60 protein-coding genes, 1 tRNA gene and 1 riboswitch (2 of these 62 running past the window's edge) are annotated in these 54,945 nt (G+C 69.9%); of the genes, 23 read left to right on the top strand and 38 right to left on the bottom strand.

Annotation, left to right across the window (positions count from 1 at the left end):
• From atpD to prmC, 11 genes are all read right to left on the bottom strand, one after another.
• On the bottom strand, positions 1–335 hold the 5' portion of the coding sequence (gene atpD / locus ABQ271_RS10545) for a F0F1 ATP synthase subunit beta (protein WP_349308717.1). The gene continues 1,114 nt to the left of window position 1, outside the view; 335 of the gene's 1,449 nt are visible here — the first part of the coding sequence; the start codon lies at positions 333–335; the stop codon falls past the left edge of the window.
• Between the two features lie 22 nt (positions 336–357).
• Positions 358–1,254, bottom strand: coding sequence for a F0F1 ATP synthase subunit gamma (locus tag ABQ271_RS10550; RefSeq protein WP_349308718.1), 897 nt, complete (start codon positions 1,252–1,254; stop codon positions 358–360).
• 23 nt (positions 1,255–1,277) lie between these two features.
• A complete protein-coding gene (gene atpA, locus ABQ271_RS10555; RefSeq protein ID WP_349308719.1) occupies positions 1,278–2,918 on the bottom strand; it encodes a F0F1 ATP synthase subunit alpha in 1,641 nt (546 codons plus the stop codon).
• Positions 2,919–2,991: 73 nt separating this feature from the next.
• Positions 2,992–3,780: a F0F1 ATP synthase subunit delta gene (locus tag ABQ271_RS10560; RefSeq protein WP_349308720.1), complete on the bottom strand. Its 789-nt coding sequence runs from the start codon at positions 3,778–3,780 to the stop codon at positions 2,992–2,994.
• Entirely contained in the window at positions 3,780–4,331 is a 552-nt protein-coding gene (locus tag ABQ271_RS10565; RefSeq protein WP_349308721.1) for a F0F1 ATP synthase subunit B, read from the bottom strand. The genes ABQ271_RS10560 and ABQ271_RS10565 overlap by 1 nt, the downstream gene beginning before the upstream one ends.
• A gap of 31 nt (positions 4,332–4,362) precedes the next feature.
• Entirely contained in the window at positions 4,363–4,608 is a 246-nt protein-coding gene (atpE, locus tag ABQ271_RS10570) for a F0F1 ATP synthase subunit C (protein ID WP_036312539.1), read from the bottom strand.
• A 46-nt stretch (positions 4,609–4,654) separates the two neighbouring features.
• A complete protein-coding gene (gene atpB / locus ABQ271_RS10575; protein ID WP_349310891.1) occupies positions 4,655–5,467 on the bottom strand; it encodes a F0F1 ATP synthase subunit A in 813 nt (270 codons plus the stop codon).
• 108 nt (positions 5,468–5,575) lie between these two features.
• Positions 5,576–6,070, bottom strand: a complete 495-nt coding sequence (locus ABQ271_RS10580; protein WP_349308722.1) for a hypothetical protein — start codon at positions 6,068–6,070, stop codon at positions 5,576–5,578.
• A complete protein-coding gene (locus tag ABQ271_RS10585) occupies positions 6,067–7,227 on the bottom strand; it encodes an MraY family glycosyltransferase (protein WP_349308723.1) in 1,161 nt (386 codons plus the stop codon). The genes ABQ271_RS10580 and ABQ271_RS10585 overlap by 4 nt, the downstream gene beginning before the upstream one ends.
• Entirely contained in the window at positions 7,224–7,919 is a 696-nt protein-coding gene (locus tag ABQ271_RS10590; RefSeq protein WP_349308724.1) for an L-threonylcarbamoyladenylate synthase, read from the bottom strand. The genes ABQ271_RS10585 and ABQ271_RS10590 overlap by 4 nt, the downstream gene beginning before the upstream one ends.
• Positions 7,920–7,987: 68 nt before the next feature.
• A complete protein-coding gene (gene prmC / locus ABQ271_RS10595) occupies positions 7,988–8,878 on the bottom strand; it encodes a peptide chain release factor N(5)-glutamine methyltransferase (protein ID WP_349308725.1) in 891 nt (296 codons plus the stop codon).
• A gap of 130 nt (positions 8,879–9,008) precedes the next feature.
• On the opposite strand from prmC, the gene cysK reads away from it, so the two are divergent.
• Together cysK and epsC are read left to right on the top strand one after the other, a co-directional pair.
• Entirely contained in the window at positions 9,009–9,944 is a 936-nt protein-coding gene (gene cysK / locus ABQ271_RS10600) for a cysteine synthase A (RefSeq protein ID WP_349308726.1), read from the top strand.
• 29 nt (positions 9,945–9,973) lie between these two features.
• Positions 9,974–10,579 carry a serine O-acetyltransferase EpsC gene (gene epsC / locus ABQ271_RS10605; RefSeq protein WP_349308727.1) on the top strand — a complete coding sequence of 202 codons (606 nt, stop codon included), beginning with the start codon at positions 9,974–9,976 and terminating at the stop codon, positions 10,577–10,579.
• 4 nt (positions 10,580–10,583) lie between these two features.
• Here the strand turns inward: epsC and ABQ271_RS10610 are convergent, their stop codons facing one another.
• From ABQ271_RS10610 to ABQ271_RS10660, 11 genes are all read right to left on the bottom strand, one after another.
• Complete coding sequence (locus ABQ271_RS10610) at positions 10,584–11,750, bottom strand: aminotransferase class I/II-fold pyridoxal phosphate-dependent enzyme (RefSeq protein ID WP_349308728.1); 1,167 nt, start codon at positions 11,748–11,750, stop codon at positions 10,584–10,586.
• A gap of 31 nt (positions 11,751–11,781) precedes the next feature.
• Positions 11,782–12,861, bottom strand: a complete 1,080-nt coding sequence (gene prfA, locus ABQ271_RS10615; protein ID WP_349308729.1) for a peptide chain release factor 1 — start codon at positions 12,859–12,861, stop codon at positions 11,782–11,784.
• A gap of 10 nt (positions 12,862–12,871) precedes the next feature.
• Positions 12,872–14,983, bottom strand: a complete 2,112-nt coding sequence (gene rho, locus ABQ271_RS10620) for a transcription termination factor Rho (protein ID WP_349308730.1) — start codon at positions 14,981–14,983, stop codon at positions 12,872–12,874.
• A gap of 163 nt (positions 14,984–15,146) precedes the next feature.
• On the bottom strand, positions 15,147–16,079 hold the full coding sequence (gene thrB, locus ABQ271_RS10625; RefSeq protein WP_349308731.1) for a homoserine kinase: 933 nt from the start codon (positions 16,077–16,079) through the stop codon (positions 15,147–15,149).
• Entirely contained in the window at positions 16,076–17,158 is a 1,083-nt protein-coding gene (thrC, locus tag ABQ271_RS10630) for a threonine synthase (RefSeq protein ID WP_349308732.1), read from the bottom strand. The genes thrB and thrC overlap by 4 nt, the downstream gene beginning before the upstream one ends.
• 1 nt (position 17,159) lies before the next feature.
• Positions 17,160–18,497 (bottom strand): homoserine dehydrogenase, encoded by a 1,338-nt coding sequence (locus ABQ271_RS10635; protein ID WP_349308733.1) that lies wholly within the window; start codon positions 18,495–18,497, stop codon positions 17,160–17,162.
• Positions 18,494–19,921 carry a diaminopimelate decarboxylase gene (lysA, locus tag ABQ271_RS10640; protein ID WP_349308734.1) on the bottom strand — a complete coding sequence of 476 codons (1,428 nt, stop codon included), beginning with the start codon at positions 19,919–19,921 and terminating at the stop codon, positions 18,494–18,496. Before lysA ends, ABQ271_RS10635 begins: the two co-directional genes overlap by 4 nt.
• Before the next feature lie 107 nt (positions 19,922–20,028).
• A complete protein-coding gene (locus tag ABQ271_RS10645; RefSeq protein WP_349308735.1) occupies positions 20,029–20,820 on the bottom strand; it encodes an LmeA family phospholipid-binding protein in 792 nt (263 codons plus the stop codon).
• A 1-nt stretch (position 20,821) separates the two neighbouring features.
• Positions 20,822–22,489 carry an arginine--tRNA ligase gene (gene argS, locus ABQ271_RS10650; RefSeq protein ID WP_349308736.1) on the bottom strand — a complete coding sequence of 556 codons (1,668 nt, stop codon included), beginning with the start codon at positions 22,487–22,489 and terminating at the stop codon, positions 20,822–20,824.
• 30 nt (positions 22,490–22,519) lie between these two features.
• Complete coding sequence (locus ABQ271_RS10655; RefSeq protein WP_349308737.1) at positions 22,520–23,692, bottom strand: GAF domain-containing sensor histidine kinase; 1,173 nt, start codon at positions 23,690–23,692, stop codon at positions 22,520–22,522.
• Between the two features lie 61 nt (positions 23,693–23,753).
• A complete protein-coding gene (locus tag ABQ271_RS10660) occupies positions 23,754–24,578 on the bottom strand; it encodes a transglutaminase-like domain-containing protein (RefSeq protein WP_349308738.1) in 825 nt (274 codons plus the stop codon).
• An 84-nt stretch (positions 24,579–24,662) separates the two neighbouring features.
• Between ABQ271_RS10660 and ABQ271_RS10665 the strand changes: the two genes are divergently transcribed.
• Positions 24,663–25,454, top strand: a complete 792-nt coding sequence (locus ABQ271_RS10665; RefSeq protein ID WP_349308739.1) for an SGNH/GDSL hydrolase family protein — start codon at positions 24,663–24,665, stop codon at positions 25,452–25,454.
• 12 nt (positions 25,455–25,466) lie between these two features.
• Here ABQ271_RS10665 and ABQ271_RS10670 read toward each other — a convergent pair whose 3' ends face one another.
• Entirely contained in the window at positions 25,467–26,111 is a 645-nt protein-coding gene (locus tag ABQ271_RS10670; protein WP_349308740.1) for an SDR family oxidoreductase, read from the bottom strand.
• A gap of 132 nt (positions 26,112–26,243) precedes the next feature.
• Between ABQ271_RS10670 and ABQ271_RS10675 the strand changes: the two genes are divergently transcribed.
• Positions 26,244–27,251 (top strand): DUF2510 domain-containing protein, encoded by a 1,008-nt coding sequence (locus tag ABQ271_RS10675; RefSeq protein WP_349308741.1) that lies wholly within the window; start codon positions 26,244–26,246, stop codon positions 27,249–27,251.
• Here the strand turns inward: ABQ271_RS10675 and ABQ271_RS10680 are convergent.
• Positions 27,239–27,964 carry a CoA pyrophosphatase gene (locus tag ABQ271_RS10680; protein WP_349308742.1) on the bottom strand — a complete coding sequence of 242 codons (726 nt, stop codon included), beginning with the start codon at positions 27,962–27,964 and terminating at the stop codon, positions 27,239–27,241. The genes ABQ271_RS10675 and ABQ271_RS10680 overlap by 13 nt on opposite strands.
• Before the next feature lie 71 nt (positions 27,965–28,035).
• Between ABQ271_RS10680 and ABQ271_RS10685 the strand changes: the two genes are divergently transcribed.
• Positions 28,036–28,108 (top strand) — tRNA-Arg (locus tag ABQ271_RS10685).
• Between the two features lie 57 nt (positions 28,109–28,165).
• Here the strand turns inward: ABQ271_RS10685 and ABQ271_RS10690 are convergent.
• The 3 genes from ABQ271_RS10690 to ABQ271_RS10700 all read right to left on the bottom strand — a co-directional run bounded on the left by ABQ271_RS10690 (position 28,166) and on the right by ABQ271_RS10700 (position 29,525).
• On the bottom strand, positions 28,166–28,312 hold the full coding sequence (locus ABQ271_RS10690) for a hypothetical protein (protein ID WP_349308743.1): 147 nt from the start codon (positions 28,310–28,312) through the stop codon (positions 28,166–28,168).
• 83 nt (positions 28,313–28,395) lie between these two features.
• Positions 28,396–28,713: a multidrug efflux SMR transporter gene (locus tag ABQ271_RS10695; protein WP_349310892.1), complete on the bottom strand. Its 318-nt coding sequence runs from the start codon at positions 28,711–28,713 to the stop codon at positions 28,396–28,398.
• 12 nt (positions 28,714–28,725) lie between these two features.
• Positions 28,726–28,790, bottom strand: a riboswitch (guanidine-III (ykkC-III) riboswitch).
• A gap of 12 nt (positions 28,791–28,802) precedes the next feature.
• Entirely contained in the window at positions 28,803–29,525 is a 723-nt protein-coding gene (locus ABQ271_RS10700) for a tyrosine-protein phosphatase (protein WP_349308744.1), read from the bottom strand.
• A 353-nt stretch (positions 29,526–29,878) separates the two neighbouring features.
• Here ABQ271_RS10700 and ABQ271_RS10705 point away from each other — a divergent pair, with 353 nt between their 5' ends.
• The 3 genes from ABQ271_RS10705 (at position 29,879) to ABQ271_RS10715 (ending at position 31,964) form a co-directional block, all read left to right on the top strand.
• Entirely contained in the window at positions 29,879–31,114 is a 1,236-nt protein-coding gene (locus ABQ271_RS10705) for a DUF222 domain-containing protein (RefSeq protein ID WP_349308745.1), read from the top strand.
• A gap of 80 nt (positions 31,115–31,194) precedes the next feature.
• The gene (locus tag ABQ271_RS10710) at positions 31,195–31,377 is read left to right on the top strand and encodes a hypothetical protein (protein ID WP_349308746.1); all 183 of its coding nucleotides are present in this window, start codon (positions 31,195–31,197) and stop codon (positions 31,375–31,377) included.
• Between the two features lie 23 nt (positions 31,378–31,400).
• Complete coding sequence (locus ABQ271_RS10715; RefSeq protein ID WP_349308747.1) at positions 31,401–31,964, top strand: GNAT family N-acetyltransferase; 564 nt, start codon at positions 31,401–31,403, stop codon at positions 31,962–31,964.
• A 15-nt stretch (positions 31,965–31,979) separates the two neighbouring features.
• On the opposite strand, the gene ABQ271_RS10720 is transcribed toward ABQ271_RS10715, so the two are convergent.
• The 5 genes from ABQ271_RS10720 to ABQ271_RS10740 all read right to left on the bottom strand — a co-directional run bounded on the left by ABQ271_RS10720 (position 31,980) and on the right by ABQ271_RS10740 (position 35,290).
• A complete protein-coding gene (locus tag ABQ271_RS10720) occupies positions 31,980–32,135 on the bottom strand; it encodes a hypothetical protein (RefSeq protein ID WP_349308748.1) in 156 nt (51 codons plus the stop codon).
• 100 nt (positions 32,136–32,235) lie between these two features.
• Positions 32,236–32,718, bottom strand: coding sequence for a pyridoxamine 5'-phosphate oxidase family protein (locus ABQ271_RS10725; protein WP_349308749.1), 483 nt, complete (start codon positions 32,716–32,718; stop codon positions 32,236–32,238).
• Positions 32,719–32,799: 81 nt separating this feature from the next.
• A complete protein-coding gene (locus ABQ271_RS10730) occupies positions 32,800–33,651 on the bottom strand; it encodes a CPBP family intramembrane glutamic endopeptidase (RefSeq protein ID WP_349308750.1) in 852 nt (283 codons plus the stop codon).
• Positions 33,651–34,397, bottom strand: coding sequence for a tRNA (guanosine(46)-N7)-methyltransferase TrmB (gene trmB / locus ABQ271_RS10735; RefSeq protein ID WP_349308751.1), 747 nt, complete (start codon positions 34,395–34,397; stop codon positions 33,651–33,653). Before trmB ends, ABQ271_RS10730 begins: the two co-directional genes overlap by 1 nt.
• Before the next feature lie 59 nt (positions 34,398–34,456).
• The gene (locus ABQ271_RS10740) at positions 34,457–35,290 is read right to left on the bottom strand and encodes a DUF3097 family protein (protein ID WP_349308752.1); all 834 of its coding nucleotides are present in this window, start codon (positions 35,288–35,290) and stop codon (positions 34,457–34,459) included.
• Between the two features lie 152 nt (positions 35,291–35,442).
• Between ABQ271_RS10740 and ABQ271_RS10745 the strand changes: the two genes are divergently transcribed.
• The 4 genes from ABQ271_RS10745 (at position 35,443) to ABQ271_RS10760 (ending at position 39,548) form a co-directional block, all read left to right on the top strand.
• A complete protein-coding gene (locus ABQ271_RS10745) occupies positions 35,443–37,413 on the top strand; it encodes a TPM domain-containing protein (protein ID WP_349308753.1) in 1,971 nt (656 codons plus the stop codon).
• A 74-nt stretch (positions 37,414–37,487) separates the two neighbouring features.
• The gene (locus ABQ271_RS10750; RefSeq protein ID WP_349308754.1) at positions 37,488–38,222 is read left to right on the top strand and encodes a PspA/IM30 family protein; all 735 of its coding nucleotides are present in this window, start codon (positions 37,488–37,490) and stop codon (positions 38,220–38,222) included.
• Between the two features lie 70 nt (positions 38,223–38,292).
• A complete protein-coding gene (locus tag ABQ271_RS10755) occupies positions 38,293–39,105 on the top strand; it encodes an arginase family protein (protein ID WP_349308755.1) in 813 nt (270 codons plus the stop codon).
• Entirely contained in the window at positions 39,102–39,548 is a 447-nt protein-coding gene (locus ABQ271_RS10760; RefSeq protein ID WP_349308756.1) for a Fe-S oxidoreductase, read from the top strand. The genes ABQ271_RS10755 and ABQ271_RS10760 overlap by 4 nt, the downstream gene beginning before the upstream one ends.
• 4 nt (positions 39,549–39,552) lie before the next feature.
• Here the strand turns inward: ABQ271_RS10760 and ABQ271_RS10765 are convergent, their stop codons facing one another.
• Complete coding sequence (locus ABQ271_RS10765) at positions 39,553–40,266, bottom strand: tyrosine-protein phosphatase (protein WP_349308757.1); 714 nt, start codon at positions 40,264–40,266, stop codon at positions 39,553–39,555.
• The gene (locus ABQ271_RS10770) at positions 40,263–40,745 is read right to left on the bottom strand and encodes a carboxymuconolactone decarboxylase family protein (RefSeq protein ID WP_349308758.1); all 483 of its coding nucleotides are present in this window, start codon (positions 40,743–40,745) and stop codon (positions 40,263–40,265) included. The genes ABQ271_RS10765 and ABQ271_RS10770 overlap by 4 nt, the downstream gene beginning before the upstream one ends.
• Before the next feature lie 51 nt (positions 40,746–40,796).
• Between ABQ271_RS10770 and ABQ271_RS10775 the strand changes: the two genes are divergently transcribed.
• From ABQ271_RS10775 to ABQ271_RS10810, 8 genes are all read left to right on the top strand, one after another.
• Complete coding sequence (locus tag ABQ271_RS10775) at positions 40,797–41,741, top strand: alpha/beta hydrolase (protein WP_349308759.1); 945 nt, start codon at positions 40,797–40,799, stop codon at positions 41,739–41,741.
• 105 nt (positions 41,742–41,846) lie between these two features.
• Positions 41,847–43,352: an ABC transporter substrate-binding protein gene (locus ABQ271_RS10780; RefSeq protein ID WP_349308760.1), complete on the top strand. Its 1,506-nt coding sequence runs from the start codon at positions 41,847–41,849 to the stop codon at positions 43,350–43,352.
• The gene (locus ABQ271_RS10785; RefSeq protein WP_349308761.1) at positions 43,349–44,299 is read left to right on the top strand and encodes an ABC transporter permease; all 951 of its coding nucleotides are present in this window, start codon (positions 43,349–43,351) and stop codon (positions 44,297–44,299) included. Before ABQ271_RS10780 ends, ABQ271_RS10785 begins: the two co-directional genes overlap by 4 nt.
• On the top strand, positions 44,299–45,180 hold the full coding sequence (locus tag ABQ271_RS10790) for an ABC transporter permease (RefSeq protein ID WP_349308762.1): 882 nt from the start codon (positions 44,299–44,301) through the stop codon (positions 45,178–45,180). Before ABQ271_RS10785 ends, ABQ271_RS10790 begins: the two co-directional genes overlap by 1 nt.
• Positions 45,177–45,968, top strand: coding sequence for an ABC transporter ATP-binding protein (locus ABQ271_RS10795; RefSeq protein WP_349308763.1), 792 nt, complete (start codon positions 45,177–45,179; stop codon positions 45,966–45,968). The genes ABQ271_RS10790 and ABQ271_RS10795 overlap by 4 nt, the downstream gene beginning before the upstream one ends.
• Positions 45,965–46,762, top strand: a complete 798-nt coding sequence (locus ABQ271_RS10800) for an ATP-binding cassette domain-containing protein (protein WP_349308764.1) — start codon at positions 45,965–45,967, stop codon at positions 46,760–46,762. Before ABQ271_RS10795 ends, ABQ271_RS10800 begins: the two co-directional genes overlap by 4 nt.
• Positions 46,763–46,803: 41 nt before the next feature.
• Positions 46,804–47,862, top strand: a complete 1,059-nt coding sequence (locus tag ABQ271_RS10805; RefSeq protein ID WP_349308765.1) for a M4 family metallopeptidase — start codon at positions 46,804–46,806, stop codon at positions 47,860–47,862.
• Positions 47,846–48,178 (top strand): protealysin inhibitor emfourin, encoded by a 333-nt coding sequence (locus ABQ271_RS10810; protein WP_349308766.1) that lies wholly within the window; start codon positions 47,846–47,848, stop codon positions 48,176–48,178. The genes ABQ271_RS10805 and ABQ271_RS10810 overlap by 17 nt, the downstream gene beginning before the upstream one ends.
• On the opposite strand, the gene ABQ271_RS10815 is transcribed toward ABQ271_RS10810, so the two are convergent.
• Genes ABQ271_RS10815 through ABQ271_RS10825 form a run of 3 tightly spaced genes read right to left on the bottom strand, consistent with a single transcriptional unit; the run spans position 48,156 to position 49,985 of the window.
• The gene (locus ABQ271_RS10815) at positions 48,156–48,779 is read right to left on the bottom strand and encodes an N-acetyltransferase family protein (protein ID WP_349308767.1); all 624 of its coding nucleotides are present in this window, start codon (positions 48,777–48,779) and stop codon (positions 48,156–48,158) included. The two genes, ABQ271_RS10810 and ABQ271_RS10815, sit on opposite strands and share 23 nt — an antisense overlap.
• A gap of 16 nt (positions 48,780–48,795) precedes the next feature.
• Entirely contained in the window at positions 48,796–49,482 is a 687-nt protein-coding gene (locus ABQ271_RS10820) for a uracil-DNA glycosylase (RefSeq protein ID WP_349308768.1), read from the bottom strand.
• Positions 49,479–49,985 (bottom strand): phosphoribosyltransferase, encoded by a 507-nt coding sequence (locus ABQ271_RS10825; RefSeq protein WP_349310893.1) that lies wholly within the window; start codon positions 49,983–49,985, stop codon positions 49,479–49,481. Before ABQ271_RS10825 ends, ABQ271_RS10820 begins: the two co-directional genes overlap by 4 nt.
• Positions 49,986–50,097: 112 nt before the next feature.
• Between ABQ271_RS10825 and ABQ271_RS10830 the strand changes: the two genes are divergently transcribed.
• The gene (locus ABQ271_RS10830) at positions 50,098–51,543 is read left to right on the top strand and encodes an MFS transporter (protein WP_349310894.1); all 1,446 of its coding nucleotides are present in this window, start codon (positions 50,098–50,100) and stop codon (positions 51,541–51,543) included.
• A 6-nt stretch (positions 51,544–51,549) separates the two neighbouring features.
• Here ABQ271_RS10830 and ABQ271_RS10835 read toward each other — a convergent pair whose 3' ends face one another.
• Positions 51,550–52,335, bottom strand: a complete 786-nt coding sequence (locus ABQ271_RS10835; RefSeq protein WP_349308769.1) for an SDR family oxidoreductase — start codon at positions 52,333–52,335, stop codon at positions 51,550–51,552.
• 162 nt (positions 52,336–52,497) lie between these two features.
• On the opposite strand from ABQ271_RS10835, the gene ABQ271_RS10840 reads away from it, so the two are divergent.
• Positions 52,498–53,820 (top strand): bifunctional o-acetylhomoserine/o-acetylserine sulfhydrylase, encoded by a 1,323-nt coding sequence (locus tag ABQ271_RS10840; protein ID WP_136362440.1) that lies wholly within the window; start codon positions 52,498–52,500, stop codon positions 53,818–53,820.
• A gap of 112 nt (positions 53,821–53,932) precedes the next feature.
• Positions 53,933–54,945 carry the 5' portion of a homoserine O-acetyltransferase gene (locus tag ABQ271_RS10845; protein WP_349308770.1) on the top strand. It continues 190 nt past the right edge of the window, so 1,013 of the gene's 1,203 nt are visible here — the first part of the coding sequence; it begins with the start codon at positions 53,933–53,935; its stop codon lies beyond the right edge, outside the window.

Genomic DNA, 54,945 nt, shown 5'->3' on the forward strand with positions numbered 1-54,945 from the left:
GCGTTCAGGACGTCACCCGTGACGTTGAAGACCTTGCCCTTGGTGACGTCGCCGACGGGGACCGTGATGGGGCCGCCGGTGTTGCGCACTTCCTGGCCCCGGACCATGCCGTCGGTGGGCTTCAGCGAGATGGCGCGGACGAGGTCGTCGCCGAGGTGCTGTGCGACCTCGAGCGTGATCTCCGTCGACTCGCCGTCGATCGTGATCGTGGTCTTGAGGGCGTTGTAGATCTCGGGGATCGAGTCGTGCGGGAACTCGATGTCGACGACCGGGCCGGTGACGCGCGCGACGCGACCGACGACGGGGGTCTCCGTCTTCTCAGCGGTGAGGCTCATGGCTTCTCTTCTTTCGTATGGTCTATTTGCTCGACGCCAGGGCGTCGGCGCCGCCGACGATCTCGGCGATCTGCTGCGTGATCTCTGCCTGACGCGCGTTGTTGCGCAGGCGGGTGTAGTCGGTGATGAGCTTGTCGGCGTTGTCGCTTGCGGACTTCATCGCCTTCTGCGTGGCGGCCTGCTTCGCGGCGGACGACTGCAGCAACGCGTTGAACACGCGGCTCTGCACGTACACCGGCAGAAGCGCGTCGAGCACCGTCTCGGCATCCGGTTCGAATTCGTAGAGCGGGTAGACCTGGCTGGATGCCGTGTCCTCCGCTTCGACGACCTCGAGCGGCAGCAGACGGACCGTCTCCGGCGTCTGCGTCATCATGCTGACGAAACGGTTGTAGACGAGGTTGATCTCGTCCACGCCACCGTCGCCACCACCGAGCTCGTACGCCTCGATGAGTGCCTTCGCGATCTCCTCGGCCGTGGCGAACTGCGGGGTGTCGGTGTCACCGATCCACTCCCCCGCCGTCGCGATCCGACGGAACTGGAAGAACCCGACCGGCTTGCGACCGATGAGGTAGAACACCGGCTCGACGCCCTGGCTGCGCAGCAGCTCACCGAGCTGCATCGCTTCGCGGATGACCTGCGAGTTGAACGCGCCGGCGAGGCCTCGGTCGGAACCGAAGACGACGACGGCGGACCGGCGGATCTCCTCGCGCTCCGTCGTCAGCGGGTGCTGGACGTTCGAGTGCGTCGACACGGCGGAGACGGCGCGCGTCACGGCCCGCGCGAAGGGGCTGGACGCGCGAACGCGTGCCATGGCCTTCTGAATGCGCGAAGCCGCGATGAGTTCCATCGCCTTCGTGATCTTCTTGGTCGTCTGAGCAGAAGAGATCTTCTGCTTGTAGACCCTGAGTTGTGCGCCCATTGGTTATGAGTCTCCCGTCGGCGTCAGCCGCGGCGGCCCTTGACGATCTTCTCCTGGTTCACGTCATCGACCTCCGCAGCGGCGACCGACTCGTTGCCCGGTGCGCCGAGCGCGTGGCCCTTGCCGCCCTGGAACTCGAGGACGAAGGCGTCGACCGCCTTCTCGAGCTCTCCGGCGGTGGCGTCGTCGAGAACGTTGGAGTCGCGCAGGGTGTCGAGGATCGACGTGTTCCGCTTGAGGTGGTCGAGCAGCTCGCGCTCGAAGCGGAGGACATCCTCCACCTCGATGGTGTCGAGCTTGCCGTTCGTTCCGGCCCAGATCGAGACGACCTGCTCCTCGACGGGGTACGGCGAATACTGCGGCTGCTTGAGCAGCTCGGTCAGACGCGCACCACGAGCCAGCTGACGACGCGACGCGGCGTCGAGGTCGGACGCGAACATCGCGAACGCCTCGAGCGAGCGGTACTGGGCGAGCTCGAGCTTGAGCGTTCCCGAGACCTTCTTGATCGACTTCACCTGAGCGTCACCACCGACACGCGAGACCGAGATACCCACGTCGACCGCGGGACGCTGGTTGGCGTTGAAGAGGTCGGACTGCAGGAAGATCTGGCCGTCCGTGATCGAGATCACGTTGGTCGGGATGTAGGCCGAGACGTCGTTGGCCTTCGTCTCGATGATCGGAAGACCGGTCATCGAGCCGGCACCGAGCTCGTCGGAGAGCTTGGCGCAACGCTCCAGCAGACGCGAGTGCAGGTAGAAGACGTCACCGGGGTACGCCTCGCGGCCCGGCGGGCGGCGCAGGAGCAGGGACACGGCGCGGTAGGCCTCGGCCTGCTTCGACAGGTCGTCGAAGATGATCAGGACGTGCTTGCCCTCGTACATCCAGTGCTGGCCGATGGCCGAGCCGGTGTACGGCGCGAGGTACTTGAAGCCGGCGGGGTCGGATGCCGGGGCCGCGACGATCGTCGTGTACTCCATGGCACCGGCGTCCTCGAGCGCGCCCTTCACCGAAGCGATGGTCGAGCCCTTCTGGCCGATGGCGACGTAGATGCAGCGGACCTGCTTCGTGACGTCACCGGACTCCCAGTTGGCCTTCTGGTTGATGATCGTGTCGATCGCGATCGCCGTCTTGCCCGTCTGGCGGTCACCGATGATCAGCTGACGCTGGCCGCGGCCGACGGGGATCATGGCGTCGATGGCCTTGATGCCGGTCTGCATCGGCTCGTGGACCGACTTGCGCTGCATGACGCCGGGGGCCTGCAGCTCGAGAGCGCGACGACCGGTCGTGGCGATCTCGCCGAGACCGTCGATCGGGTTGCCGAGCGGGTCGACGACACGGCCGAGGTAGCCCTCTCCGACACCGACCGAGAGGACCTCACCGGTGCGAGTGACCTTCTGACCGGCTTCGACGCCGGAGAAGTCGCCGAGGACGACGACACCGATCTCGTGCTCGTCGAGGTTCTGCGCGAGACCCTCGACACCGTTCGCGAAACGCACGAGCTCGTTCGCCATCACGCCGGGCAGACCCTCGACGTGGGCGATGCCGTCCGCGGCGTCGACGACGGTGCCGACCTCGGTCGCCGCGGCCCCGGTGGGCTCGTAGGCGGCGACGAAGTCTTTCAGCGCGTCACGGATGACGTCGGGGCTGATGGACAGTTCTGCCATGGTCTTCCTTCTTAGTGAGGTCTTGTGGCGAGCAGCTGGCCCGCCGGGTCCGCTCCTCGGTGGAGCGGGAAAGTCAGCCCGCCAGGCGGTGGCGGAGGTCGCTCAACCGGGACGAGACGGTGGCGTCGATCACGTCGTCGCCGATCTCGATGCGGATACCGCCCACGACCGTGGGGTCGATGACGACGTTCAGCGAGATGTCGGTGCCGTAGCGCACCGCGAGCGTGCTCTGCAGACGCGAGGTCTGGTCGGCGGTCAGCGAAGACGCGGCGAACACCGTTGCTGCCGCGCGTCCGCGCTGGTCGGCGACGACACGCAGCGCACGGCTGAGCATCGAGCGCACGCGCCGCTCACGCGGGACCTGAACGAGCGACGAGACGACGATGACCGTCGACTCGGATGCGCGTCCGCCCAGCAGCTTTTCGATGAGCGCCCCCTTGGCGGCGGAGTCGCCCAGGCGACTGCCGAGGGCGAGCTCCAGCTCGGGGTTCGCGGCGATCGTCCGAGCGACGGAGAAGAGCTCCGCCTCGAGGTCGACCTGCGGTGCAGCGATCGCGGCGGCACGGATGCCGGCCTCTTCGATGCCCGAGATCAGATCCCCCGCGGAGGACCACCGCTCCGAGACGGCCGCGTCGAGAACCGACACAGTCGCTGCCGAGTACCCGCCGAAGACACTCGACACCACGTTCCGTCGAGGTTCGGCGGGCACCGACGCGTCGGAGAGCGCGCCGCTCAGCTGCGACGAGCCGGCCAAGACGCGGACCGCGGCGAAGAGCTCGCGGGCGACATCGAGGTCGACGCTCGGCGCGGCCGTGAGGGCCGACGTCGTCGCCGCGAGAGCCTGAGTGGTCGCGCTACCCATTACTTCGCCGCCTTCTCGGAAGACTCGAGGTCAGCCAGGAAGCGGTCGACCACGGCCTTGGCCTTGGCGTCGTCGGACAGCGTCTCGCCGATGACGCCGCCGGCGAGGTCGAGGGCAAGCGTGCCCACCTCGCTGCGCAGCGACACCAGCGCGGTCTGACGCTCGGCCTCGATCTGGTGGTGCGCGGCGGAGGTCAGACGCGCGGCCTCGGCCGACGCGTTGTCCTTCGCCTCAGCGACGATCTTCTTGCCGTCCTCGCGGGCGGTCTCACGGATCTCGCCGGCTTCCTTGCGAGCCTCGGCCAGCTGAGCCGTGTACTCCTCGAGAGCAGCCTCGGCCTGGCGCTGGGCCTCGTCGGCCTTCGCGATGTTGCCCTCGATGGCAGCAGCGCGCTGGTCGAGCAAAACCTGCATCTTGGGCAGGGCGACCCGCCAGAAGACGAAGAGGATCACGACGAAACAGACCGCAGACCAGACGATGTCGTAGATCGCCGGGAACAGCGGGTTGTACGACTCGCCTTCTTCGGCAGCAATGACAAGAGCGTTCAGCATCCTGTCTCCTTACAGTGCGATCGAAGCGAGATTACGGAGTGACGTTCGTGAAGATGAAGTACGTCGCGATGCCGATGAACGCGAGCGCCTCCGTGAAGGCGATACCGATGAACATCAGGACCTGAAGACGACCGGCCAGCTCGGGCTGACGGGCGACGCCCTCGATCGTCTTTCCGACGACGATGCCCACGCCGATGGCGGGACCGATGGCGGCAAGACCGTAGCCGACGGTGGCGATGTTGCCGTGCAGGGCGGCGAGAACCGTAGTTGCGTCCACGGAGGTGTTTCCTTTCGGTTGGATGGCTCGGCGTGCGCCGGACCGCTTAGTGCTCTTCTGCCACCGCGAGCTGGATGTAGACCGCGGTGAGGATGGCGAAGACGTATGCCTGGAGGAAGGCGACGAAGATCTCGAACAGCGTGAAGGCGAACCCGAAGGCGAGCGTTCCGGCCGCGAGCGCCGAGAACCAGCCGCCCAGGGTGAAGAGGAAGAACTGCGTCGCTGCGAAGAACAGGACCAGCATGAGGTGCCCGACGATCATGTTCATCAGCAGTCGGAGCGTCAGAGTGACGGGCCGGATGATGAAGGTCGAGAGGAACTCGAGCGGGATGATCAGGATGTAGAGGAACCACGGCAGCCCGGGAGGCATGAGCGAGTTGCGGAAGAAGTTCCCGGGGCTCGCCTTGAGGCCTGCGTAGATGAACGTCACGTATGCCACCAACGCGAGAAGCAGCGGGACGGCGACGATCGACGTGCCGGCGATGTTCAGACCCGGGATGACACCCGTGATGTTCATGAACAGCACCATGAAGAAGATCGTGGTGAGGATCGGCAGGAACCGGCGGCCGTCCTTCTTGCCGAGCAGGTCTTCGGCGATGTTGACGCGGACGAAGTCCAGGCCCATCTCGACGACGCTCTGGAAGCGGCCGGGCACGACCGTCATGCGGCGGGTGCCGAGCCAGAAGATGAGGACGATCACGATCGTCGAGAGGAACTGGATCAGGTGGATCCGGTTGACCTCGAGGAAACCGATCTGGAAGATCGTCTCCGGGAAGAACTCCGAGATGGACGGCCCGTGGAACTCTTCAGGGGCTTTTTCGGCGGCAGTAGCGATCAGGGTCGCAGCTTGAGTAAACAGCGCTGGCTCCAGCTTCGGGGCGTCGATCTTATGATCGGGCGACGATGGTCGGTGAGCTGACTCCGCAGACGTTCCCGTCGGGGTTCAGGCGGGCTCGAGAACAGCGTATCAGTCCTGCGGCGTGCTGGAGTCCCCCGGGCGCCGTTCGCCCTCCTCGACCTGCGCGGCGGTGGGCAGACTGGCGTCGCTGACGGCCGGGATCCGCATGCGGATCATGACGACGACGTCGACGACGAGGGATGCCACGATGCTCACGACGAGCGCGACGAGGAACACCATCGGGGTGAGCCACGGCTGATCGCGCAGGACGAAGAGGACGACGAGGAACACGACGAACTTCAGGATCCAGCCGCCCATGACGGAGCCGAAGAAGATGGGGACGAACAGCGGGTCCCCGTAGAAGCGGTTCGCGATGAGGATCGACACGATCGTGAACGCGAGGAAGACCGCCGCCATCAGCACCGCCACGAGGGCGCTCCACAGCCCCGAGGTTCCCGCAGTGAGCAGGCCCACCACTCCCCCGATGACGGCGAGTATCGCGGTGACGATCCCCGACCAGACGAGGGCGGTGCGCAGCATGGGCGTGGAGGACGGGGCGCTCATGAGAGGACCTTCCGGTCGGGCGCGACCCGCCGGATGCGGCGCGCGGGGGGCAGGGTGACGACGACACAGGCGATGCACCCGACGACGAGGAAGACGACGCCGGGCCAGTAACGCCCCGGCCAGCCTTTCGTCGTGCCGATGTACATGAGGAGCACGGAGAGGGAGACGACGGCGGTCCACGCGTAGAAGACGAAGACGGCGTTGCGGTCGGTGTGCCCCATATCGAGCATCCGGTGGTGCAGGTGCTTGCGGTCGGGAGAGAACGGCGACTTCCCCTGCGCCATACGACGGACGATGGCAAGCCCGAAGTCGACGAGCGGGAGCAGGACGATGACGACCGGGAGGATCACCGGGATGAAGGCACCGAGCAGCTGCGACCGACCGAAAAGGTCGTTGTCGCTGAGCAGGTTCGGCGGCAGGTTTCCCGTCACGACGATCGCGGACGACGCCATCATCAGTCCGAGCAGGAGCGCACCGGCATCCCCCATGAACATCCGTGCGGGGTTCCAGTTGAAGGGCAGGAAGCCGGCGCACATCCCGAGCAGCACGATCGCGATGAAGACGCCGGTGTTGCTCTGCTCGCTGTTGTCGAAATCGCGCACGAGCATCGCCGAGTATGCGAAGAAGACAGCGTTGGCGATGAGGCAGACGCCGGCCACGAGACCGTCGAGCCCGTCGATGAAGTTGACGGCGTTCATGACGATGACGATCAGCAGGATCGACAGGCTGATGCTGACCCAGCTCGAGACGACGACCTGCTGCCCGAAGGGCAGATAGAAGATCTGGATGCCGCCAAGGAACACGACGATCCAGGCGGCGACGAACTGGGCGCCGAGCTTGATCATCCAGTCGAGGTCCCACAGGTCGTCGGCGACGCCCACCACGACCATGAGTGCGGCAGCGCCGAGGAGCGACCACACCATCGAGGGCTCCTGCCACACGATCGCGAACGCGGGCAGCTGGGAGGACAGGACGAAGAAGCCCAGCATCCCGATGAACATCGCCACACCGCCGAGGCGCGGCGTCGGGTTCTTGTGGACGTCCCGCTCGCGGATGGCCGGGTGGAGCCCGAACTTCATCGCCACGCGCCACACGACCCACGAGAAGACGAAGGTGAGGCCGCCGGTGATGACGAACGCGAACAGGTAGTCCCTCACGCGGCGTCGGCTTCGTCGGGGTCGACCGGGTCGGGCTCGAGGAGGTCGCCCAGCACCTCCCGGAGGTCGCTGCGCGAGATGGCCCCCTCGCGGAGCACGGTCACGGGACGGCTCTCGCGGCCGACGAGACCCGTCGCGTCGATGATCGTGGACGCGACGCCCGTGTCGACGAGGCCGCCGTCGAGGTAGACGGAGACGCTGTCTTGCAGCATCTGGATCGCCGCCTCGATCTCGAGTGCGGCGGGCTTGCCCGTCAGATTCGCGCTCGACACCGCGAGCGGACCGGTGTCCTCGAGCAGTTCCAGTGCGAACTTGTCGTTCGGCATGCGGACCGCGACGGTGCCGCGCGTCTCTCCGAGATCCCACCGGAGCGACGGCTGGGCCGGAAGGACGATCGTCAGCCCCCCGGGCCAGAAACGCTCGACGAGGCGATCGACCGCCTCGGGCACCTCTGCCACGAGGGCACGCATCGTGTCGGGTCCCGAGACGAGCACCGGCGGCGGAGACTGCCGTCCGCGGCCCTTTGCAGCGAGCAGACGGGCGACGGCGGACGCGTTGAAGGCGTCGGCGGCGACGCCGTAGACGGTGTCGGTCGGCATCACGATGAGTTCACCGCGGCCGATCGCCTGGCGAGCCTGGCGGAGAGCGGGCAGCAACTGATCGGCGTCACGGCAGTCGAGGACGGGAGACATATCCGGAGCATTCTACGAGGAGGGGACCTGGCCCGCCTGCGAAACGGCGGAGCGGGATCAGGAGACGGTCAAGGACGAAGGGCGGTGGTGGCGCGGTCGCGCAGAGTGAGATCGGGATGCGTCGCGGTTCCGCGCCAGCCGTCGGCCGTCAGCAGATCGCGGATGCCGGCACCCTGCCACTCGCCGTGCTCGATGACGAGCGTGCCCCCGGGGTGGAGCAGGCGGAGTGCGACGCCGGAGAGGACCCGGACGACATCCAGGCCGTCGGCCCCGCCATAAAGAGCGGCGGGCGGATCCCAGAAGCGCACCTCGGGGTCACGCGGGATGGCGTCGTCGGGCACGTAGGGCGGGTTGGAGACGACGACCGAGACGGTGCCGTCGAGCTCGGGGAACGCGTCGGCCAGGTCGATGAACGCGAGACGGGCGTGGGGAGCGTGGTCCGCGAAGTTCTCCTTCGCCCAGATGAACGCGTCGACGGAGTTCTCCGCCGCGTGCACCCGCGCGTGGGGCACTTCGGTCGCGAGCGCGAGCGCGAGCGCTCCGCTGCCCGTGCCGAGGTCGACGGCGACCGGGTCGGGCCCCGGAGCTTCGCGGAGCGCGTCGATGGCGAGCTGCGCCACCATCTCCGTTTCGGGGCGAGGAACGAACACGCCGGGACCCACCCGCAGCTCGAGGTGGCGGAACGGCGCCCTGCCCGTGAGGTGCTGCAGCGGCTCGCGGGAGGCGCGCCGCTCGATGACCTGCGCGAACCGGGTCGCCTCGGGCTCCGGCATCCGGGCGCCCCGGATCATCGCTGCGGCGAGCTCGCCGCGGCCGATGCCGAGAACGTGGGCGGCGAGGAGCTCCGCATCGACGTCGGCGGACGGGACGCCGGCGGCGGCGAGACGCTCGGCTGCGCTCCGCACGAGCGGGGCGAGGTCGCTGCCCGCGGGCGCGTCGGAGATCCGTGAAGTCGACATGGGAGACCCCAGGATACCGCGCCGTCCGGCGTCACACGGGGCCACGGGCGGTGCGAGGACCGTAGGCTGGTGGGCGCATCGCGGCTACCTGAACCGCGACCTCGTTCTCCATCCACACGGAAGGCATCCCATGACCGGCATCCACTCCGACATCACCAGCGCATTCGGCAACACCCCCCTCGTCCGATTGAACCGCGTGTCGGAGGGCCTGCCCGGGACGATCCTGGCGAAGCTCGAGTTCTACAACCCGGCATCCTCCGTGAAGGACCGCCTCGGCATCGCGATCGTCGATGCCGCAGAGGCCTCGGGCGAGCTCAAGCCCGGCGGCACGATCGTCGAGGGCACGAGCGGCAACACCGGCATCGCCCTCGCCATGGTGGGCGCGGCCCGCGGCTACAAGGTCATCCTGACGATGCCGTCGTCGATGTCCACGGAGCGACGGATGCTGCTGCGCGCCTACGGCGCCGAGCTCGTGCTGACCGACCCCTCCCTCGGAATGAAGGGCGCCGTCGGCGAGGCCGAGCGCATCGCCGCCGAGACCCCCGGCGCCGTCCTCGCGAAGCAGTTCGCCAACCAGGCCAACGTCGAGATCCACCGGAAGACCACCGCCGAGGAGATCCTCCGCGACACCGACGGCGCGGTCGACTACTTCGTCGCCGGGATCGGCACCGGCGGCACCATCACGGGTGTCGGCCAGGTCCTCAAGGAGCGCGTGCCGTCCGCGAAGGTCGTCGCCGTCGAGCCCAAGGACTCGCCCCTTCTGACCGAGGGCAAGCCCGGCCCCCACAAGATCCAGGGCATCGGACCCAACTTCATCCCCCCGATCCTCGATCAGGGCGTGATCGACGAGGTCCAGGACGTCACGTTCGACGACGCCATCGCGATCGCGAAGAAGGTCGCGACGACCGAGGGCATCCTCGTCGGCATCTCGTCGGGTGCCGCGATCTGGGCTGCGCTCCAGGTCGCCGCCCGCCCCGAGGCCGAGGGCAAGAACATCGTCGTCATCATCCCGTCGTTCGGCGAGCGCTACCTCTCGACGGCGCTCTTCGAGGAGTTCCGCGACTGACCCGCACGACACCTCCCGAAAGGTCCGCCGTGCCCCGCATCGCCTCCTCGTTCGGCCGCGGCATCGCCACGGCGACCGGCTCCATCCGCGAGGACATCGCCTCCGCCAAGCTGCGGGACCCCGCCGCGCGCGGCGGTCTCGAGATCGCGCTGCTATACCCGGGGCTCCACGCCGTGTGGAGCCACCGGGTCGCGCACGCCCTGTGGCGGCGCGGCCGACGGTTCCCGGCGCGGGCGATCTCGCAGCTCACCCGCTGGCTCACGGGCATCGAGATCCACCCCGGCGCCCGCATCGGGCGGCGCTTCTTCATCGATCACGGCATGGGCGTCGTGATCGGCGAGACGGCCGAGGTCGGCGACGACGTCATGCTGTACCACGGCGTCACGCTCGGCGGACGGACCCGGGATGCGGGCAAGCGGCATCCGACCCTCGAAGACGGTGTCGCCGTCGGAGCGGGCGCGAAGATCCTCGGACCCGTCGTCATCGGGGCGCACTCGGTGATCGGCGCGAACGCCGTCGTCACGAAGGATGCCCCGGCCGACTCGGTGCTGGTGGGAGTGCCGGCGCGGGCGCGGCGACGCGCGACGAATGAGGACACCCGGGCGATCCTGATGGCGCCCGAGTACCACATCTGAGTCGTCAGTCGAGGGCTGCGAGCGCCCGGCCGATGCGCTCCACGGCGTCGCGCAGGAGCGGACGCGGCAGCGAGAAGACGAAGCGGACGTGTCCGGCCGCAGCGTCGCCGCAGGCGAGCCCGTCGGTCATCGCGACTCCGGCGTGCTCGCGGAACCACTCCCCCAGGTCTCCCTCGAGTCGGTAGTCTCGCACGTCGATGAGCGCGATGTAGGTGCCCTCCGGCATCCGCACCTGCGCCCGCGGCGCGTGCTCCGCGAGCAGTTCGACCAGCAGACGCCGGTTGCCGTCGAGGTAGGTCACGACGTCATCGAGCCAGGGCCCGCCGTCGGTGAACGCGGCCGTGTTCGCGATGACACCGAGGGTCGAGGTGCCGTGGCCCGCCCACGGACCGAACTCCTCCCACGCGATCGCATCCGCCTCGTTGGAGAGGACGATCTGCGCGCACTTGAGGCCCGCGAGGTTCCAGGCCTTCGAGGCCGACACCGCGGTCACCGTGTGGTCGGCGGCGATGTCGGAGACGGACGCGTAGGGCACGTGGCGCGCGGGTGCGTAGACGAGAGGAGCGTGGATCTCGTCGGAGAAGACCCGGCCGCCCTTCGCATGCACGACCTCGGCGATCGCTGCCAGCTCGGCGGGGGTGGCGACGGTCCCCAGCGGATTGTGGGGGTTGCAGAGGACGAGCAGTCCCCCGCCATCGTCGAAGGCCGCAGCGACGCCGTCGAGGTCCATCGTCATCCGACCCTCGACCTCGATGCTCGGCACCTGGATCACGCGGCGCCCGTGCATCTCGGGCACGAAGAGGAAGGGCATGTACGCAGGCGTCGGGACGATGACCGCCGAGCCGGGAGCGCTGAACCGCTCGATCGCGAGTTCGAAGGCCGAGATCACGTCGGGAAGGGGGTGGATGCGGCCGGGGTCGACCTCCCAGCCGGTGGTCCTGGCGTACCAGGCCGCAGTCGCCTCAGCGAGCTCCGCCGAGAAGGCGGTGGGGAGATACCCCGTGGCGCCGTCGTCGAGCGCGCGCTCGAGGGCGTCTCTGATGACAGGCGCGACACCGAAGTCCATCTCGGCGACCCACGCCCCGATCGTGCCGGGGTGATCCGTCCACTTCATGCTGCCGCGGGAGCGGAGCTGCTCCTCGGTGATGCCGTCGAATGCATGCGACGCCATGGTCTCCTCCTTCGCCCCGGCCGATGCCGGGTCAGCCCTCCGAGCCGACAGCCGCCAGCTGGGCCTCTTCATCCGCGGCGATCGCGGAGTCGATGAGGGGCCCCAGCGCGCCGTCCATCACCTGGTCGAGGTTGTAGGCCTTGTACCCGGTGCGGTGATCGGCGATGCGGTTCTCGGGGAAGTTGTACGTGCGGATGCGCTCGGAGCGGTCCATCCCGCGGATCTGCGACCGGCGGGCGTCGGATGCCGCGGCATCACGTTCCTCCTGCTGTTTCGCGAGCAGGCGTGCACGAAGAACGCGCATACCCGCCTCACGGTTCTGCAGCTGACTCTTCTCGTTCTGCATCGAGACGACGATGCCGGACGGCACGTGCGTGATGCGGACGGCGGAGTCGGTCGTGTTGACCGACTGTCCACCCGGACCCGACGATCGGAAGACGTCGATCTTGAGGTCGTTCGCGTCGATCTGCACTTCTTCGGGCTCGTCGACCTCGGGAAAGACGAGGACGCCGGTCGTGGAAGTGTGGATGCGCCCCTGGGACTCGGTCGCGGGGACACGCTGCACACGGTGCACGCCGCCCTCGTACTTGAGGTGCGCCCAAACGCCCTGTGCCGGATCGGTCGAGGAGCCCTTGATCGCGATCTGAACGTCCTTGTAGCCGCCCAGGTCCGATTCGTTGCGCTCGAGGAGCTCGGTCTTCCAGCCCCGGGATGCCGCGTACTGCAGGTACATGCGAAGGAGGTCGGCGGCGAACAGCGCCGACTCGGCGCCGCCCTCTCCCGCCTTGATCTCGAGGATCACGTCGCGCGCGTCGTCGGGGTCGCGCGGGATGAGGAGGCGCCGGAGCTTCTCCTGCGTGTCGGCGAGCCGCTGCTCGAGAGCCGGGACCTCCTCGGCGAAGGCGGCATCCTCTTTCGCGAGTTCGCGCGCCGCCGCGAGGTCTTCTTCCGACCCACGCCAGGCGTCATAGGCGGCGACGATGCGGGAGAGCTCCGCGTACCGCCGGTTGACGCGCTTGGCGCGCGACGCATCGGCGTGCACCGCGGGGTCGGAGAGTTCCTCCTGGACCGCGCGGTGCTCGTCGATCAGCGTCTGAACGGACTCGAACACGGAGGAAGGCTCAGCGGATGCTGTTCTCGTGGCCGCCGGCAGCCGGGGCCGGCATCGACTTCTGCATCTGCACGAGGAACTCGACGTTGGACGTCGTTTCCTTCAGCTTGCCGAGGACGACCTCGAGGGCCTGCTGCTGGTCGAGGCCGGCGAGGGCGCGACGCAGCTTCCACGTGATCTTGACCTCGTCGGCCGAGAGGAGCATCTCCTCGCGGCGCGTGCTCGACGCGTTGACGTCGACGGCGGGGAAGATCCGCTTGTCGGCGAGCTGACGCGACAGGCGCAGTTCGCTGTTGCCGGTGCCCTTGAACTCCTCGAAGATCACGTCGTCCATCTTGGAGCCGGTCTCGACGAGCGCGGTGGCGAGGATCGTGAGTGATCCGCCGTTCTCGATGTTGCGCGCCGCACCGAAGAAGCGCTTCGGCGGGTAGAGCGCCGAGGCGTCGACGCCGCCGGTGAGCACACGGCCCGAGGTGGGCGCCGAGATGTTGTAGGCGCGGCCCAGACGGGTGATCGAGTCGAGCAGCACGACGACGTCGCGACCGAGCTCGACGAGGCGCTTCGCACGCTCGATGGCGAGCTCGGCGACGGTCGTGTGGTCCTCGGCGGGGCGGTCGAAGGTGGAGGCGATGACCTCGCCCTTCACGGTTCGCTGCATGTCGGTGACCTCTTCGGGACGCTCGTCGACGAGAACGACCATGAGGTGGACCTCGGGGTTGTTCGTCGCGATCGCGTTCGCGATCTGCTGCAGCACGATCGTCTTACCGGCCTTCGGGGGCGCGACGATGAGGCCGCGCTGGCCCTTGCCGATGGGAGCGACCAGGTCGATGATGCGCTGCGTGAGCTTCTCGGGCGCCGTCTCGAGGCGGAGGCGCTCCTGCGGGTAGAGCGGGGTCAGCTGACCGAACTCGACACGCGTCGCGGCGTCTTCGACCGAGAGGCCGTTGACGGCGTCGACCTTGACGAGCGCGTTGTACTTCTGGCGGCTCGACTGCTCGCCCTCGCGCGGCTGCTTGATCGCACCGACGACGGCGTCACCCTTGCGGAGGTTGTACTTCTTCACCTGGCCGAGCGAGACGTAGACGTCGCTCTGACCGGGGAGGTACCCCGTGGTGCGGACGAACGCGTAGTTGTCGAGGACGTCGAGGATGCCGGCAATCGGGATGAGGACGTCGTCCTCGCCGATCTCGGTGTCGAACTCGTCGTTCGTGGTCTGTCCGCGGCGCTTGTTGCGCTGACGGCCGCGTCCCTGACCCTGGCCCTGCTCGTCGTCGAACGTCGACTCGACGGCCGGCTTGTCGGCGGGCGCGTTCTGCGCGTTGGCGCCGCGGGAGTTGTCGCCCCGGGGGTTGTCGTTTCGCGAGTTGTCGTTCTGAGCGTTCCCGCCGCGGGCGTTCTCGTTCTGCCCGTTGCCGTTCTGCCCGTTGTTGTTCGGGGCGTTCTCGCCCTTGTTGCGGTTGCGGCTGCGGCTGCGGCTGCGCGAACGGCTGCGGCTGTTGCCCTCGCCGGCACCGTCGGTGTCGTCGGCGGATGCGGCTGCGGCGGCGTTCGTGTCAGCGGGAGCCTGCTCAGCGGAAGCCTGCTCAGCGGGAGCCTCGGGCGCGGCGTTCGCGTCAGGGGCGTCCGTCGCGGGCGTCTCGGCTGCAGGTACGTCGGCCTCGGCAACGGGAGCCGCCGCGGCGGGAGCCTCTGCAGCGGGGGTCTCGACGGCGGGGCTGTCGGCGGCGGGGGCCTCGTCGGCGACGGGGGTGGCCTCCGCGGCGGCGAGGTCGGCGCTCTTGGCGCGGCGCGGAGCACGCTTGCGCGGCGCCTTCGCAGGCTTCTCGTCGGCCGGCTGCTCGTCGGCGGACTTCTCCGCGGCGGCGGCGGCCTTCTCGGCTGCCGTCAGGCGCTTCGTGGCCGGACGCTTCTCGGCGACCGGCTGCTCGGTGGCGGCCTCGTCGGCGACCGGAGCCGCAGCGGGCTGCTCCGCAGCCTCGTCGTCGGCAGGTGCCTCTTCGGCGGCGTCGACGGGCGTGTTCGCGGTCGACTCGGTGCCAGCGGCATCCGTGGTGATTTCTTCGGCAGCCGTGCTGCCGGTGGCGACGTCGTCGCCGGTCTGGATCTCGGAGATGGACTCCACGAGTTCTCCCTTTCAGATGTGGAAAGTCATAACCGCAGGTGGTCCCGTCCACGACGGAGCCAAGTCTTCAGCGGGGTGTTCGCGCAGGCACAGAGTTGCGCAGTCCCGTCAGAAGGGGTGTGCGGTGGTTCGCAGATTGCGAGTGGAGGGCAGATTCACGTGATTACGTGGCATCCTCCGTATAGTCCCTCACTGTACCACCCCGCACATCGACGGCCAGCAGAAGCGGCTTCCAAGGCGTGTCGGTGGAGGATGCCGCGTACTCGACGGCCTCGAGCCGGCGGCCCGGCCCGTCGGCGAGGACGAGGACGCTCGGGCCCGCGCCCGAGACGACCGCCGCGAACCCCGCGGAGCGCAGCCCCCGAACGAGGACGTCGGTCGCGGGCATCGCCTCGGCCCGGTACGACTGGTGGAGCTTGTCCTCCGTCGCGGCCATCAGCAGCTCGGGGCTCTGCGTCAGCGCGGCGATGAGAAGTGCGGAGCGGGACACGTTGAACACCGCGTCTTCACGCGTGACATGGAGCGGCGCGAGACCCCGCGCGACCGACGTCGACATCGTGAACTCGGGGACGAACACGAGCGGCGAGACGCCGCGGTGCACGGCGAGCTTCTTGTGCTGCGGTCCGTTCTGGTCCATCCAGGCGATCGTGAGTCCGCCGAACAGCGCGGGCGCCACGTTGTCGGGGTGCCCCTCGAGTTCGGTCGCGAGCCGCAGGAGTGTCTCGGGACCGAGGGTGACATCACCCTCGAGCAGGCCCTGCGCCGCCAGCAGGCCCGCGACGACGGCGGCACCCGAGGACCCCATGCCGCGCCCGTGCGGGATCACGTTGTGCGCGCGCAGACGGATGCCGGGCATCGGCCGGCCGGCCGCCTCGAACGCGTACGCCATCGAGCGGACCACGAGGTGCGAGGCATCCGTCGGGACGTCTGCGGCTCCCTCTCCGGAGACGTCGATCTCGAGCCCCGGTCCGTCGAGGGCGGTCACGACGAGCTCGTCGTGCACGCTCAGGGCGAGACCGAGGGTGTCGAACCCGGGGCCGAGGTTGGCGCTCGTCGCGGGGACGCGAACGGCGACGCTGCGCCCGGCGAGCGTCATCCCGCCACGCGGGTGAGGTCGAGCGCCGACGCGACCTCGCTGGTCGCGGCGTCAACGACGAGCGGCTCTACCTGCGTGCCGTCGGGGTTGCGAAGCGCCCACTGCGGGTCCTTCAGACCGTGACCGGTGACGGTCAGGACGACCTTCGCGCCGTTGGGGATCACGCCCGCCTCGGCACGGTCGAGAAGGCCCGCCACGCTGATGGCGGAGGCCGGCTCGACGAAGACGCCCACGGTGCCGGCGAGGAGCTTCTGCGCCGCGAGGATGCGCTCGTCGTCGATCGCGCCGAACCAGCCGTCCGTCGCGGACCGCGCCTCGAGCGCGAGGTCCCACGAGGCGGGGTTGCCGATGCGGATCGCGGAGGCGATCGTCTCGGGGTTCTTGACGATCTCGCCGCGGACGAGGGGCGCGGAGCCCTCGGCCTGGAAGCCGAACATGCGGGGCACGCGTGTCGCGACGCCGCGCTCGGCCTCTTCGCGGTAGCCGCGGGAGTAGGCGGTGTAGTTGCCGGCGTTGCCGACGGGGATGAAGTGGAAGTCGGGAGCGTCGCCGAGCTGGCTGACGACCTCGTAGGCCGCGGTCTTCTGACCCTCGATGCGGTCGGGGTTGACCGAGTTGACGAGGTGCACCTTGTAGCCGCCGGCGAGTTCGCGGGCGATCTCGAGGCAGTCGTCGAAGTTGCCGCGGATCTGGATGAGACGGCCGTTGTGGGCGACGGCCTGGCTGAGCTTGCCCATCGCGATCTTGCCCTCGGGGACGAGGACGGCCGCCGTGATGCCGGCGTGCGCGGCGTAGGCGGCAGCGGATGCCGAGGTGTTGCCCGTCGAGGCACAGATGACGGCCTCGGCGCCGTGCTCGACGGCGCGGGAGAGGGCGACGGTCATGCCACGGTCCTTGAACGAGCCGGTCGGGTTCATGCCCTCGAACTTGATGTACACGTCGGCACCCGTGATGCGCGACAGCGACGCGGCGGGGATGAGGGGGGTACCGCCCTCGCCGAGGGTGACGACGGTCGACGCGTCGGTGACGCCCAGTCGATCGGCGAACTCGCGGAGGACTCCGCGCCAGACGTGTGCCATGTCAATCTCCTTCTACCCGCAGGACCGAGACCACGCGTCGGACGGCGCTGGTGGCAGCGAGCCGTTCGACGGTGTCGGCCAGGTCCTGCTCCCGGGCCGTGTGGGTTCCGATGACGAGGTGCGCGACGGCATCCCCGCTCTCCCGGGCGACGGCGCCGCCCGAGGTGGTCTGTTCGACGGTCGCGATCGACACGTTCCCGTCGCTGAGGATGCCGGCGACCGTCGCGAGCACGCCCGGCTTGTCGTCGACCTCGAGGGTGATCTGGCAGCTCGTCCGGATGCGGCCGATCGGCACGATCGGAAGGTTCGCGCGCGTCGACTCACCGACACCGGGGCCACCGGCGACGTGCCGGCGCGCGGCCGAGACGACGTCGCCGAGGACGGCGGACGCGGTCTGCACTCCCCCGGCTCCCGCGCCGTAGAACATGAGGTCGCCCGCGGCCTCGGCCTCGACGAACACGGCGTTGTTCGCGCCGTGGACGGACGCCAGCGGGTGCTCGCGCGGAACGAGTGCCGGGTAGACCCGGACCGAGATGGCTTCGCCGGTCGGCGCGGCATCCGGCTGGTCGACCAGCCGCTCGCACACGGCGAGCAGCTTCACGACGTAGCCGGCCTTGCGAGCGGCCTCGATGACACCGGCATCCACCGAGGTGATGCCCTCGCGGTGGACGGCGTCGAGCGGGACGGAGGTGTGGAAGGCGAGGCTCGCGAGGATCGCCGCCTTCTGTGCGGCGTCGTAGGCCTCGACATCCGCCGTCGGGTCGGCCTCGGCGTACCCGAGGCGCTGCGCCTCGGCGAGGACCTTGTCGAAGCCGAGTCCTTCGCGGTCCATGCGGTCGAGGATGTAGTTCGTCGTGCCGTTGACGATGCCCATGATCCGACGGACGCGGTCGCCGGCCAGCGAATCGCGAAGCGGACGGATGATCGGGATGGCGCCGGCCACGGCGGCCTCGTATGCGACGGTCGCACCGACCTGATCGGCGGCGTCGAAGATCTCACTGCCGTGCGTCGCGAGGAGAGCCTTGTTGGCCGTGACGACGTCGGCGCCGGAGGCGAGGGCGTGGAGGATGCGGGTGCGCGCGGGCTCGAGCCCGCCGGTGACCTCGATGACGATGTCGGCACCGGCGATGAGGGTGTCGGCATCGGTCGTGTACAGCTCGCGGGGCAGGTCGGTCTCGCGGGGGGCGTCGACGTCGCGGACGGCGATCCCGACGAGGTCGAGAGGCGCACCGGCGCGGTCGGCGAGCTCATCGGCGTGGGTCAGCAGCAGGCGTGCGACCTGGGATCCGACGGCGCCGGCTCCCAGCAGGGCGACGCGGAGGCGACGGGGTTCGATCATGCGGACTCCTCGGGGGTGCGGGATGCGGCCGGTGCGACGCCGAGGTCGCGCGCCAGCAGGTCGTTCTCGTCCTCGCCGCGGACGATCAGCCGCGCGGCGCCACCGCCGACGGCGACGACGGGGGGACGGGTCAGGTAGTTGTAGTTGCTCGCGAGCGAGAAGCAGTAGGCCCCGGTGGCGGCGACGGCGAGCAGGTCGCCCGGTTCGACATCCGCCGGAAGGTACTCGGCGGAGACGACGATGTCGCCCGCTTCGCAGTGGCGGCCGACGACGCGCGTCAGCGCGGGCTGGGCGTCGCTCCGACGGCCGGCGATGCGCGCGGTGTAATCCGCACCGTAGAGCGCCGTCCGGGCGTTGTCGCTCATGCCGCCATCGACGCTCACGTAGACGCGCTCGAGGTCGTCCGAGACGCGGACGGGCTTCACCGTGCCGACGCTGTACAGGGTCACTCCCGCGCGTCCGACGATGGTGCGGCCCGGTTCGAAGGCGAGCTCGGGGAGCGGGATGCCGCGGGTCTCGCACTCGCGCGCGACCGCCGCGACGATCCCGTCGGCGAGCTCGGCGATCGGGGTCGGGTCGTCCTTCGACGTGTAGGCGATGCCGAAGCCGCCGCCCAGGTTCAGAAGCGGAACGTCGCCTCCCTCGCGGAGGCGTGCGTGCAGCTCGACGACGCGGGCCGCGGACTCGGCGAAGCCGGCGGTGCCGAAGATCTGCGAGCCGATGTGGCAGTGGAGGCCCGCGAAGCGGAGCGACGGCAGTTCGCGGATGCGGGCGACCGCCGCCTCGGCATCCGTCAGGGCGAAGCCGAACTTCTGATCCTCGTGGGCGGTCGCGAGGAAGTCGTGCGTCTCGGCGTGGACGCCGCTGTTGACCCGGACGAGGACGGTCTGGACGACGCCCTGCGCGGCGGCCTCGTCAGCGATGCGCTCGATCTCGACGAGCGAGTCGATGACGATCGAGCCGACACCGACGCGCACGGCGCGGGCGATCTCGGGGACGAGCTTGTTGTTGCCGTGAAGCCCGAGGTGAGCCGGGTCGGCTCCGGCAGCGAGGGCGACGGCGAGCTCGCCGCCGCTCGCGACGTCGACGCCGAGGCCTTCCGCGGTGACCCACCGCACGACGTCGGTCGTCAGGAAGGCCTTGCCGGCGTAGTAGACCCGGGCGGTGCCGCCGTGGCGGGCCGCGGCGTCCCGGAACGCGGTCAGCACCTCGCGCGCACGGGCGCGGACGAGGTCTTCGTCGACGACGTAGAGCGGCGTCCCGAATCGCTCGGCGAGTTCGGTCGCCGACACGCCGCCCAGCACGATCGCCCCGGACTCGTCGCGAGCCGCCCCAGCGGGCCAGACAGTCTCGACGAGCGCATTCGCATCATCCGGCGGCAAGAGCCACTCAGGAACGGCGGGGCGGTCGGAGGTGGTGGACACGCAGGGGCACCAATCGAAAGTGGGACGGGTACGTCGGGCGGTGCGGCCACGCCCCGACAGTGCCCACAGTCTAGGGCACCGTGGCCGCGGCCCCCGGTCCCGTGACGCTACGAGGCGTCGGCGCAGGAACCGGTTGCCTGGGCGGCCGGGTCGCGCAGGATCGCGCTGTCGACCTCGAAGTCTGCGACGATCCCGCGGTCCTCGATGGCGACCCCCGTCAGCGTCATCGCCTTCGGCAGGTACTGGGCGACGCAGACAGGCCAGTCCTCCAGGAGCGATCCGACGAGCGGGCCCAGCTGCTGGCGGAGTGCATCCGCGGACACATCGGCATCGCCGAGGCGGAAGCTGGTGGGCGAGAGCACGATCTCTCCCTTTCGGGCCTCTGCCGAGAGGCTCACGCCGACCGGCACCGACGCACCGAAGACGGGGAAGGAGGTGTCGAGCGCGATCTCCGGCGCCTTGAGGGTGAACGCGTCAGCGGGGAACCCGTCGACCGTCGAGAGCAGTGCGCGGGTCTGAGCTTCGTCGAGGACGACGGTCGCGGAGGCACCCGACCAGTCGGCATCCCGATACATCGGCACGTCCTGCGCCGTCACATCGACGTCCGCCGTGATGCCGTTGAGCTCGACGTCGTCCGCTGTGAGCCGGATCTCCGGCAGCTGCCCCACCACGAGCAGCGGGAGCAGAAGCGGCGCGGGGATGTCGACGTCGATCTGCTGATCCGCCGGGAGCCCGGCGCTCTCGACGATGCGATCCCGGATGAGCTGGGGCGCAACGATGCGAGCCGTGATCTCCGCGGCGACGAGGACGACGACGACCGCGACCAGGGTCACGACGATCCACACCGCGCGTCGACGAGGAGGACGTCGCGCCGGTCGCACCTCCGTCACGGTCGCCACGTCACATCCGCTCGGGAGCGCTGACGCCGAGCAGGTCGAGGCCGTTGCGAAGGACCTGTCCGGTGGCGTCGTTCAGCCACAGGCGGGTGCGGTGCACATCCGAGACCTCTTCGTCGCCGAGCGGCGTGACCCGGCAGGAGTCGTACCAGCGGTGGTACAGGCTCGCGAGCTCCTCGAGGTAGCGGGCGATGCGGTGAGGCTCGCGGAGCTCAGCGGCGAAGGCCACGAGCCGCGGGAACTCCTGCAGGGCGCCGAGGAGAGCGGACTCCGTCTCGTGCGTCAGGAGCTCCGGAGCGAACGCATCGCGAGCGACGCCCGATTCGGCAGCGTTCCGGGCGACGTTGTGCGTGCGCGCGTGGGCGTACTGCACGTAGAACACGGGGTTGTCGTTCGTCCGCTTCTGCAGGATCTCGGGGTCGAGCGTGAGAGGCGAGTCGGCCGGGTAGCGTGCGAGCGAGTAGCGGAGGGCATCGGTGCCGAGCCATTCGCGCAGGTCGTCGAGCTCAATGATGTTGCCGGCCCGCTTCGACAGCCGCGCTCCGTTGATGGAGACGAGCTGGCCGATGAGCACCTCGATGTCCTTCTCGGGGTCGTCACCGGCCGCTCCCGCGAGCGCCTTCAGACGGTGGACGTAGCCGTGGTGGTCGGCGCCGAGCAGGTAGATCTTGTGCGCGAAGCCGCGGTCGCCCTTGTTCAGGTAGTACGCGGCGTCGGCGGCGAAGTAGGTGTACTCGCCGTTGGAGCGCCGGATGACGCGGTCCTTGTCGTCGCCGAAGTCGGTCGTCCGCACCCACACGGCGCCCTCGGCGTCGAAGACGTGACCCTGCGCACGCAAGCGATCGACGGCCTCGTCGACGAGGCTCGGGCCGCCGTCCGCGCTCTTCGCGTGGAGAGTCCGCTCGCTGAAGAAGACGTCGAAGTGGACGTTGAACTTCGCGAGGGATGCCTGGAGCTCCGCGAGCTGCAACTCGTAGGCCTTGTCGCGGGCCACGGCCACGCGCTCCTCCTCGGGGAGGTCGCCGATTCCGGGCTCAGCCTCGGCGACGCGCGTCGCGAGGTCGTCGATGTACGCCCCGGCATAGCCGTCCTCGGGGGCCGGCTCACCCTGGATACGGGCCAGCACGGACCGGCCGAAGCGCTCCATCTGCGCGCCGGCGTCGTTGATGTAGAACTCGCGGACGAGCGTCGCACCGCTCGCCAGCAGCAAGCGGGCGATCGCGTCGCCGAGCGCGGCCCAGCGGGTGTGACCAATGTGCATGGGGCCGGTCGGGTTGGCGCTGACGAACTCGAGGTTGATCGTGTTGCCCTCCTGAGTGCGCCCGTGGCCGAAGGCGGCGCCCGCCTCGACGATGGTCTTCGCGAGCGCGCCGGCAGCGGCGGCATCCAGTCGGATGTTGATGAACCCGGGACCGGCGACCTCGACGGAGGCGATGCCGTCGAGCGCGGCGAGGGCAGCGGCGACCTCCGCCGCGAACTCGCGCGGGTTCGCGCCGATCTGCTTCGACAGCTTCAGCGCCGCGTTGGACGCCCAGTCGCCGTGATCGCGGTTCTTCGGACGCTCGACGGGGAAGTCCGACACCGTGAGCGCGTCACCTGCGCCGGGTCGTCGTGCCTCGACGAGGGGGGTGACGACGGCGAGGAGGGCTGCGGCGAGGGCTTCGGGAGTCATAACCCGTCAAGTCTACGTTTCAGCCGATCCTCACGCCGACGGCAGGACCACCCAGACGCGGGCGCCACCCGACGGCGAGTCGTCGATGCCCATTCGGCCGCCGTGCGACTCGACGATGCGGCGGCACGTGGCGAGACCGATGCCGAAACCGGGGACCTCGACGTTGGATCCGCGCTCGAGGGGCTCGAGGACGAGGTCGCGCTCGTCGACCGGGACGCCCGGTCCGTTGTCGTCGACCGTGATCAGCACGCCCGCGACGACCGTCCCCACGGTGACGGCGATCTGCGGGGTGAGTTCACCGGCACCGGCGAACTTCACGGCGTTCCCGACGAGGTTCTGCACCAGGACGCCCAGGAGCGTCGGGTCGGCGGGCACGGACGCGGATGCCTCGACCGTGACCTCGGCGCCGTTGTCGTGCCCCCCGGTGCGCAGGTCGTCCATCGTCGCGGCGACCAGCGGGGCGATGTCGACAGCGCTGCGACGGATCGGGGCTCCCCCGACGCTGGCGTAGTCGAGCAGACGCGCGATCATGCCCGACATCCGGTCGGCGACGGACTCGGCGCGCGCCAGCGCGCGGGACGCAGCGGGAAGGCCGGCGACCTCGGGGACTTCGGACGCGAGTTCGATGTACCCCGTGAGAGCCGTGAGCGGGTTGCGGAGGTCGTGGGCGACCTGTGCGGCGAAGTTCTCTAGCTGCTCGTTCGATTCGCCGAGCTCGCGCGTCAGGCGTCGGAGCTCGAGCACGTCCACGATCTGATGGGCGATGAGGGCGAGGGCGGCGCTTTCGTCCTCGGGCAGGTCGCGCGGCTTGTCGTCGAAGATGCAGATCGTGCCGATGGGCACGCCAGACGGGGTGATGAGGGGACTCGACGCGTAGAAGCGGACGTGGGCGACTTCTCCCGTGACGAAGGGGTTCGTGGCGAAACGCTCGTCGAGGGCAGCATCGCTCACCACGGTGTGCCCGGGCTCACGGAACACCACGGCGCACATGGAGTCCTCGCGGCTGCACACCGCCGGCTCGATCCCGACGGCGGCGATCTGATGCTGGGAGCGGTCGTCGATGATGTTGATCACGGCGGTCGGGACACCGCAGATCGTCGCCGCCAACTGCACGAGACCCTGGAGATCGGGCTCCGGGGCTCCGCCGAGCACACCGTATTCCTCGATGATCGCGCGTCGTATCGCATCGTCAGCGGTCTTCACATTGTGCTCCCGGGTTGTAGGCATCACCCTAACCATCTCGCCGCTGCTGGGGGGATGGCGGTCACGCCAATGAGATGAGTTCGGTGCGGTCGTCGCGCAGCGGATCGGATGCCGCGGCCACCGCGTCGCCGTCCCCCTCGACGTGTGCGTCCACGATCATCCGCGGCAGGGCGAGGTTGGCGCCGTAATAGCTGAGGAACGCGCAGTCCGCGGCATCCCTTCCCGTCGCGATCCGAACGAGGCTCCGGCGGTTGGAGAGCCGGGTCGCATCGACGACCAGCCAGCGCCCGTCGATCCACGCCTCCGCGACGGCGTGGAAGTCCATCGGGACCAGCCCCGGCGCGTAGCACGCGACGTACCGGGCGGGCACGTCCATCGCCCGCAGCAGCGCGATGACGAGATGCGCGTAGTCCCGGCAGACTCCCTGACCCGTGGCGAGGGTCGTGACGGCGGAGTCGGTGCCGAGCGACAGACCGGGCGAGTAGGTGACGGTCTCGGCGACGTAGGCCTCCACCGCGGCGAGCAGATCGCTCCCCCGGAGGCCCCCGAACTGACGCCGCGCCTGTCCGAACACCGAGTCCGACGGTGCGTAGCGGCTCGGACGCAGATACACAGCGGTGTCGAGCTCCGACGCGGAACGGCGCTCGGCGCCGCCCTCGACACGGGCGTCGTAGCGCACTCGGACCGGTCCCGCGCCGACACGGATACGGTGCAGGCGGGTGCCGGCGGCATCCGTCATCACCGTCGGGACGAGGTCCTGACCGTTCCGCTCGAGCGTGAGCCGCTCGTGAGCGACGGGGACACCTGCGGCCACGGCGACCGAGAGGATGAGGTCGAGCTCACCTTCGACGTCGAGGTCGAGTTCCGCTCTGACGACACGCTGCACCGATCAATCCTCGCACGCGGAGCATATGTGTCGGCGAGGTGAACAGTGGCGTCGAGACAGCCTCGGATCGCTTAGCCTCGTCGCATGACCTCTGAACGACGCGCGCGCGGCTGGGGGCTCGGCGTCGTCGCCGCAGGGGTTGCCGCGATCGTTGCACTGGCCGCCTGGCAGCCATGGCAGAGCACGCCCACCGTCGCCGCCGCGACCTCCGTGGGCGCCGTGAGCGAGGTCGAGCCTCTCTCGATTCCCGCAGACGCCGACGTGCTCGTGTTCGGCGATTCGTGGACGTACGGAGCGGCAGCGACGATTCCGACCGAGGGATACGCGTACCGTCTGGGCGGGCTGAGCGGCTGGAACGTGACCGTCGACGGCGTTCGGGGATCGGGCTACATGAAGCCCGGTTTCGACGGGCCGGACTTCCGTCGCCGAGCGCAGACGCTCAACCCGGCCGCGGACTACGACCTGATCATCATCCAGGGCTCGATCAACGACCGTCAGCAGGGCGAACGCGGCTACCGCGAGGCGGTCGACGCTACGTGGGACACGTTCGCGCGGCTGTTCCCGAGCGCCCAGATCGTCATCTTCGGCCCGACCCCGCACGAGTTCCCGATCGACGAAGGAACGGCGCGCATCGACGCCGACCTCGATGCCGCAGCAGACGCGCGGAACTGGTGGTACATCTCGCCGCTCCAGGAGCAGTGGCTGACCCCCGCGAACTATCTCGAGATGATCGACACGGGCGCGGGGCGGAAGCATCCTTCCGATGAGGGTCACGCCTACCTCGCGAAGAAGCTGTTCACCGCCCTCACCGAGCGGAGTGCGACGACGGATGCCGGTGCCACCCGTGAGGATGCACCGGCCCCCGTCGGCCCCTGAGCGCGAGAAGGCTCAGGCGCGGATCGCGTCCGGGATCGCCTGATCTCCCGCGTTGAAGGAGATCGTGCGTCCGATCGTGGTCGGGTCCGCCACAGCCGCGGCGATCACGGCAGCGACGTCGGCACGAGACACCGACGTGCCCTTCTCGGCTTCCGCGTCGATCTTCCCGGTCGGCTCGTCGAGCGTCAGCGCGGAGGGCGCGAGGATCGTCCAGTCGAGGTCGGCCTCACGCAGGTGCTCGTCGGCAGCGGCCTTCGACTCGGCGTACGCGTAGAAACCGTCGGAGGGGTCCACGCCGTGGTCGGGGCCCGCGCCGAAGTACGAGACCATCAGGTAGCGCCGCGCCTCGGCGGCGACAGCCGCATCGATGGAGCGGATCGCGGCATCCCGGTCGACCGCGTATGTCCGCTCGGGTGAACCGCCTCCCGCACCCGCCGACCACACGACGGCGTCGCTGTCGGCCAAGAGCTCGGTGAGCGCATCGGTGTCGGATGCCGACACGTCCGCGACGAGCGGGGTCGCGCCGGTGCGAGCGACGTCGTCGCGGTGATCGGGATTGCGGATGACGGACGTCACCTCGTGTCCCGCCTCGACGAGCAAGGGGGCGAGGAGCAGGCCGACTTTTCCGTGTCCGCCGATGATCGTGATGTGTGCCATGGAGCGGCTCCTTTCGTCAAGGGCCGACGTTACGGGGGACAGCCCGCGATGGGCGTCCCCTTGCGCTTGTACTCTCGACGTGGAAGGCGGCACCGCCCGCGTTTCGCACCGCATCGACAAGGGGGATCAGACGTGAGCGACACGACGCCGGCCGGGTGGTACCCGGCACCGCACGCCGGAAACGAACTGCGCTACTGGGATGGTGCGGCGTGGCACGCGGCTCCCGCGTATCTTCCCGCCGATGCTGCTGCGCCGGCCGCCGGCATCCCCTCTCCTGCTCCCGCTGCCCCCGTGCTGCCGCCGTACGCCACGGCGACCCCGGGCACACCGCCTGTCTACCCGTCTTACCCCGCCTACGCGGGCTACCCGACCGGGCCGATGCCGCCGTCCCGACCGCAGGGGCTGGCGATCGCGGCCCTGTCGGTCGGGATCGCCGCTTTCGTCTTCGCGTGGATCCCGTTCCTCGGCTTCGTGGTCGCGCTCGTCGGCACCGTCCTCGGCATCATCGCTCTCGTCCGGCGCCAGCCGAAGGGGCTCGCACTGACCGGCACGATCCTCGCCGGAGTGGCCCTCGTGTGGGCTGCCATCGTCACGTTCTCGATCGCCGCACTGATCTGGTCCCCGTCGAGTTCGAACTACGGCGACGACGGCGACGCGGGGCCTCGACCCGAGGCATCCCCCTCCGCGCCGGCCATCGAGCCGTACGCCCCCGAGACCGGCCCCGGATCGATCAGCGACCCGCTGCCACTCCCCTACGTGTCCGGCACATCGACCTACGAGGAATACAGTGCCGATGTCCGCATCGTCGACGAGGACGCGACGGACGAGGTCCTCGCGTGGAACGAGTACAACGACGTCGGCACGGATGGACGTCGCTTCGTCCTCGTGGAGATGACCGTGACCGGTCTCGACCCGAATGGCGTCTCGGCGACCTTCCCGACGTACGACCTGTCGCTCGCAACGCCCGACGGGGCCGTGTACCAGAGCTCGTTCGTGGTCGCCGACGACGACACGACGCTCCTCCGCGATGCCGGGACGATCGCCGAGGGCGACACCGTGACCGGGCTCGTCGCCTATCTCGTCCCCGAGGATGCGACCGACCTGCTCCTCACGGATTACGAGAACTACTACTCGTTCTGACCTGGCAGCGCGATGACGCGGCCGTGATCCCACGGCTCGTTCCATCCGAGACGGGAGAAGAGGCCGTCGAGGATCATCGCCGTGAAGCCCCAGACGAGGCGTGGGCCACGGGCCGTAGGGATGAGGAAAGCGGGGCCGCGGAATTCGCCTCGTTCGCTCTGGAGCACGGTCATCCCTCGGTGCGCGGGATCGAGGAGGTCCGCCACGGGAGCGCGGAACACGTCTGCCGATTCGGCCTCGTCGACGACACGGACCGGCGACGGGCGCCGCCACCAGGCGAGCACAGGAGTCACGAGGTGGCGGGAGTGTTCGAGCGGGATCGGTTCGAGGGTGCCGAGCACGTCGACCCCGTCGACATCGAGGCCGGTCTCTTCCCACGCTTCCCGCAGGGATGCCGCGACGACATCGGCATCCTCCGGGTCGACGCGTCCGCCCGGGAAGGCGACCTGACCCGGGTGAGCGCGCAAGGTCTCCGCCCGCGACAGCAGCAGAACGTCGAGATCACGGGAGATGGCACCGGACGTGTGCTCGCGTTCGGCCAGCACGTCGTCGAGGACACCGAAGAGGATCAGGACCGCCGCCGGACGCGCTCCCGGCACCGAGGGCATCGCTCGCAGGGCCTCGAAACCCGGCTGCAGCGCGCCGCTCGCGACCGACTCGACGAGCTGGATCAGCTGCTCCCGCGCGGCGGCGGCGGGCGCAGGAGAGGTCATTGACTCAGGGTATGCGACGGGCTGCAGGTGGGCGCGGACGCCGGCGCACCGGTGATAGTCTCGATCGGTACGCCTCCGTAGCTCAGGGGATAGAGCGTTGGTTTCCGGTACCAGAAGTCGGGGGTTCGAATCCCTCCGGGGGCACACGGGAACGAAGGGGACTCGGCATCGCCGGGTCCCCTTCGTCGTTCCCGGCGAGCGTCAGTCGCTCTCGCCGGCATCCTCGTCGGGGTCGACCGGGTGGCCGAACGGCGGGATGCCGCCGGGTACGGCTCCGTCGTCGGTGGGGAGTTCGACATCCGGCCCCTCGTAGGCGTTCTCGTCCGTGCTGCGCTCTTCGACTGACATGTCGTCCTCCGTGATCGGTGCCTGCGTGATCGCGAGGCTAACGCGGTCTGCGGCAGGTCGCGCGGGCTTGACAGCTCGCGACGTCAGTCGGAGACGAGTTTCAACCCGACGATGCAGGCGACGAGCCCGAGGACGAGCAGGATCTTGATCAGCGAAACCGATTCGGCGCCGGTCACCATCGCCCAGATGACCGTCAGGGATGCTCCGATGCCGACCCACACGGCATAGCCGGTTCCCGTCGGGATCTCCCGCAGCGCGAAGGCGAGGCCGCCCATGCTGGCCACGAGCGCGACGCCGAAGATGACCGTGGGCCAGAGCTTCGTGAAGCCTTCGGAGCGGCCGAGTGCGGTGGCCCACACGGCTTCGAGCATCCCGGCGACGATGAGAACGATCCATGACAGCATGACTGACCTCCTGGCCAGTCTTGTCGCTCACCGGGTACTGAACCCTCGTCCGGGGACCCGGTCGGGGTCCACCGCGAGTCTATGCGTCATCGATGTGCGGGGGCGGGTGCGGCCGAGCCTCGCCAAGTGCGGACCACGTTCGCGGTGTGGTCGTCGAGGTGCGCGCGGAACCACGCGTCGAGGTCGAGTTGGCGGTACATCGCACGGAACGCGGACTCTGGGGTGTGCCCGAACCCGTCCAGGATCGTCAATCGCTCGTGGACATCGAAGGACCGGGAGTGGAGCTCGGCCATGGCGTCGGCGTTCTCGAACGACGCGAGGTAGTCCTGGGTGGCGGCATCCTCGGTGACGCCGATCGCCTTGAGCAGGACGGCTGCGACCAGGCCGGTGCGGTCCCACCCGGCGCCGCAGTGAAAGAGGACTGCACCGCGGGGAGCCTCGGCGATCGCCCCGAGGACACCGGCGAGTCGATGCGGCAGCTGCGCGAGGTGATCCGCGTAATAGAGCGGAGTCCCCCACTGGCCGTTGCGTTCCCGTGGCGCCCAGAAGTCGCGTTCATCCCCATCGAGATCGAGCTGACGGATCGCGATACCGGTGGGCACAGCGCCGGACCTCTCTTCGGGTCGGCGGAGATCGACGACCGTCGTCACTCCGTGACACCGCAGCTGATCCCATCCCGCTTCGGTGACCAGATCGAGCACTTCCGCCCGCACGAACACGCCGCTCGGAGTGCGTGAACCGTCGCGGCGATCGAGGCCGCCGAGCTCTCGGACGTTGGCGAGGCCCTCGATCTCGAGACGTGTCTGCATGCGCCGATCCTGCCATGCCGATCGAGCGCTTGCGCTGCCGCTCGCCTGTCGCGACGCGACGTCGGGTGCTGCGCTTTGCGACAGGGGAAGCAGAAGGCTGCGACGCGCGGAGCGCTCGCCTGTCGAGACGCGCCGTGGGGTGCTGCGCTTTGCGACAGGGGAAGGGGTAGGGGATGCCGGGGTCGAGGTCTCGGGCTTGGGGTCGGGGTCTCGGGTCTGGGGCCGGGGTCTCATCTCGCTCGCCTGCCGCAACACGCCGCGGGGCGCTGCAGTTTGCGACAGGGGAAGGGGCGACGGGGATGCCGGGGTGAGGTGTCGGAGGCGATGTCGGAACCCCCTCCTAGTCTGGGACTATGTCCGGGGATGAGGAGTTCGAGCGGTGGCCCACTGAGGTGCCCATCGACGTCCCGTCGACCCTCGACTGGGTGGTGATGTGCGCGGACATGGCGACCGTCCACGCGGCGCAACGCTACCGGTGCATCGTCGAGTTGTGGGACGACGCGATCGCGGAAGAGCACCGGAACGACCGCGACGCGGTACTCGTGGAACGGTCAGTACGCCTCGAAGTCGCGAGCGCACTGCGGATCACCGAGCACGCCGCGGGACGCTTGATGGGCCTCGGACGGGCGCTGGTGTACCGGTACCCGCAGGTGCTCGACTCGATGAGTCATGCGGGCATCACCGACACGCACGCGACGATCATCGTCGACGGACTCGACGAGCTCGAGGTCGTCCGGGGTGAGCTCGTCGGTGAGGTGCTGATGCTGGCGGAGGAGATGCCGACGGGACCGTTCCGACGTGCGGTGAAACGGATCGTGGATCGGGAACGAGAAGCGACCATTGCCGAGCGTCACGCGGATGCCGTGGCCCACCGCCACGTGCGCGTAGAGCCGGGCGTTGACGGGATGGCCTGGCTCACCGCACACCTCCCCGCCGTCGAAGCGCACGCGATCTACGGCAGGCTCAGCGCAATCGCGAAGACCCTCGACGATGACGAACGCACCCTCGACCAGAAACGCGCCGACGTGTTCGGGGACCTGCTCATCGATGGGGAAACCGCCTCCGTCCCCGACTCTGCACGCGGGATCCGCCCAACCGTCGCGATCACGGTCCCCGCGTTGACACTGCTCACCGGAGAAGGCCCGACCGCGCAGGTCGACGGCGTCGGCCCCATCCCGCTCGACCGGGCGCGGGAGTTGTGTGGTGCGGCATCCGGGTGGATGCGGGTTCTCACCCATCCCGACACCGGGGTCGTGCTCTCCGTGGGACGCGAGCAGTACCGACCACCCGCAGACCTCCGACGCCTCGTCGCCTGGCGCGCAGCACGCTGCATGGCACCCGGATGCGGGATCCCCGCCCACCGATGCGACATCGACCACACCGTCGACTGGCACCACGGCGGACACACCGACGCCAGCAACCTCGCCCCGCTCTGCCGAGGCCATCACACCGTCAAACACCACACTGATTGGCGCGTCAGAGCGAAACCCGGCGGAGCGCTCGAATGGACCTCACCCGCAGGCAGGGTCTACCTCGTGCAACCCGAACGCCGCATCCCGCAGTTCACCACCGACCCACCACCGTTCTGAGCAGACATCATCCCGAAGGATGACCCCCTCACACCTCAGGGCGGACGCGGAGGAGTTACCCCCGTTCGTAACGTCGGAGTATGGCTACCGCGACCCTCTCCACCACTTCACGACCCGGCGCCCGCGTGGGAACGACGACATCCGCTGCCGTGCTCTCGGTGCTCGGCACCATCGTCGCCATCGGGATCGCCGCGACGAGCCTTCTCATCGTTCCCGTCGCCCTGCTCGTCGCGTTCGGTCCGTCGCTCCTCGCGCGATTCTGATCACGCCTGCGAGGATGGCGGGGATGACCATCCTCCTGCGCCCGTGGCGCGTCGACGACGCGGACGACCTCAGCCGAGCGGCGCGAAGCGCCCCCGACCTCGCACCGCAGTTCGGGGGCACGGACCTGTCCGATCCGGATGCCGCGCGTGACTTCATCTCGCGGTTCCTCCGATTCGACGACAGCGCGAAGAACTGGGCCGTCGAGGTCCACGGGGAGGCCGTCGGCAACGCCGGCGCGACGGGCATCGAGTTCCGTCACCAGACCGCGTGGATGTCGTATTGGCTTGCGGCATCCGCCCGGGGGAAAGGAATCGCGGTCGCCGCGGTCGCGCGCATCAGCGAGTGGGCCTTCGCCTCCGGCCTCCATCGACTCGAACTGGGGCATCGCGTGAACAACCCGGCATCCTGCCGCGTCGCTCGCGCCGCCGGATTCCCGGCAGAGGGCGTCGAGCGCCAGAAGCTCCGCTACGGCGACACGCGATTCGACGTCGAAACCCACGCCCGGCTCGCCACCGATCCGTCGCCCTCCACACACGGAACTGCCGTCGCACTGCGGACGGATGTCCAGGTGCGACGGCAGGTCTGATCCGCGGACGCGGAGTCAGCCCCCCGAAGGGTTCTCGATGGGGGTGCCATCCTCGTCGGTCGTCACGGGCGGGTTCTCATCGGGCGACCCGCCCGATGCGGTGTCCGCCTCGGACTGCTCGTCCGGGACTCCCTGCGTGTTGTGCTCGTCCGAGCCGTTCGTGTCGCTCATCGCGGTCCTTCCGGTCGCTATCGGTCACGTGTCGGCGACGGTACGCATCTGCTCCGTGCGCGGAGAGGGCCTTGACAGACCCTCATCGCGCGGAGCCGGTTCAGAGCTCGACGGTGTCGTTCTTGCCCTCGTAGGCCTGGCCGGTGACCTTGGACTTCACGAGGCTGACGATCGAGGCGACGACACCGCCGGGGCTGCTCCAGTACTCCCCCGACACGGCGTCGACCTTGAGGAGGGTGATGTTCGGGTCCTCGGGGCCTTCGGGAAACCACGCCTCGACGCCCGGGGACCAGTATTCGCGCAACCGCGCCAGGTCGTCGACGATCTCTGCGCGCCCGGCGAGCGAGACCCACGCGTCGTTCGCGCTGAGCGCCACGCCCACCTGGGGGCGGGCACCGACGTGCGATGCCACGGACGAATCGCAGCCGACGATGAACCAGAGATCGCCGTCGAACTCCCTGTCCTGCACCGTGAGCGGCCGCGCGGTCAGCGCACCCTCGTCGTTTGTCGTGGTGACCATCGCGAAGCGGAACTTCGGCAGGAGGTCGATGAGTGTCGCGCGGGGATCGTTCTCGGTGGCCATGGGGCCCTCCTTCGTCGTGACCTCAGCGTCACACCCGCCGGCGGCACTGCACCGGGGCTTGACACGTCGCCCGAGGTGGCGTCAGGGGGCCGGGACGAGGAAGAGCCCGTCGAGGAGCCCCGGGTTGTGCGCGTGCACCAGCACGGCGAAGACGACGGCATCGAACAGCAGGTGCACCGTCACGACGTAGGCGAGCGACTTGGTCCGCAGGAAGATGACGGCTTGCAGCAGCGCGAACGGGATCGTAAGCGCCGGGCCCCATGCGCGGTAGCCGAGCTCCCAGAGGAACGACACGAACACGACGGCCTGCAGCACGTTTGCGGTTGCGTCGGCGAAGTGACGTCGCAGCAGGGCGAAACAGGTGCAGATGAAGAACAGCTCATCCCAGATGCCCACCGCGCCGACCCCGACGAAGAGCCGCGCGATCAGGTCCGGGGTGTCGACGACGGGCCAGTTCTCGTAGACACCGGAGGTGATGAAGTAGAACGGGAGCAACAGCCACCCGAGCACCAGGACGGCAACCAACCACGCCCACTGCCACCGCGTCCACCGCCCGCCACCGCGCCAGGGGAACCGGATCGCGTGGTCGCGGTACACGAACCGCGACACGAGGTACGGCACCAGCACCGCGCCGCCGAGGGCGAGGGTGAACCGGATCATGGCCGCGTTGTCGAGTTCGGCCTTCAACGGGATGACGCTGACGATCAGCATCCCGATCGCGATCAGCGACAGGTCGCGCGTGAGAGAGGGTCCGGATGCCGCGGCATCCCGCCCTTCGAGGGCGACGGCGAGCGCGAGGCCCGCCGCGAGCAACACCCACCCCAGCCACGGCGTCAGCAGCACGAAGAACGCCGGCGCCGCAAGGCACACCAGGAGCGCCGGGACGACGCGCACGCCGAGGACGGGACGCGTTTCTTCCGCGGCGCGGACCATCACGCCGTCCGGGGACGGCGGCGGTAGGTGAGATCGCGGATGTCCCGCCCTTTCGCGATGCCCTTGCGCTCGAACGCGGTCATGACGCGACCGTCGAATCTGTCCGCCCACTCCCCCTCGAACGCGGGCTCGAAGTCGGCGGCATCCGCCAGGACATCGCGCATCTGGCGGGCGTAGTCCTCCCAGTCGGTGGCGAGGCGCAGGACACCACCGTCGCGGAGCGCGCGGGCAGCGAGCTCCGGGAACCCGTCTGCGACGAGCCGACGCTTGTTGTGCTTGTTCTTGTGCCACGGATCGGGGAAGAAGATCCACACCTCGTCGACGGACGCCTCCGGCAGCAGGTGCTCGAGGACCTCGGGCGCGTTCGCCTCCACGAGCCGCAGGTTCCGCACTCCCGCGCGGTCCGCGTCGAGCATCGTGCGGGCGAGCCCCGCACGGAAGACCTCGACGGCGATGAAGTCCGTCTCCGGAGCGTGCGCTGCGGCGCGCACGATCGCGTGCCCCTGACCCGAGCCGATCTCGACGATGAGCGCCGATGCACGACCGAACTCGGCGACCGGGTCGATGGTCGAACCGGGACGGATGCTGGTGGCCGCGGCATCCCGCTCCACCTCGAGCAGGTAGGTACCCGAGTGATCCTCCCAGGCACGCTCCTGTCCGTCGCTCATGCGACCGCTCCGCCGGACGAACGAGACGGGCTTGTCACGGAAGCGCGGCGCCGACTCGGGCGCGTCGGGGTCGGGCATGCGACCAGGGTATCCCGCGGTATCCGGCGCCTCTGCGGGCCGTCCCTTGCGTCGCCCGCTCATGCGGTCACGAAATCGATGAGTTCCTCGACACGGCCGAGGAGGGCGGGGTCGAGGTCGCGGAAGGTCGTGACGGATCCGAGGATGCGCTGCCAGTTGTGGGCGATGTCAGTCTGGTCCTCAGCCGGCCAGCCGAGGGCCTGACTGACGCCCTTCTTCCACTCGATCCCGCGGGGAATCTCGGGCCAGGCGGCGATCCCGAGCGCGCGCGGCGTGACGCACTGCCAGACGTCGATGTAGGGGTGCCCGACGATCTTGAGGTGCGGTCCGTGCGGGCCGCGGAGGATCTGCTCGGCGATTCGCGTCTCCTTCGAGCCTGGCACGAGGTGGTCGACGAGCACCCCGTAGCGGCGCTCGGCGCTGGGCGGCTCGGCGCGGAGCAGGTCCTCGAGAAGGTCGACGCCCTGCAGGTATTCGACGACGACGCCTTCGATGCGGAGGTCGGCGCCCCACACCTTCTCGACCAGCTCGGCGTCGTGTCGACCTTCGACGAGGATGCGCGACGCCCGCGCGACGCGGGCTCGCGCCTGCGGATCGGCGAACGAGCCCGAGGCGGTACGCGTGCGACCCGCAGGGGCCGCGGCGCGGGGCGGCACGAGCTGCACGGGACGTCCGTCGACGAGGAACCCCCCGCCGATCGGGAACAGCCGGACCCGGCCGTGCCGGTCCTCGAGCTCGACGTGTCCCGCGGTCACGCCGGTCACCGCTCCGACGAAGTCGTCGCCGGCGAGCTCCACGACGAGGCCGCGTTCGGCGGGCACCGTGGCCACGGTGGGTCGCCCTTTGTCGCGCCAGCCTGAGGCGAGCACATCCATTCCGTACCGGTCGTCCATCGGCACCTCCCGAATCGGGAAGCCTAGGTGAGGAAGACAAAGGGAACGCACAGGCGCTCCGGCCGCAACCCGGTATCGAGACATACGGGCCGCGGCATAGACTCGCGGCAAGCGGTTTCGGCCGCACCGAGCGACTCCCGGAGGCCTCACCGATGCGATCCCGCCTGACATCCGTCGTGGCGGCGTCGGTCGCGATCGTCGCCGGTTCCCTCGCGCTGAGCGGACCGGCCTTCGCCACGGAACCGATCGCCCTCGGCGACACCCATGTGCTCGACGCGTCCGACGTTCTGAACGATGCGCAGGAATCCAGCCTCGACGCACGCCTCGACCGGCTGACCGAGGATTCCGGGGTGGACCTCTGGGTCGTCTACGTCGACGACTTCACCGACCCGAGCGGCGCGCAGCAGTGGGCGGAAGCGACCGCGGAGCGGAACAACCTCGGCCCCAACCAGTACCTCCTCGCCATCGCCACGGAAGGTCGCGCATACTACCTGTCGTCCGACTCCTCGGGTCCCATCGCCGACGGCACCATCACGTCGATCGAGCAGGAACGCGTCTTCCCCGCACTGTCCGACGGGGATTGGGAGGGAGCCGGTGTCGCCGCAGCCGACGGGCTCGCCGACGCGCGCGCAGGCGGCGGGGGCGGACTGGTCTGGGTCGTCGTCATCGTCGTCGCCGCTCTCGGCGCCCTCGTGGTGTGGGCGCTCGTCCGTCGGCGACGTCGCGCGGCGACCGGTGCGACATCCGGTCGGGTCGAGGTGCCCCTCGACGAACTGGAACGTGACGCCGGCGCCGCCCTCGTCCAGACCGACGACGCGATCACGACCAGCGCGCAGGAGCTCGGGTTCGCGAAAGCGGAGTTCGGGGATTCCGCCACCGTCGAGTTCGAACAGGCGATCACCGACGCGCGCACGTCACTGGAGCGCGCGTTCGCCCTGCAGCAGCAGATGGATGACGAGACGCCCGACTCCCCCGCGCAGCAGCGGGCCTGGTACGAGGAGATCCTCGAGCGGTGCCGCACGGCTGCGGCGACGCTGGAGGAGAAGGGCGACGCCTTCGACGCGCTCCGCGACCTCGCCAAGAACGCTCCGGAGGCGCTCGCCCGCGTCCAGCAACGCCGTGCCGACGTCGGCGCGCGCACGGACGCGCTCGATGCCCGCCTTGCGGAACTCCGTTCGGTGTACCGCCCCGACGCTCTCACCACCGTCGCCGACAACCCCGCGCAGGCGCGCGACCGACTGACCTTCGCCGATGCGCGGCTGGCAGAGGCCCAGGCCGAGGTCTCCGCCGGTGACGGCACGGGGGCGGCCGTCGGCATCCGTGCCGCAGAGCAGGCCGTCGAGCAGGCCGACCAGCTTCAGACGGCGGTCGAGAAGCTCGCCGCCGACCTCGCCAGCGCCGAGCGCGACGGCGCGGCGCTCGTCACCGAGCTCGAGGCGGACCTCGCCGCCGCGGCCGCGACTCCCGACCCCGACTCCCGCCTGGCACCGGTGATCGCCTCCACGCGTCAGAACCTCGACGCGGCCCGCGACGTCCTCACCGGGAGCGCCCGCGACCCCTTGTCAGCCGTCAACCTGCTGCAGGGCGCGAACACCGCGATCGACGGAGCGCTCGGCGAGATCCGCGACGCGCAGCTGCGCGCCGACCGCGCGGAGCGCGTCCTCGCCCAGGCCCTTCTGCAGGCCAAGGCGCAGGTGTCGGCCGCCGAGGGCTTCATCAGCGCACGCCGGGGGGCCGTCGGAGCCACCGCTCGCACCCGCCTCGCCGAAGCCGGTGCGACGCTCGTCCAGGCGACCCAGCTGCAGCAGACCGACCCCGAGCAGGCGCTCTCGCTCGCGCAACGCGCCGCCGCGCTCGCGGGCGAGGCGACGCAACGCGCGCAGAGCGACGTCGGATCGTTCGCCGGCGGCGGAAACGCTGGCGGCGGGGGCGACTTCGGCGGCATGCTGGGCGGCATCATCCTCGGCTCGCTCCTCGGCGGCGGCGGCGGATCGCGACGTTCCTCCGGCGGCTTCGGCGGTGGCTTCGGCGGCGGATCCTCACGCGGCGGACGCAGCGGCGGCTCGATCCGACGCAGCAGCGGCGGCGGGTCCCGCTCCCGGCGAGGAGGCGGTCGCTTCTGATCTTCCGACGCCGCACCCCGCAGACCTCGACCCTCCGTTCGACACCACGACCTCCCGCTAGGAAAGGAAACACGATGGCAAAGCAGTCCATCTTCGGCCGCATCTCCACCCTGATGAAGGCGAACATCAACGCGCTCCTCGACTCCGCCGAGGACCCGCAGAAGATGCTCGACCAGCTCGTGCGCGATTACACGAACAACATCGCGGATGCCGAGACGGCGATCGCCGAGACGATCGGCAACCTGCGTCTGCTCGAGCGCGACCACGACGAGGATGTGAAGGCCGCCGCCGAGTGGGGCAACAAGGCCATCGCCGCCAGCCGCAAGGCCGACGAGCTGCGCTCCGCCGGGAACACGACGGATGCCGACAAGTTCGACAACCTCGCGAAGATCGCCCTGCAGCGCCAGATCAGCGAAGAGAACGAGGCACGTGCCATCGCTCCCTCGATCGCCTCGCAGACCGAGGTCGTCGACAAGCTGAAGGACGGCCTCAACGGCATGAAGCAGAAGCTCGACCAGCTTCGCTCGAAGCGTTCCGAGCTGCTCGCCCGCGCCAAGACGGCCGAGGCCCAGAACAAGGTCCACGACGCCGTCAAGTCGATCGACGTCCTCGACCCGACGAGCGAGCTCGGCCGCTTCGAGGACAAGGTCCGCCGCCAGGAGGCTCTCGCCACCGGCAAGGCGGAGATCGCCGCTTCGACGATCGACGCGCAGTTCAACCAGCTCGAGGACCTCGGCGAGCTGACCGAGGTCGAGGCGCGCCTGGCCGCGCTGAAGACCGGCGGCAACGCCGGCGCGATCGAGCAGTAAGCAGCATCACGCGTGACGCCGGCGCCGGGCCCCCGCGGGTCCGGCGCCGCCGTTCTCCCCGGAGGTAGCAATGACCCGATTCGTCGTCGTCCCGCAGTGGCAGGGGTCACCGTCCGCCCGCGCGATGCGCCTCATCGACGGCGCGGAGGCGATCGCCGAAGACCTGCCGCGCTCGGCGCTCACCCGCGTCGACGTCCCCGCCGAGGCGGGCGAGGCGGTGGGTACGGGCATCCGTCGCTTCAGCACGCTCAGCCGCGTGCGCGATGAGATCGCCGAGGTTCTCGCGGGCGAGAATGAGCCCGCCGTGGTGATCGGCGGGGATTGCGCTGTGGCGGTGCCGGCGATCGCGGCGGCGGCGAAGCGGCATCCGTCTCTCGCGATCGTCTGGTTCGACGCGCACGGCGACCTGCACACGCCCGAGACCTCGGCGTCGGGGGCGCTGGCGGGGATGGCCCTCCGCGCGGCGATCGAGGCCGGCGCCTTCATGCCGACGCCACCGGCCACCGCCGCACGCACGATCCTGGTCGGTGCCCGCGCGCTCGACGACGCCGAGGCCGAGGCCCTCGACGGCTCGGGGATCACCCGGATCGCCGCTGACGAACTCGGCGACTCGGCGGCTCTCGCCGACGCCGTCGCCGCCACCGGGGCAGACGCCGTCTACGTGCACATAGACCTCGACGTCCTCGACCCGGCCAGCGTCGTCGGCGTCCTCGAGCCGGTGCCGTTCGGGGCCGACCCCGCCCACGTCATCGCCTCACTCGCGGTCCTGCGGGAACGGATGCCGCTGGTCGGCGCCTCGCTCTCCGGCTTCGCCCCCGCGACGCGGGACGCCGCGGTCGAGGACCTCGGCACGATCCTGCGCCTGCTGGGAGCCCTCGCGTGAGCCCGCTCCCCCCGCCCGGGTGGGAGGAGCGCGCGGCGCGCGCCGTCGATCGGGGCCGCCGATTCGACCGCTGGATCCCCGGCATCCTGCTCGACTCCCCGCTCAGCCGCCTCGGATACCTCGCGGGAACGACCTTCGGATTCGTGTGGGGTTCGCTCTGGTCGACGGGCCGGGTCGAACGCCGCGCGGGCCTGTGGGTCTTCCGCGGGATGCCGGGGGCCACCTTCGGGCGAGGGGGCGTCTGCGTCGGCGGCTGCTTCCTCACCGGTGACGGCGAGATCGACGACCGTCTGCTGGCCCACGAGGCCACGCACCAGGTGCAATGGCGGCGGTACGGCATGCTGATGCCGCTCCTCTACCTGCTCGCCGGTCGAAACCCCCTCACCAACCGGTTCGAGATCGAGGCCGGTCTGGCGGACGGCCGCTACATCCCGCGCAGCTGAGCGGTCACGCCACGAGAACGCGACGCAGCTCCGCGACCTCGTCGGCCGTCAGCCCGTGGGCCTGGAGGTAGTCGACCGGTCCGCCGTACCGCAGCCGCAGATCGTCGAACACGGCTCGCATCGCCGCCGCCGGCGAGCGCGTCACGAGGTCGTCGAGGTGCCGCGCGTGCGGGTACCGATGCCGGAGGAATCGGAGGACGCCCTCGTTGCGACTCACCGGCAGGAGCTGTTCGGTCTGCGCGTAGTCGGCGATGACGGCATCCTCGTCGACCCCGGCGGCAGCGAGGATGAGCGCGACCGACAGACCCGTGCGGTCCTTGCCGACCGTGCAGTGGACGAGCACCGGCTGCACCTCGAGCACTGCCCGCGCGGCGTCGACGAGCCGCGCCGCCGAACCGTCGACGAGCGCCCGGTAGACGTCGTCGAGCGACAGATCGTCGGCGAAGAACGAGGCGACCGACCCGGCGAAGATCGGCAGGTGCACGGTGTCGATCCCGAGTCCCGCCACACGGGACGGTTCGGTCCGACGCTCGTCGTCGTCGCGCAGGTCGACGATGCGACGGATGCCGAGGCCCGCCACCCGATCCGTGCCCGCCGCCGTGAGGTGGCCGAGGTTCCCCGACCGGTACAGCACACCGGATCGGGTCCGTCCCCCCTCCGCCGGAAGACCCCCGACGTCGCGGAAGTTGAACGCGCCCGGAACGTCCTGGACGCTCACGAGGTGGGCGGCGGGGTCCGCCGCTCCCGCACCGGGTACCGACCGGCGATCGCGATGCGGTTGAACGCGTTGATCGAGACGAGCAGCCAGCTGAGCGCGACGTACTCCTCCTCGGAGAGGATGCCGCCGACGCGGTCGTAGACGTCGTCGGAGACCCCCTCGTCGTGGATGAAGACGTAGGACTCGGTGAGCTCCAACGCGGCTCGCTCACGCTCGCTGAAGACACTCGACTCCCGCCACACGGGGATCTGCGCGACGAGATCGAGCGTCACCCCGGCCTTCGCCGCTCGATCGGAGTGCACCCGCACGCAGTACGCGCAGCCGTTCAGCTGCGACGCGTGGATGAGGGTGAGTTCGCGCAGCCGTGCGTCGATGCCCGCGTCCGCGGCGAGCTCGCCCACCGTCGTGGCGAACGCTTCGAGGGCGTCGTACGCCGGCCGGGCGGCCCGGGCCAGGTGGACACGGTGGTGATCGCTCATGCCGTCACCCTATCCGCGCCCGCGGGTGCCGGGATCGGCCAGAATGGTGTCGTGAGCGACGCCGCCTTCGACGAGTTCTCCTACCTCCCCGCCCAGGCGGATGCGATCGGAGTCCCGGTGCTACCGGTACGCCGCGTGACGCACCGACTCGCGGACGGACGCGCCGTCAGCGCCCTGCGTTTCGGCGCCGCCGACACTCCCCCCGAGGTGACCTTCCTCCACGGCGCCGGCCTCAACGCGCACACGTGGGACACGACGGTCCTCCACCTCGGACTCCCCGCCCTGGTCCTCGACCTGCCCGGCCACGGCGACTCGTCCTGGCGGGAGGACGCCCAGTACACCGGGCAGACTCTCGCCGCCGACGTGGCGCCCGCCATCCGCGAGTGGACGGGCGGGCAGCCGCAGGTGCTCGTCGGTCATTCGCTCGGAGGCCTCACCGCAGCGGCGCTCGCGGCGCGGCATCCGGAGCTCGTCCGTGAGCTCGTCCTCGTCGACATCTCCCCCGGCATCGACCCGAACGGGGCCGCATCGTCGATCCGGGCGTTCTTCGCCGGCCCCACCGACTGGTCCAGCCGCGAAGAGCTCGTGGACCGCGCGCTGTCGTTCGGTCTCGGCGGCTCGCGCGAGGCGGCCACGCGAGGGGTGTCGTTGAACTCCCGCGTCCGCCCCGACGGCCGCGTCGAGTGGAAGCACCACTTCGCGCACCTCGCCAACCGCCTCGCCGCCGACCCCGACTCGGCCGCTGCGGTCGACGACGCACAGCGGGCGGATGCCGGCATCCTGTCCGCCGCCGGATGGGAAGACCTGGCCGCCGTCGCCGCACCGGTGACGCTGATCACGGGCACTCGGGGATTCCTCACGGATGCCGACCGCGAGGACTTCCTCCGCCGCGTGCCGACGGCAGCTCACGTCGCACTCGACTCGGCGCACAACGTCCAAGAGGAGCAGCCCGCGGAGCTCGCCGACGCCGTCCGATCAGCGTATGACGGCCGGTGAGCGACATTTCCTGCCGGGACTCTAGGCTGTAACGCGCACCCGAGCACCCCGATGGGACGGCGTCGACGACGACACCCATCGATGCCGAAAGGATCCCCCACTCACATGCTTCGCCGCACCGCCCTGGCCGCCACGGCGCTCCTCGCCGCCGGGGCTCTGCTCCTCGCCGGTTGCACCGGCTCGCAGCCCGGACCCTCGACGCCCGCCGCCCCCGATCCCGATGCGACCGTCAACGTGCGTCTCGTGCTCGAGCCGGGGAACCTCGACATCCGGACGATGGCGGGCTCCGCGCTCGATCAGATCCTGATCGACAACGTGTATCAGGGCCTCATCGCACGGACCCCCGACCAGAAGATCGTGCCGGCGCTCGCCACCGACTACGAGGTCTCGGACGACAAGCTGACCTACACCTTCACCCTGCGCGAGGGCGTCACCTTCCACGACGGACAGCCGCTGACGCCGCAGGACGTCGTCTGGTCGCTCACGCAAGAGCGCGACACCCCGACCTACCGCGATTCGGCGCGGCTGGCGAACGTGTCGAAGATCGCCGCCGACGGGCAGAAGATCACGCTGACGCTGAAGGCCCCCGATTCGACTCTCCTCTGGAACCTCACCGGTCGCGCCGGGCTGATCCTGAAGGAGGGCGACAAGATCGACCGCAAGACCGCCGCGAACGGGACCGGCCCGTTCCAGCTCGCCGAGTGGCGCGAGGGCGACAGCATCGTGTTCCAGCGCTTCGACGGGTACTGGGGCACCGCTGCCGCAGCGGCCGAGGTCGTGTTCTCGTACGTGAGCGACAATCAGGCCGCGCTGAGCGGTGCACTGGCCGGCGAATTCGACGTGCTCACCGGCTTCGACGCGAACCTGAAGGACCAGGTCGAAGCGAACGGCGACTTCTCGCTCGAGGTCGGCGACTCCACCGACAAGGGCACCCTCGCCATCAACGAGACCTCCGGCCCCCTCGCCGACCAGCGCGTGCGGAAGGCGATCCGCCAGGCGATCGACAAGAAGTCGATCGTCGAGGCACTCGGCGCGGGCAAGACGCTCTACGGCCCGATCCCGGAGCTCGATCCCGGATACGAAGACCTGTCGAAGGTCGCTCCCTTCGACCCTGAGGCGGCTCGCGCGCTTCTGGCCGACGCCGGCGCGAAGAACCTGTCGCTGACCCTCACGATCCCGTCGGCATACGGAACGACCGTTCCCCAGATCCTCGTCTCGAACCTCCGCGACGTCGGCATCACCCTCAAGGTGAACCCGGTCGAGTTCCCCACCTGGATCAAGGACGTCTACACGAACAAGGACTACGAGCTGAGCTTCGTGCTCCACACCGAGGCCCACGACTTCGAGAACTGGGCGAACCCGGACTACTACTTCACCTATGACAACCCCGAGGTGCAGCAGTTGTACGCGCAGTCCGTCGCATCGACCGACGACGCCGAGGCCGCGGAGCTCCTCAAGAAGGCGGCACGCCTGGTCTCCGAGGACGACGCCGCGGATTGGCTCTACAACGGTCAGTCCGTCCTCGCTGTCGCGTCGAACGTGAGCGGGATGCCGACGGTCAACGTGAACGAACGACTCAACGTCGCCGAGCTGGCCAAGAGCGAGGGGTGATCCGCTACGCGCTGACGCGACTGGCCCTGCTGGTGCTGGGCCTGTTCGTCGCCAGCGCGCTCATCTTCACGACGCTTCGGATCCTTCCGGGTGACGTCGCACAGGTGATCGCGGGAGTGAACTCCACCCCCGAGGCGCTCGCGGGCATCCGTGAGCAGCTGGGTCTCGATCGCCCGCTGTTCACGCAGTACGGCGACTGGATCGGCGGCATCCTGGGCGGCGACCTGGGTCGGTCGCAGCTCACCGGCACTCCGGTCGCCGCCGAACTCCTGCAGAAGGCGGAGGTGACGGTGCCCCTCGGCATCCTCGCTTTCGTCATCGCCCTGCTCGTGGCTCTCCCCTTCGGCGTGCTGGCGGCCGTCCGCCGTCACCGCCCCGACGGCGTGTTCGTCTCGGTCGGCGCCCAAGCCCTCGCCGCCGTGCCGGTCGTGTGGGCGGGCATGATGCTGGTCGTCGTGTTCGCCGTGACACTCGGGTGGCTCCCCGCGCAGGGGTTCCCGCGCGCCGGCTGGTCCGACCCGGCCGCCGCGTTCCGCGCGCTCCTGCTGCCGGCGCTCACGATCGGTGTCGTCGAAGGGGCGGTGCTTCTCCGCTTCGTCCGCTCCGCCACGCTGCAGGCGATGGGGCAGGACTTCGTGCGCACGGCGGCCGCCAAGGGCCTCACCCGCACGCAGGCGCTCCTTCGGCACGGCCTGCCGAGCGTCGGGCTGTCGGTCGTGACGGTGCTGGGCGTGCAGGTCGCCGGCATCATGGTCGGCGCCGTCGTGATCGAGCAGCTGTTCAGCCTTCCCGGCATCGGGCGGATGCTCGTGGAGGACACCGGCAACCGCGACCTCGTGAAGGTGCAGGGCGAGCTCCTCGTGCTGACCGGGCTCGTGCTCGTCATCGGGTTCGTGGTCGACCTCGTGCACCGCGCCCTCGATCCCCGTCAGCGAGAGGCCGAGTGATGCGGCGACAGCGGTGGGCGACGCGACTGTGGGCCTCTGGCACAGGCCGGTTCGGGCTCCTCGTGGTCCTCGTCATCGTCCTCGTGGCCGTCGTCTCGCTGTTCTGGACCCCGCTCGACCCGCAGCGCGTCGACATCGCGAACCGCTGGTCGGCGCCGGGTGCCGCGCACCTCCTGGGCACGGACGGATCGGGCCGCGACATCCTCAGCCTCCTCATGGCAGGCTCGCGCACGACCGTGTTCGTGGCGGTCGGAGCCGGCGTCATCGCGACCGTCATCGGCCTTGTGCTCGCCGCCCTCGGGGCGCTGACCCCGCGGCCCGTACGCGAGAGCGTGACGGTGATCGTCGACATCCTGATCGCCTTCCCCGTCCTCCTCATCGCGATGATGGTCTCGGCGGTGTGGGGCGGGTCGCTCCTGGTCGTCATCGTGTCGGTCGGCATCGGCTTCGGCGTCAACATCGCCCGGGTCACCCGTCCCGAGCTTCGCCGAGTCCTCCGCAGCGATTTCGTCCTCGCGGGCCGTGCGTCGGGGCTCACGCCCTGGCAGAACCTGTGGCGACACCTCCTGCCGAACGTCGCGCCCGTCTTCATCGTGCAGCTCTCGTGGGGAATGGCGGTCGCGGTCCTCGCCGAGGCGGGGCTCTCGTACCTCGGCTTCGGAGCGCCCCTGACCGAGCCGTCGTGGGGACTCCTGCTGGCCGACCTGCAGCGGTACATCAGCGTTCACCCGCTCTCGGTGGTGTGGCCGGGACTCGCGATCACCCTCACCGTCCTCGGTTTCAACCTCCTCGGCGACGCCGTGCGGGACGCAACCGATCCCACCCTCTCGCGCGGTTCCGCGGGGCACGCGGCCGAGCCTCCCGCGGCGGTGACGGCATGACTCTCTCCGTGGCGGGACTCACCATCGACCTCGGCGGCCGCCGCGTCGTCGACGGCATCGACCTCGAGGTCGGTGACGGCGCACGCGTCGGACTCATCGGCGAGTCGGGCTCCGGCAAGTCGCTGACCGCGCTCGCGATCCTCGGACTCCTCCCGGAGGGCGCGGAAGTCGGTGGCAGCATCCGGTGGAACGGTCAGGAGCTGATCGGGATGCGGGACCGCGACCTCGCGCGCCTCCGCGGCGACGAGATCGGCATGGTGTTCCAGGAGCCGCAGACGGCGCTCAACCCCATCCGAACGGTGGGCCGTCAGATCGCCGAATCGATCCGCATCCACCAGCGCGGCGTCTCCCGCGCCGAGGCGTGGGAGCGGGCCGTCGACGAGGCGCGGCGCGTCAGGCTGCCCGACCCGGAGCGGATCGTCCGCCGCTACCCGCACCAGCTCTCCGGCGGGCAGCGTCAGCGCGTCGCGATCGCGATGGCCCTCGCCTGTCGACCGCGCCTGCTCATCGCGGACGAACCGACGACGGCCCTCGACGTCACGATCCAGGCCGAGATCCTCGACCTCCTCCACCACCTCGTCGACGAAGACGGCATGTCGCTCGCGTTCATCACCCACGACCTCGCGGTGCTGTCGCAGATCGCGACCGATGCGGTCGTCCTCGAGTCGGGTCGGGTCGTCGAGGCCGGGTCGCTCCGGACCCTCCTCCGCTCCCCCGCCTCGCCTGTCACGCAGGCGCTCCTCCGCGACGCGACCGCGACGCTCTGGCGACCGGGGGGCCGCGCATGAGCGAGCTGATGCAGGCCCGCGGCCTGACGCGCAGATACCGGATGCCGCGGTCGCGCCCCTTCGAGGCGGCCCGGTGGACGACGGCGCTCGACGATGTCGATATCGATGTCCGGGCGGGAAGTGCGCTCGGTGTCATCGGCGAGTCCGGCTCGGGGAAGTCGACGCTCGTGCGGCTCCTGCTCGGCCTCGACGTGCCGAGCGCGGGTACCGTCGAGTTCGACGGCCGGCGTGTGGACGGCGGCGCGTCGGCGCGCTCGCTCCACTGGCTTCGCCGGCGCACCGGCATCGTCTTCCAAGACCCGTACGGGTCGCTCGACCCGCGCATGAGTGTGGGACGGATCGTCGCCGAACCCCTGTCGGCGCTCGCGATCCCCGGCGACCACCGGGCACGCGTCCGGGAGGTGCTCGACGACGTGGGGCTGCCTGCTGACGCCGCCGAACGGTTCCCCCACGAATTCTCCGGCGGGCAGCGTCAGCGGATCGCCCTCGCCCGCGCCCTCGTCCACCGTCCCGACGTCCTCGTCGGCGACGAGCCGCTGTCGGCGCTCGATGTGACCGTCCGGGCGCAGATCCTCGACCTGATCCGCGAGCTCCGCCGGCGCGACGGCCTCACTCTCGTGATGGTCTCCCACGACATCGGCGTGGTGCAGAACCTCTGCGACGACGTCGTCGTGATGACCGAGGGCCGTGTCGTCGAGGAGGGGCCGACCGAGAAGGTGCTCCTCGAGCCGCAGGTCGCGTACACCCGGCGCCTGCTCGCCTCGATCCCCGTGATCGACCCGCGGGATCGGTGATCGGCCGTCACGCTGTCGGCGGCGGGGACTACCGTGGCGGCATGCACGCCATCGTCCCGCCGTATCTGCTCGCCCGTCTCGCGGCCGCCCCGGCCGAACGATTCCCGCACGCCGCCGCCGCCGCACGCGCGACCCTCGCGGTACCGCGTGCGTACGCGCCGATGCGCGCACACATCGACCTGTCGGTCGACGGCGATGCCCTCGTCGTGTCGGCGGCGCCCGATCCCGACCGGCTGATCTCCGACGCCGAGAACCGCGAAGAACTGCCCGGCACGCCCGCACGAGCCGAGGGCGCCGAGCCCACCGGCGACGCGGCCGTCGACGAGGCCTACGACGGTCTCGGCGCGACCTTCGCGTTCCTCTGGGACGCGTTCGAACGGGTCGGGCTCGACGGCGCGAGCGGGTCTCTCGCGGCGACGGTCCACTACGGCCGCGCGTACGACAACGCGTTCTGGGACGGCGAGCGCATGGTGTTCGGTGACGGCGACGGCGAGGTGTTCGCCGGCTTCACCCGTTCCCTCAGCGTCATCGCGCACGAGCTCGGCCACGGCGTCATCGAGTCCGCGGGAGGCCTCGACTACTCCGGTCAGTCTGGCGCGCTCAACGAATCGATCGCCGACGTGTTCGGCGCCCTCACCGACCAGCATCACCAGGGTCAGACGGCGGATGCCGCGACCTGGCTCGTCGGCGCGGAGATCTTCACCGACGCGGTCACCGGGTCGGCGCTCCGCTCGCTCGCCGCCCCGGGTACCGCCTACGACGACGACGTGCTCGGCAAAGATCCGCAGCCCTCGCACATGCGGGACTTCGTGGAGACGTCGGGCGACAACGGCGGCGTCCACATCAACTCCGGCATCCCGAACAAGGCGTTCCACCTCGTCGCGACCGTCCTCGGCGGCTACGCCTGGGAGCGCGCGGGCCGCATCTGGTACCTCACCCTCATCTCGGGCGCCCTCTCCCCCTCCGCCACCTTCGCCCAGTTCGCGGCGGCCACTGCCGACACCGCGGCGCGGGAGTACGGTGAAGACTCTGAGGAGGCCGTCGCTGTCCGCACCGCGTGGGCGAGCGTCGGAGTCGTGGAGGATGCCGCAGCCCGTTGACCCGCTGACGATCGTCGTCGTCCGCACCGGTGGATTCGCCGGACTCCGCCGCGCCTGGCGCGTCGAGGTCGAGGGACCCGAGGTCGACGCGTGGGCGCCGCTCGTCGATGCGTGCCCGTGGGCGGGACCCGCGGCATCCGCCGCCGGCGCCGACCGCTTCTCGTGGGAGGTCGCAGCCGTGCGCGGCCGGGATGATCGCCGGGCCGTTCTCGCCGAGGGCGACGCCGCAGGCCCATGGCGCGAACTCATCGAGAAGGTGCAGACCGACGGAACCGTCGTCGCGCCTCGGGATCTCAGCGAGAGCGGATGCGGGTGAGCAGCGACTCCTTCTTCTTCGGGTTCAGGTGCTTCTGCAGGTAGATGGTGCCGAGCGGCCGCCCGAACTTGTAGCCGACCTTGCCCATGCGGCCGACCTCGACGAACCCGAGCCGCTCGTGGAGCGCGAGGGACGCTTCGGCTCCCTTGTCGCTCACGACGGCGACCATCTCGCGGATGCCCTTCTCCTCGCACGCCGCGATGAGACCCTCCAGCAGCGCGCGTCCGAGTCCTTTCCCGGTTGCCGCCTGGCCGAGGTAGATCGAGTTCTCGACCGTGTATCGGAACCCGCTCTTGCCGGTCCACGGCGAGACGAGCCCGTAGCCGAGGATCTGCCCTCGGGGCGAGACGGCGACGAGGAACGGGAGATCGAGCTTCGCCAGGTAGTCGAACTTCTCGACCCACTGCTTGTGCGTCCACCGCTTCTCGTCGAAGGTCACCACCGAGTTCGCGACGTAGTGGTTGTAGATCTCCCGCACGTCGGGCATGTCCGTCCGGACGGCGGGGCGCAGCTCGAACGAGAACTCGGGCTCGGGCTCGGGACGACGGCGGAGGTGACGGGGAAGGCGGCGACGGTCTCGCTCGTACTCGTCCTCCAGCATGCCGCCAGCATACGGCTCAGTCGGGCAGTCGCCAGTCGATCGAGGAGGAACCCTGCGCCTCGAGGAGCGCGTTGACCTGAGAGAACGGACGCGAGCCGAAGAAGCCACGCCGCGCCGAGAGCGGGGACGGATGCGCCGACTCGACCCGCGGGGTGTCGCCGAGCATCGGCGCGAGGCCCGCGGCATCCTTTCCCCACAGCACGGCGACGAGCGGTTCCGACCGCGCGACGAGGGTTGCGATGGCGTGCCCGGTGACGCGCTCCCAGCCCCAGCCCCGGTGGGATCCGGCCTCGCCCGGGGCGACGGTCAGCACGCGGTTGAGGAGCATGACGCCCTGCTCCGTCCACGCGGAGAGGTCGCCGTGAGCGGCGGGCGGGATGCCGAGATCGGCGGACAGCTCCGCGTAGATGTTCCCGAGGCTCCGCGGCAGCGGCCGGACGTGCCTGTCGACGGCGAACGAGAGCCCGATCGGATGACCGGGAGTCGGATACGGGTCCTGGCCGACGATCAGCACGCGTACCTGCGACAGCGGCTGGGAGAAGGCGCGGAGGACGTGCTCGCCCGTGGGCAGATAGCCGCGCTCATCGGCCCGCAGCCGGTCACCGAGAGCGGCGATGTCCGGGCCGACCGGCACCAGCGCCTCAGCCCACTCCGGGTGGATCAGACCGTCCGCGGCGAGCGCATCGAGCGAGCGTCCGCTCATGCCCCGGCGGGAAGGCCCGCGTCCTCCTGGACGACGGTCCCGCGGAACGACCAGGGGAAGTCGATCCACCGGTCGGTCTCGCGCCACGAGTAATCCGGCAGCGCGATGGAGCCGGGCTTCGTGTAGATGCACACGGAGCGGACGTCCGCACCGGCATCCCGCAGCAGCTGAACGGCCAGCGCGAGGGTGCGTCCACTGTCGGCGACGTCGTCCACCAGGAGCACGCGCTTGCCGGGCAGCGCGCTCAGATCGAGGTCGGGAGGAAGGATCTCGGGGGCATCGAGGACGGTACCGATGCCGGTGTAGAACTCGACGTTCAGCGCGCCGCAGCTCTTGACCCCGAGCCCGTAGGCGATGGCTCCCGCGGGGAGCAGCCCGCCGCGGGCGATCGCGACGACGATGTCGGGTGCGAACCCGTCCGCCACGATGTCTCGCGCCAGCTCTCGGGTCGCCCCGCCGAAATCGTCCCAGCTCAGCGTTTCGCGTTCGGCGGCCACCGGCATCCCCTCGTCCATGGATTCTCAGAATACGGCGTGCGAGGCGAACGCCCGACGCAGCGCTAGGCTCGCGCTCGTGACCGGGATTCCGCCCTCCTCCGCCCTGCCCTCGTCGACTCTGCGTTCTTCCGCACTGGGTATCACGGCGGGCCTCATCGGATGGTTCATCGTCGTCGAGATCGTCAGCGGCATCCTGCAGGGGTTCTACGTGCCCCTGTTCAGTGACATCGTCATCGAGCTCGGCATCCGCGACGCCGACGTCAACTGGTTCGAGGCCGGTCAGCTGCTGCTGAGCGCACTGGTGGTGCCGATCCTCGCGAAGCTCGGCGACATGTTCGGCCACAAGCGGATCCTGCTGGTCGCCGCGATCCTCACGGCCCTCGCCTCGTGGGGGCTGGTCTTCGCCGACTCGTTCTGGACGTTCCTGCTGTTCTGGTCGCTGCAGGGGTTCTACGTCGTCTGGCTGCCGCTGGAGGTGGCGCTCATCTTCGAACGCGGCCGGGAGCAGAACCGCGGCGTCTCGCTCACCCGCCGCGCGGCGGGCCTTCTCGTCGTCGGGCTCGAGGCCGGGGCGATCATCGGCGCGCTCGCAGCCGGACGGATCTACGCCGCGACCGGCGATCTCGGCCTCACCCTCATGGTGCCCGCCATCGCCGTCTCGCTCGTCGCGATCGTCATCTGGCTGTGGGTGCCCGAGTCGACGCCGAGCGGCGAGCGCCGCCTCGACACGGGGGGCGTCGTCCTCCTCGCCTGGGGATTGCTGCTCGTCACGGGCGCTCTCGCGTGGATGCGGCTCATCGGCGAGCTCGGCCTCGGCGCGGGCACGTGGGCCGGGGTCGCGGCGCTCTTCGTGCTCGGGGTGGGAGTCCTCGTCTGGTTCGTCTTCCACGAGCTGGGCCACCGGCATCCCGTCGTCGACATGCGCGTGCTCGCCCGGCCCGACATGTGGCCCGTGCAGGCAACGGCATTCCTCATCGGGATCAGCCTGCTGGGAGCGCAGGGACCGCTGTCGACCTACGCCGGGACCGACTCGTCGCTCGGCTACGGGCTCGGCCTCGACGCGACCGAGCGCTCGTACGTCATCGGGCTCTACCTCGTGTCGCTCATCGTGGGCGCGGTCCTCTTCGCCGTGACCTCGAGGCGCATCAGTCCGCGGCTCGCGCTGATCGGTGCCGCCGTGCTCGTGGGCGTCGGGTACGCGCTGTTCCTGCCGTTCCACGTCGAGGTCTGGCAGGTGCTGCTGAACCTGTCCATCGCCGGCATCGGATGCGGCGCCCTCGTGGGGGCCATGCCGGCTGCTGCCGCGGCGGCGGCACCGTTCGGAAAGACGGGCGAGGCCTCGGGCCTGACGAACACGACCAAGACGATCGGCGGGGCGTTCTCGTCCGCCGTGTTCGGCGTGGTCCTGGCAGCCGGTGCGGGCACGGTCGCCGCGCAGACGGCGAGCTCGCTCGGCGGCTACCTCACGGTGTGGGCGATCTGCGCCGCCGGTGGCTTCCTCGCAGCGCTCCTGCTGCTCCTCGTCCCCAAGGTCGCGTTCGCCGACGCCCCACCCGCCGGGTGAGTCGGCTCAGCCCTCGACGGTGCGGGCCCGCAACGGGCCACGGGCGAGCAGGTGCTGCGCGGACTGCGCGACCGGGCGCATCGTGATGAGGTCCAGGTTGACGTGGCCGGGTGCGTTCAGCGCGTAGGCGATCACGTCCGCGACGTCGGCGGCCGTGAGGGGGTCCTCGACACCGTCGTAGATCTTCTCCGCCGCGGCCCGGTCGCCGCCGAGACGGTTGAGGGAGAACTCGTCGGTCTGCACCATGCCGGGGGCGACCTCGACGACGCGGATCGGCTCCCCGTTCAGCTCGAGCCGAAGGGCGTGCACGAGCATCGCCTCCCCCGCCTTGGCGGCATTGTACCCGGCCCCGCCGGCATAGGCGGTCTGTGCGGCCGTCGAGGTGACGTACACGGTGTCGGCGTGCCCGTCGATGTCGGCAGCGCGTCGCAGCTGCGGGAGGAGGGCGGAGGTCAGCAGCTGCGCCGACAGCACGTTCGCCTCGAACATCCAGCGCCAGTCGGCGGGGTCGCCGTCCTCGACGCGCTGGGTACCCCGAGCACCGCCGGCGACGTGCACGAGGGCGTGCACCGGACCGGTGTCCTCGAGGTGCCCGGCGAGAGCTGCGACGTCGGCCTCGCTCGTGAGATCGGCCGCGTACGAACGCGACCCGATCTCGGCATCCAGGGCCTCAAGGCGCGCGGCACGCCGGGCGACACCGACGACGTCCCAGTCCTTCGCCCGGAGTGCGCGGACGACCGCCTCGCCGATCCCCGAACTCGCCCCGGTCACCACTGCACGTCGATTAGCCATGCCGTCAACGCTAGCCACTCGGGGCAGCCCGCCGGGCCACGTCACGTTACGTCGCGTGTCCGTTCCGTTGTCCTCACGGGGCGGTGCTCGTAACGTCGGTGTCGGGCCTGCGGCATCCGTCGCATGAGGCCACCACCCGACCACTGATGCAGGGAGCCTGTCATGTCCGCACCCGAGAACTGGCGCTTCGAGACGAAGCAGATCCACACCGGCGCCGCCCCGGACCCGGTGACCAAGGCCCGTGCCACCCCGATCTACCAGACGACGTCCTACGTCTTCGACAACGCCGACCACGCCGCGAACCTCTTCGCCCTGGCCGAGTTCGGCAACATCTACACGCGCATCCAGAACCCGACGCAGGATGTCCTCGAGCAGCGTCTCGCGGGCCTCGAGGGCGGCACGGGCGCGCTCGTGCTCTCGAGCGGCCAGGCCGCGTCGACCTTCGCGGTCCTGAACATCGCGCAGGCCGGCGACCACATCGTCTCGTCGAGCTCGATCTACGGCGGCACGTACAACCTCTTCAAGTACACGCTGGCCAAGCTCGGCATCGAGACGACGTTCGTCGAGAACCAGGACGACGCCGAGGAGTGGCGCCGCGCCGTCCGCCCCAACACGAAGCTCTTCTTCGCCGAGACGATCGGCAACCCGCAGATCAACGTCCTCGACATCCGCACCGTTGCCGACGAGGCCCACGCCGCCGGCGTGCCCCTCATCGTCGACAACACGATCGCGACGCCCTACCTCATCCGTCCCTTCGAGCACGGTGCCGACATCGTCGTGCACTCGGTCACGAAGTTCCTCGGCGGCCACGGCACGACGATCGGCGGCGTCATCATCGACGGCGGCACGTTCGCGTGGTCCGAGCACTCCGACCGCTTCCCCGGCCTGACGACGCCCGACGAGTCCTACCACGGTGCGGTCTACACGGATGCCGTGGGTGACGGCCTCGCGTACATCATCAAGGCGCGCGTCCAGCTGCTCCGCGACCTCGGCTCCGCCATCTCGCCGCAGAGCGCGTGGAACCTCATCCAGGGTGTCGAGACGCTGTCGCTGCGCATCGAGCGTCACGTGCAGAACGCGCAGGAGATCGCCGAGTGGCTCGAGAACCACTCCGACGTCGCCTCGGTGAACTACTCGGGGCTCCCGACCTCGCCCTGGTACGCCGCGGCCAACCGGTACGCACCCAAGGGCGTCGGCGCGGTCCTGTCGTTCGAGCTGAAGGGCGGCGTCTCGGCCGGACGCGAGTTCGTCAACTCGCTGAGCCTGTTCAGTCACCTCGCGAACATCGGTGACGTCCGCTCGCTCGTCATCCACCCGGCATCCACCACCCACTCGCAGCTGACCCCGGAGCAGCAGCTCACCTCGGGTGTCACGCCGGGTCTCGTCCGCCTCTCGGTGGGCCTCGAGAACATCGAGGATCTGAAGGCCGACCTCGAGCAGGCCCTCGCCGCTGCGCGCCGCCTCTCGGAGGCCGCCCGCGCCTGATTTCCCCTCCTCAGGAGACCGACACCCCGCCCGGCACTGCCGCGGCGGGGTGTCGTGCGTCCGGCACCGTAACACTGCGCTGAGCCTCCACCGAGCCCGGGAGAATGGACGCATGGATTGGCAGACCTCGGAAGACACGGTGCCCTCGGCCCCCGTGACCGAGGCCGACGCCCGCCTGCTCCTCGGCCGCCCGCCGGCGACCGGCGCGTGGCGCGACGGCGACCCGGTCGGCGAGCGCCGGTTCGCGCAGTTCGGCGCCTTCGCCACCGAGAGCGGGGCGAGCCTTCCCGGCATCCGTCTCGCCTACGAGACGTGGGGTGAGCTGTCCCCCACCCGCGACAACGCCGTGCTGATCCTCCACGCCCTCACCGGCGACAGCCACGTGTGCGGCGAGGCGGGCCCCGGTCACGCGACCGACGGCTGGTGGGGCGACATCGTCGGCCCCGGCGCTCCGATCGACACCGACCGCTGGTTCGTCGTCGCGCCGAACATCCTGGGGGGATGCCAGGGCTCGACCGGTCCCGCAAGCATCGCTCCGGACGGCTACGAATGGGGCTCGCGCTTCCCGTTCCTGACGATCCGCGACCAGGTCGCCGCGCAGGTCATGCTGGCCGACGCGCTCGGCATCGACGTCTGGGCGGGAGTGGTCGGCGGCTCGATGGGCGGCATGCACGCCCTCGAATGGGCCGTCGGTCACCCGGAGCGGGTCGAGCGCCTCGGCGTCCTCTGCTCACCGCCGACGACGACCGCAGACCAGGTCGCGCTCAACTCGGTCCAACTGGCGGCGATCCAGATGGATCCGCGCTTCGCCAGCGGCAACTACTACGACGCGCCCGACGGTGACGGACCGCACCGCGGTCTCTCGCTCGCCCGCCGCATGGCGCTCCTCAACTACCGCACCCCGACCGAGCTGAACCAGCGCTTCCAGCGTTCCTGGCAGTCCGACAAGAGCCCGTTCGGCGAGGGCGGCCGGTACGCGGTCGAGAGCTACCTCGACTTCCACGGCAACCGCTTCACGCGTCGCTTCGACGCGAACTCCTACCTGACTCTCGTCGAGGCGATGAACTCGCACGACGTCGGCCGCGATCGCGGCGGTGTCGAGGACGCCCTCGCCCGCGTGACCGC

The organism is Microbacterium sp. MM2322, from assembly GCF_964186585.1.
Lineage (GTDB): Bacteria > Actinomycetota > Actinomycetes > Actinomycetales > Microbacteriaceae > Microbacterium.

Bases quoted from the DNA above. Each gene is read 5' to 3' on its own strand.
- ABQ271_RS10550 (WP_349308718.1), bottom strand. From the start codon at position 1,254: ATGGGCGCACAACTCAGGGTCTACAAGCAGAAGATCTCTTCTGCTCAG.
- atpA (WP_349308719.1), bottom strand. From the start codon at position 2,918: ATGGCAGAACTGTCCATCAGCCCCGACGTCATCCGTGACGCGCTGAAA.
- ABQ271_RS10560 (WP_349308720.1), bottom strand. From the start codon at position 3,780: ATGGGTAGCGCGACCACTCAGGCTCTCGCGGCGACGACGTCGGCCCTC.
- ABQ271_RS10565 (WP_349308721.1), bottom strand. From the start codon at position 4,331: ATGCTGAACGCTCTTGTCATTGCTGCCGAAGAAGGCGAGTCGTACAAC.
- ABQ271_RS10580 (WP_349308722.1), bottom strand. From the start codon at position 6,070: ATGAGCGCCCCGTCCTCCACGCCCATGCTGCGCACCGCCCTCGTCTGG.
- ABQ271_RS10590 (WP_349308724.1), bottom strand. From the start codon at position 7,919: ATGTCTCCCGTCCTCGACTGCCGTGACGCCGATCAGTTGCTGCCCGCT.
- prmC (WP_349308725.1), bottom strand. From the start codon at position 8,878: ATGTCGACTTCACGGATCTCCGACGCGCCCGCGGGCAGCGACCTCGCC.
- cysK (WP_349308726.1), top strand. From the start codon at position 9,009: ATGACCGGCATCCACTCCGACATCACCAGCGCATTCGGCAACACCCCC.
- ABQ271_RS10610 (WP_349308728.1), bottom strand. From the start codon at position 11,750: ATGGCGTCGCATGCATTCGACGGCATCACCGAGGAGCAGCTCCGCTCC.
- thrB (WP_349308731.1), bottom strand. From the start codon at position 16,079: ATGACGCTCGCCGGGCGCAGCGTCGCCGTTCGCGTCCCCGCGACGAGC.
- thrC (WP_349308732.1), bottom strand. From the start codon at position 17,158: ATGGCACACGTCTGGCGCGGAGTCCTCCGCGAGTTCGCCGATCGACTG.
- ABQ271_RS10635 (WP_349308733.1), bottom strand. From the start codon at position 18,497: ATGATCGAACCCCGTCGCCTCCGCGTCGCCCTGCTGGGAGCCGGCGCC.
- argS (WP_349308736.1), bottom strand. From the start codon at position 22,489: ATGACTCCCGAAGCCCTCGCCGCAGCCCTCCTCGCCGTCGTCACCCCC.
- ABQ271_RS10665 (WP_349308739.1), top strand. From the start codon at position 24,663: ATGACCTCTGAACGACGCGCGCGCGGCTGGGGGCTCGGCGTCGTCGCC.
- ABQ271_RS10670 (WP_349308740.1), bottom strand. From the start codon at position 26,111: ATGGCACACATCACGATCATCGGCGGACACGGAAAAGTCGGCCTGCTC.
- ABQ271_RS10680 (WP_349308742.1), bottom strand. From the start codon at position 27,964: ATGACCTCTCCTGCGCCCGCCGCCGCCGCGCGGGAGCAGCTGATCCAG.
- ABQ271_RS10690 (WP_349308743.1), bottom strand. From the start codon at position 28,312: ATGTCAGTCGAAGAGCGCAGCACGGACGAGAACGCCTACGAGGGGCCG.
- ABQ271_RS10700 (WP_349308744.1), bottom strand. From the start codon at position 29,525: ATGCAGACACGTCTCGAGATCGAGGGCCTCGCCAACGTCCGAGAGCTC.
- ABQ271_RS10705 (WP_349308745.1), top strand. From the start codon at position 29,879: ATGTCCGGGGATGAGGAGTTCGAGCGGTGGCCCACTGAGGTGCCCATC.
- ABQ271_RS10710 (WP_349308746.1), top strand. From the start codon at position 31,195: ATGGCTACCGCGACCCTCTCCACCACTTCACGACCCGGCGCCCGCGTG.
- ABQ271_RS10715 (WP_349308747.1), top strand. From the start codon at position 31,401: ATGACCATCCTCCTGCGCCCGTGGCGCGTCGACGACGCGGACGACCTC.
- ABQ271_RS10720 (WP_349308748.1), bottom strand. From the start codon at position 32,135: ATGAGCGACACGAACGGCTCGGACGAGCACAACACGCAGGGAGTCCCG.
- ABQ271_RS10725 (WP_349308749.1), bottom strand. From the start codon at position 32,718: ATGGCCACCGAGAACGATCCCCGCGCGACACTCATCGACCTCCTGCCG.
- ABQ271_RS10730 (WP_349308750.1), bottom strand. From the start codon at position 33,651: ATGGTCCGCGCCGCGGAAGAAACGCGTCCCGTCCTCGGCGTGCGCGTC.
- trmB (WP_349308751.1), bottom strand. From the start codon at position 34,397: ATGCCCGACCCCGACGCGCCCGAGTCGGCGCCGCGCTTCCGTGACAAG.
- ABQ271_RS10740 (WP_349308752.1), bottom strand. From the start codon at position 35,290: ATGGACGACCGGTACGGAATGGATGTGCTCGCCTCAGGCTGGCGCGAC.
- ABQ271_RS10745 (WP_349308753.1), top strand. From the start codon at position 35,443: ATGCGATCCCGCCTGACATCCGTCGTGGCGGCGTCGGTCGCGATCGTC.
- ABQ271_RS10750 (WP_349308754.1), top strand. From the start codon at position 37,488: ATGGCAAAGCAGTCCATCTTCGGCCGCATCTCCACCCTGATGAAGGCG.
- ABQ271_RS10755 (WP_349308755.1), top strand. From the start codon at position 38,293: ATGACCCGATTCGTCGTCGTCCCGCAGTGGCAGGGGTCACCGTCCGCC.
- ABQ271_RS10770 (WP_349308758.1), bottom strand. From the start codon at position 40,745: ATGAGCGATCACCACCGTGTCCACCTGGCCCGGGCCGCCCGGCCGGCG.
- ABQ271_RS10780 (WP_349308760.1), top strand. From the start codon at position 41,847: ATGCTTCGCCGCACCGCCCTGGCCGCCACGGCGCTCCTCGCCGCCGGG.
- ABQ271_RS10790 (WP_349308762.1), top strand. From the start codon at position 44,299: ATGCGGCGACAGCGGTGGGCGACGCGACTGTGGGCCTCTGGCACAGGC.
- ABQ271_RS10795 (WP_349308763.1), top strand. From the start codon at position 45,177: ATGACTCTCTCCGTGGCGGGACTCACCATCGACCTCGGCGGCCGCCGC.
- ABQ271_RS10800 (WP_349308764.1), top strand. From the start codon at position 45,965: ATGAGCGAGCTGATGCAGGCCCGCGGCCTGACGCGCAGATACCGGATG.
- ABQ271_RS10805 (WP_349308765.1), top strand. From the start codon at position 46,804: ATGCACGCCATCGTCCCGCCGTATCTGCTCGCCCGTCTCGCGGCCGCC.
- ABQ271_RS10810 (WP_349308766.1), top strand. From the start codon at position 47,846: ATGCCGCAGCCCGTTGACCCGCTGACGATCGTCGTCGTCCGCACCGGT.
- ABQ271_RS10815 (WP_349308767.1), bottom strand. From the start codon at position 48,779: ATGCTGGAGGACGAGTACGAGCGAGACCGTCGCCGCCTTCCCCGTCAC.
- ABQ271_RS10820 (WP_349308768.1), bottom strand. From the start codon at position 49,482: ATGAGCGGACGCTCGCTCGATGCGCTCGCCGCGGACGGTCTGATCCAC.
- ABQ271_RS10825 (WP_349310893.1), bottom strand. From the start codon at position 49,985: ATGCCGGTGGCCGCCGAACGCGAAACGCTGAGCTGGGACGATTTCGGC.
- ABQ271_RS10835 (WP_349308769.1), bottom strand. From the start codon at position 52,335: ATGGCTAATCGACGTGCAGTGGTGACCGGGGCGAGTTCGGGGATCGGC.
- ABQ271_RS10840 (WP_136362440.1), top strand. From the start codon at position 52,498: ATGTCCGCACCCGAGAACTGGCGCTTCGAGACGAAGCAGATCCACACC.